Consider the following 57,671-nt stretch of genomic DNA (forward strand, 5'->3'; position numbering starts at 1 on the left):
GAGGTGGAAGTGCAGCAATGCATGGAGCTGACCAATACTAATCGGTCGAGGGCTTATCCAATATTAATTCGCAGATTCGTTTCGGATTCAGTTTTCAGGTGATCAAGCCTGTAACGCAACGACATTTATTCACACTACTGGTGATGAACCAAATGTCTAGCGGCAGTGTCTGTTTCACAGACGCATGTTTGGTGGCGATAGCGGAGGGGTTCCACGCGTACCCATCCCGAACACGACCGTTAAGTCCTCCAGCGCCAATGGTACTTGGACCGAAGGGTCCTGGGAGAGTAGGACGCTGCCAAGCACATGAAGTCATTGTTGAGCAATCGGCAATGGCTTTTTTGTTGTCTAATGATATTTTGGGGATAAATGAATTTGATACAGCCTTAACTTGAAATGGTATTATAGAATAATGTGGATAGCCGACGGGAAATGTCTGAGAAAAAAACTTATACACATGTGGATAGGTTTTTTATGATGGTTTAGGGATTAATGTTCTCCCCAGATTATGTGGATATAAAGTTAACTTATGTGGATACAGCCGTGAATAATGTGTATTAAATGCAAAGGAGCGCAAAAAATGAGCCAGGTAGACCCTTTATTGTGGATAGAAAAATTCTTTGTTCAAGCAAGTGATACGGATTTCCGTTCAAAGGGCAAGTTATCCTTTCTGCTTGATATCATGCAGCGTGCAGCAGATTCAGCTGTTAACAATCTGGGTTTGAATATGGATAAAATGCTGGCGGCAGGTATGGGCTGGATGGTTATTACGATGGATGTAGATATCAGCCGTCTGCCGTTGCCGAATGAGGCTCTTACTGTACATACTTGGAGTAAAGGAACTAAAGGGGCGCTCTGGCAGCGCGATTACAGGATTTTTGCTGAGGATGGACTGGAGATTGCATCGGCACGCTCGATATGGGCTCTTGTGGATATAGATAAACGTAAGATTCTCCGTCCATCGGCTTTGCCGATTGCGGTAGAGCCTTATCTTGAGGATTCAGTAGGGCCATTACCGCAAAAGGTGACTATACCGGCAGGTGTTATTTTGCAGGAGTCGTATCTTTATCAGGTAAGATATAGCGGTCTGGATAACAATGGCCATCTGAATAACGCACGGTATGTGGATATCTGCTGTGATGCTCTGACGCTGGAGGAGTGGAAAGGGCTGAAGCTTACCGGTCTGCAGATCACTTATGCACAGGAAGCTAAGTATGGTACAGATATAAGCATTTTACGTACTGAATGGATGAAAGACGGAGTTTACATACGTGGGCAGGATTCAGAGCGGGTACTTTTCGAAGCTCATTTAAAGCTTGAGAAATCAACGTTATAACAAATACAATCTAATTACAGTGTTATATGAAGGCAGTTCTCTATTTTCCAGAGAGGTGCTTTTTTTATATCTTGATTATTCTTTAGATGTCACAAATCCCCAACTGGCGTTCGTTATATAGCTGTAAAAGGAAAACGGAGGTGAAACTTTTGGAACATGACAATCCCGGGTGTCAGTTGAATCCAAATGTGATTAAAGAAGCGATTAGTAAAGTACTTGCTGGTGAACGGCAGTTTTTTGCAACGCTGATAACAGCGTATGAACGGCAGATGTATACATATTGTTATTGCATCTTAAGGAGCCGCGAAGAAGCAGAGGATGCTGTGCAGGATATATTTGTTAAGGTGTATCAGGAGATTGGACGTTATGAAGAGAGGGTTTCTTTTTCAGCGTGGCTCTATAAGGTAGCGTATCATCATTGTCTGGATCAGCTCCGCAAACGTAAGCGCCGTATTCGCCTGTTATCATTTTATACCATGCAAATTGTGCGGAGTTATCATGAACCTCCGGACGATTCGGCTGTGGACAGGCTGTTTAGAGATCTTAACCCGGATGAAAGAGGGTTGTTAATTCTTCGTGTAGTGGAACAATACAGCTTCGATGAAATTGCGCAGATTACAGGGCGCAGTTCAGTAGCTCTCCGCAAGAAATATGAAAGGCTCCGGAAAAAGCTGGTCCAGCAAAAAGCGAACGAAGGAGGCTGCAGTCATGGAGAAGTGGCAGAATCAAACTGAACAGCAAATAGCGGAGCACATCCGCCTCAGCATCGGAAAGATTCAATTACCTGTGGACAGTTATAACGAACCGATTATGAACCGTATAGAACAATTGGAGATAAAAGGAGGTAGGAGATTGAAATTACTTAAGAAAACATTAGTAGCCGCAAGTTTAGCTGTACTCCTTGTAATAGGAACAATAACAGCCGGATTCATCTCTCCGGCGTGGGCAGATACATTAAAGCAGTTTCCGGTGTTCAGCAGTGTATTCGAACATACGGAAAATGCAGGCCTAAAGCTGGCGGCGGAAAAGGGCCTGGCAACTTCACCTAACTTGAGTGTCACTCATGATGGGGTGACCTTAAGTATTACAGAAGTATTATATGACGGTACCCGGCTGGCTATTGGTTTTGAAAGAGCTGGGGTTATGGATGAGCGGGTAATGGCAGAGATCACTAATTTCTATACCCATGAGTTTGACCAATCGACTAAAGGTCTACTGGGGTTACCGGTTGTAACCCTGCCGTCAGGCGAACCGGTTAGCGCAGGCTCCTCATCCACAGGAGGCGTATATGGACAGTCAAATATGATTTTATTAGAGCTGAATGAACTGCGGAACACTGCAGCCCTTGGAGATGAATTTAAGGTTAATATCCGTGTGCCGGTTGCGCAGATCGCAGATCCGTTTGAGTTTCAGGTTACAGTGAATAAGGTAGAGGGGAGAATCATTAACCTTAAACCGGATCAGGGGGCAAGTATAGGTTCCTTCCATTATAAGGTTAAGAGCCTGGATATTACGCCTGTTACGATGAGACTGATTATAACCAGTGAGGGGGAAGTGCCTGTCTCGGCGGAGCAGACAGGGGAATATGCTCCAACATCGGTATTCTATGAACTTGTAGATGATTTAGGCAACGTTACGAATTCACAGATGGGGTATGCAAAAGCTAAGGCGGTTCAGCATCCGATCCTGGATAACTCCTACAATATTTTCCCAAAGGTACCCAAGACGATTACGGTCAGACCCTATACATTTACTTTAGATAGTGAACTGAATCTGTTGAAGGATGTCAACGGGGAGCGGATAAAAACCTATTACAAAGAGCTTGAGACTACAATTGTGATTCCGTGAAGAATAACATAGATTGAATTAATAAATCCAGGTCCGTGTCTGCTGGGCAGATGCGGGCTTGTTTGTGTTATTAGTAATCAGAGTGATGAAATGGGAATATAAATCTCACTGGTGGATGCTGGGTTTTCTGGTCCAAGGTAGTCCTTTCCATAATACTCAAATTCATAGGGGAGCGTAAGCCGGTAATCGGTCTTGGGCAGAAATACGCCGTAGATATATTTATAGGTTGCTGAAATATCAGCTGATCTTCCTCTGTGTTGAAATTTCAGATAACGTGCCGGGGGCAAGCTATGGATAGGGAGCTCAGGAGAAATTAGTGATTGCCCTGCCAAGGAACGGGAAGCGAGGGAACGCGTATTATTTAACTCGCACCCGCACAGAAAACGGATTCCGTTATCCTCATAGTCTTCAGTCCATTGGCCCAGCTGATAGTATTTCTCAGGAAGCTTTCGCTCAGGAATCGTCGATAATCTACTCCACAACTCCTCCCAGGCAGAGCTGATAACGGACGGATCATTATTAAGAGTGACTTGTACACCCTGCAGCTTGATTTCACCGAGATCAACGGTTTGTGGCGGGATAGTATGCTGATCGGTCCATCGCTGAAGATCATGACTGTAGAGCCGGTGAAGCAGCAGGGGAAGTACAAGATTTCTTTTTTGGCGAATCTGGGTTGGTGTGGTATGCAGCAGTCTTTTGAAGGTGCGCACGAAGGTTTCATAGTCTTTAAATGAGTAATCCAGCGAAATATCCAGCAAAGAACGGCCGGGCTCGCAGAGGATATGCCGTACTGCTTCGGTAATCTTGCGTCTGGCGATATAATCGCCTGGTGTAAGGCCGGTTACCCCTTGAAACAGCCTAATAAAATGATAAATGGAATAGCCAGTGAACAGGGAGAGTGAGCGGACGGATAGCGGCTGATGGAGATTATCCTCGATATGCTCAATCGCTGTCATAATTAGCTGACGGTTATCCATTCATTCTCCCCCTGGCCTAATTTTATTCCCCTACCCACTCGCCCCATGAAGATGCCCAAGCTGGAACCTTCACATGACGGACACGGTCTGTAGTTGGAAAGTAAGCTTTTATATCTAACACTGGTGTTCCCGGATAAGCATCCAGCCCGCCAACCTCAATAATCCCTTCAACCGTATCAACAGAGATAATCTCTGCTACACTAAGTCCAATAGGATTGGGTCTAACCGGGGAACGGGAGGCAAATACACCTGTTACAGGAGCATCATAAGGAGGCTCAATCTCTGTAGTTGTCCGGAACATATCATCGGCAAACTCATGAATCCACCAGAGAATCTGGCAATGGCTGAAATCCTCCAATCCCTTGAGTGCTGCTCTATACCCGGGTTCAATCTCGATCTGCAGGTTATGCTGAGTTCCGGAGACTACACCTACGGGAACTACATTATACATTTCTGAAGCGGACATTGGCTGTGACTCCTTTCGGCTGACAAACATTTTAGCATAAATTTAGTTTATATAAGATGAAGGGATTTTTGCCTGACGATATTTGCGGTCTTTTGAATAATGGTATAATGAGGTGTTGAAAGGGAAAGGGGAGAATCATGAAGATATTGGTGCTTGCAGAAAAGCCCTCAGTCGCACGTGAGATTGCACGTGTAATGGGCTGCGGAAATAAACAGAAAAGCTACATTGAAGGTCCTAAATATGTCGTAACCTGGGCGCTCGGGCATCTGGTCGGCCTGGCGGAGCCGGAGGATTATAATAGTAAGTTTGCAAATTGGGCTTTGGAGGATCTGCCGATTCTGCCGGAGAAGGCGAAGCTGAAGGTGCTGCGGGAGACCAGCCAGCAGTATAAGGCAGTACAGCAGCTGATGAAGCGCCAGGATGTCGGAGAGCTGATTGTGGCTACGGATGCTGCGCGTGAGGGGGAGCTTTTGGCGCGGTGGATCATGAATATGGCCGGCTGGAAAAAGCCGTTTAAGCGGCTGTGGATCTCTTCGCAGACGGATAAAGCGATTAAAGAAGGCTTCGCCTCATTGCGTCCGGGGCGGGATTTCGACCGGCTCTATGAATCGGCACGCTGCCGTGCCGAGGCAGACTGGATGATCGGACTTAATGTAACCCGGGCATTGACCTGTAAGTTTGGTGCACCGCTGTCGGCGGGCCGTGTGCAGACACCTTCACTCGGTATGATCATGGACCGGGAAAATGAGATTACCGGATTCCGTTCCCAGGAGTATGAGCTGCTCACTGCTGATTTTGGAAGCTTTCAGGCGGGCTGGCGTGCCCAGGGCGGGGACGGGCGGATTTTTGATAAGGAGAAGGCGGCTGCACTTAAGGATAAGCTGACCGGACGTTCGGGCCGGGTTAACAAGGTGCAGAAAAGCGAGAAAAGTGAGCCGCATCCGCTGGCTTATGACCTTACAGAGCTCCAGCGCGATGCCAACCGCAAGTTCGGCTTCTCAGCCAAGCAGACTTCGAGTGTGCTGCAGAAACTATATGAGCAGCATAAGCTGGTTACTTATCCGCGTACGGACAGCCGTTATCTGACATCCGATATGACGGGTACATTGAAGGAGCGCCTGGACAGTGTTGCTGTAGGGCCATATGCAGCTCTGGCGCGTCCGCTGCTGCGTAAGCCGTTGCCAATTACCAAACGGATTGTGGATGACAGCAGGGTGAGCGATCATCATGCCATTATTCCAACGGAGCAGACCGTCTTATTGAATCAGCTTAGTGCAGAGGAGCGAAAGCTCTATGATCTGATCGTCCGCCGCTTTATCAGCCTGTTCTACCCGCCTGCACGTTATGATGCTGTAGCGGTGACTGTTACTGTTGAAGGCGAGAGCTTCCATGTCAAAGGCACGACAGTAAAGGATGCGGGCTGGCGTGAGGTTTATGGCGGAGATATGAGCAGTGACGATGAGGAAGAGAATTCTGCAGATGAGCCTGCGGCAGGCAGTGTGAAGCTGCCGGAGCTGCGCGAAGGGGAAGCCGTGAAGGTTCAGCGCTGCATTGTGCGTCAGGGCCGGACACAGCCTCCTAAGCGTTATAATGAAGCATCCCTTCTGACCCAGATGGAGAAGCACGGGCTTGGCACGCCGGCGACCCGGGCAGATATTATTGAGAAGCTGGTCAGCTCCGATACGATTGAACGTCAGGGTAACTTACTTCATCCGACAGGTAAAGGCAAGCAATTGATAGAATTGGTGTCGGCTCAGCTGCGCACTCCGGAGCTAACGGCACGCTGGGAAGGGGAGCTTGAGCGGATCGCCCGCGGCCAGGGCAAGCCCGAGCCGTTCCTGCAAGGGATACGCACTATGGCGCAGGAGCTGGTATCCGGCGTAAAGAGCAGCGGAGCCGAGTACAAGCCGCATAATGTCTCTGCCAGCCATTGTCCGGACTGCGGGACGAGAATGCTGGAGAAAAAGACGAAACGCGGCAAGCTGCTGGTCTGTCCGGCAGACGACTGCGGCTATACCCGGGCAGGCGAGAAGAAGCTGTCGGGCCGGCGTTGTCCGCAGTGCCATAAGAAGATGGAGCTTAAGGAGGGTAAAGCCGGCCCTTATGTACAGTGTCTCGGCTGCGGGATAACGGAAACGATGGATAAAGACCATAAGCATATCAACAAGCGCGAGCAGCAGAAGCTTGTACAGCAGTACAGCAAGCAGGAAAGTACCGGATCGAATCTGGGAGATCTGCTGAAAGCGGCTATGGAGGCCAAGGCGAAGGGGAAATAATTTGGTTTGTATGAAGGCAGAACGTGCCGAATTACACCAGTGAAGCAAACAAGACTGCGGAGTACTATCCGCAGTCTTGTTCAGTTTGGGTGATTGTAATGACCACGGCTGCGGGATATGCTTGTTATTTTTACTTACGCGGTAACAGAAAAGATTGCCTAATGTTACTGTTACATAAAAGCGGTAGATGTTGTACTCTATTTACTGAGAAAGCTAGAGCAGGGGCAAAGCAGCCTGCAGACGGAAATGGAGCGGATGACAGAAATGGCAGTAGCAGAAAGGCAGCAGCAGCTAGAAGCAGTAGTGCAATCCTCCGGCGTGAGAGGAAGCAGCCGGTTTTACTTTTTAGTAATTGTCTTTATGTTCTGGTTCTCATCTTATATCTATGTACCTGTACTTTCACCGTATGTGGAGCATCTGGGTGCTTCTTATGTTATGGTCGGAGCGGTGCTTGGCGTATACGGGCTCATGCAGATTCTGTTCCGGCTGCCGATTGGCATCGGGTCTGATGTTCTGAACCGGCGGCGGCCGTTCATTTATCTGGGACTGATCGCAAGCGGAGCAAGCTGCCTTATTTTTATGGCCGGTGCAGATCCGGTGTGGGCATTGGTGGCGCGTGCAGTTTCGGGGATTGCCGCATCGGCCTGGGTCGTATATTCAGTGATGTTCGCCGGATATTTTCCTAAAGAGGAAGCCGGAAAAGCAATGGGCATGCTGCAGTTCACCACGGTAATTGCCCAGCTGTCGAGCATGATGATTAGCGGCTATATGGTGGAGCACTGGGGCTGGAACATGCCCTTTATCGTCGGCAGCATTGTAGCAGTGCTCGCTATGCTGCTCGTCCTGCGCTTGCCGGAGCAGAGGCAGGAGAAACGTGAGGGCGGAATCCGGCTGAAGGATCTTGCAGGAGTAATGAAGGAGCCGCTGCTGGTCAAGGTCTCGCTTTTATCGGTGCTGGCGCATTGTGTACTGTTCATTACGATGTTCGGGTACACGCCGAATCAGGCGCTTGATATCGGGGCAAGCAAGGAGAGCCTGGGCTGGCTGACGCTGGCTTTTATGGTGCCGCATGCTGCAGCTACATTGTATGGATCGCGGATATTTGGCAGACTGCTGGGTGACCGCGGGACATTGATGCTGGGCTTTGCCGGAAGCGCTATATGTACACTGCTGATTCCTTCGATGCCGACGCTGGCGGCGCTCTGTGCGACCCAGGTGGGGAACGGGTTCATGCAAGGGCTGATTTTTCCGCTGCTGCTGGGTAAGTCTGTCTCGGATGTGGCACCGTTCAAACGGGCGACTGCGATGGGCTTTTATCAGGCGGTCTACGCGGTAGGGATGTCCGGGGGACCCTTTGTGGCGGGCTGGATGAGTGCTGCTTACGGGCTTAGGGGCGGCTTTTGGCTGGGCGGGATTGCTGCTGCGCTTGCTGCGGTCTTGTCGTGGGTATGGATCAGAGAGAGCGGAGGTTCTGCCCAAAAGCTTAACAGAGCAGGTTAGAACGCTGGCAGCTTATGTGAGGTTATTGGTTTTTTGCGGCAAAGGGGAATATAATAAGAGACAGGTAGAATGCAAGGGGGAGGGGCCGGGAAGATGGTCAGGGGTGTTCTGATATGGTTCATGCTGATTAATATTATCGCCTATGTGGTGATGTCCGAAGACAAGAATAAAGCCCGGGCGAGACGGGACCGTGTGCCGGAGAAGACGCTGTTTCTGCTGGCGTTCATGGGCGGCGCGCTTGGCATCCTTATTGCCATGTACCGCAAACGGCATAAAACCAGGCATACTTCCTTCCGGATCGGTATTCCGCTGCTGCTGCTGCTTAACATTCTGCTGTACGGGTATTTTTTAAGATAGCGGTTTATAACCGAACTGCTGGTTAATCAAAATGAAAAAGAGGTGGCGTACATGTTATTCTCTAAAATTTTGCTCGCCTATGACGGTTCCAAAGCATCCAATCAAGCACTTGAGCGGGCGATCGAACTGGCAAAGGTAACTCCCGGATCTTCTATTTACGTCGTACACGCATTCGAATTCCCGCGGTTCTTCATCGGGGAAGCTCTCGCGCCACTGCCGGCTTCAGTGAATAAGGATTATTATGATTTGGCCGTGCAGACTACGGATGAGGTTAGAGGGCGCCTGGAGGCTGAAGGCCTTAATGCCACGGTTGAGCTGCTGCAGGGTTCTCCTGCCGAGCTGATTCTGAATTATGCCAAAGAGCATGGAATGGACGTTATTGTCATCGGCAGCCGCGGACTCGGCGGGATACGTGAATTTGTCCTGGGCAGTGTCAGCCATAATGTCGTGCAGAGTGCCCGGATTCCGGTGCTGGTTGTAAAATAATAGATGAATTAGGGGAGGACACTTACGTGTTTCTCCCTTTTTTATGTCTAAAAGCGAACGATTTCCCGTGTCCATATAACAATGTTCGTGTTTAAGTTGACACGAAGTGTAGGGCATTGTTAAACTGAACCTATGAAGAGCTCGTATAAAGCCGGGAATAGGGCCCGGAAGTTTCTACCCGGGAACCGTAAATTACCGGACTACGAGGAAATAGGATGAATGGGACAGCCCTCAGCGCCGCTCCGTCACGGGACGGTGAGCTTCTGCGCCTGACGCTGTTCATTACGATTCTGCCTGCATGGCAGAGCTGTCTTCTCCTGCTTCCTCTTAAGTAGTCTGGGTCCACCCGCAGAAGCATGCGTCTGGAATCCAGGCTTTTTTTTTCGAATTTATGGAAAACTGTCGTGAAATAGGACAAACTTAGAGTGCATACGACAAAAAGAGCTTCTATATCGAGCGGAGGGGAAGGTTGAAACATGTCAGTGCAGGTTGGGGTAATCATGGGCAGCAAGTCAGACTGGGAGACGATGGAGCATGCCTGTGCGGTGCTGGAGGAGCTGAACATACCTTATGAGAAAAAGGTAGTGTCTGCCCACCGTACACCGGATCTGATGTTCCGTTATGCGGAAGAAGCAGCGGACCGCGGGCTAAAAGTCATTATTGCCGGGGCAGGCGGTGCGGCGCATCTGCCGGGGATGGTTGCGGCAAAGACCATGCTGCCGGTGATCGGAGTGCCCGTGCAGACCAAGGCGCTAAACGGGCTTGATTCTCTGCTGTCGATCGTGCAGATGCCGGGCGGCATCCCGGTAGCGACAGTAGCGATTGGCCGGGCAGGTGCAACCAACGCCGGCCTCTTGGCGGCGCAGATTATCGGTGCGTTTGACCCTGAGGTGCAGAGCCGTGCCCAGAGACGACGCGAAGCGATAGAGCGCGAAGTGCTGGAAAGCAGCGAGAGCTTATGAGGCAGGAGGAGCTGAAGGCGGCCGGGCAGGCGCTGGACACTAAGGCTTCGTATCCGGCAGCGCCTCTCACGCTGTTGCCGGGGCAGACGACAATCGGCGTGCTCGGCGGCGGACAGCTCGGGCGGATGATGGCGCTTGACGGCATCGCTATGGGCTATCGCTTCGTGGCGCTGGACCCGGCGCCGGATGCGCCCTGCGGGCAGGTAACGCCACAGATCACCGCGGCGTACAATGACCAGGGCGCGGCGCGGGAGCTGGCGCGGCGCGCAGATGTGATCACGTACGAGTTCGAGAACGTCGATGCCGGCGTAGCCGCCTTGCTGACGGAGGAATCGTACGTGCCTCAGGGCAGCGAGCTGCTGTACACGACGCAGCACCGGCTGCGCGAGAAAGCGGCTATCGAGGCTGCGGGCGTGCCCGTCGCCCCGTACCGCAAGGTCGGCAGCCTGGCGGAGCTTACCGCTGCGGCAGCCGAGCTGGGCCTGCCCTGTGTGCTGAAGACGGCTACAGGTGGATATGACGGCAAGGGACAAGCCGTCATCCGCCAGCCGGAGGAGCTGGAAGCTGCGTTCAGGCAGGTAGCGCCTGGCGCTGCGGAAGGCGCCGATGCACCGGAGCTGGTGCTGGAGAAATTCGTGAAATTCCAGTGCGAAATTTCTGTCATCGCCGCGCGCAGCGCTTCGGGCGAGGTGAAGAGCTTCCCGCCGGCGGAGAACATTCATGTGAACAATATTTTGCATCTGTCCATCGTGCCTGCCCGGGTCTCTGCGGAGCTTCAGCAGCGGGCGTGTGAGCTGGCAGAACGGCTGGTGGCAGGACTGAATGCAGTCGGACTATTGGCGGTGGAGATGTTCGTTACGGAAGACGGGGAAATATTCGTCAACGAGCTGGCGCCGCGGCCGCATAATTCAGGACACTACACAATGGATGCCTGCGCGACCTCGCAGTTCGAGCAGCATATCCGGGCAATCTGCAATTTACCGCTTGGCGATACTAGGCTGCTGAGTCCTGTGGTCATGGTAAATGTGCTGGGTCAGCATCTGGACGGAGCAATAGAGCGGACAGGACAGGCTGATGAAGCAGCAGGTAAGCTGGGGGTTGCCCCCAAGCTTCATATATACGGCAAGACCGAGAGCAAAACCGGCCGCAAAATGGGCCATATCAACCTGCTCTGCAAGGATACCGGCGACGGGCTGTCCTGGGTAGAGCAAACTAACCTTTGGAGGAACTGAAAGCTATGATTGAACGTTACAGCAGACCTGAGATGCGGGCCATCTGGACCGAAGAAAATAAATTTAATGCCTGGCTTGAAGTAGAAATTTGCGCTTGTGAAGCCTGGGCTGAGCTGGGAGTCATTCCGCAGGAGGACGCCGCCAAGCTGCGCAAGGATGCGAAATTCGATATTGACCGGATTAACGAAATTGAGCTGGAAACCCGCCATGACGTGATTGCGTTTACCCGTGCCGTATCCGAGAGCCTGGGCGCAGAACGCAAATGGGTGCATTACGGACTGACTTCAACGGATGTTGTGGATACAGCGCTCGGTTACCTGCTGCGTCAGGCGAACGAGATTCTGGAGAAGGACATCATTACCTTTATTGAGATTCTCAAAGACAAAGCGGTAGCCTACAAGGACACCCCGATGATGGGGCGCACGCATGGCGTACATGCCGAGCCTACAACCTTTGGCCTCAAGATGGCCCTGTGGTACGAGGAAATGAAACGTAACCTGGAGCGCTTCCGTCATGCGGCTAAAGGCGTTCAGTTCGGCAAAATCTCCGGCGCAGTCGGCACCTATGCCAACATTGACCCGTTCGTAGAGGAATTCGTCTGCAAGAAGCTGGGCACCAGCCCCGCGCCAATCTCGACTCAGACCCTGCAGCGTGACCGTCACGCGGAATACATGGCTGCACTGGCACTGGTAGCGACATCACTCGACAAGTTCGCTACGGAGATCCGCGCGCTGCAAAAGAGCGAAATCCGCGAGGTGGAAGAAGCTTTTGCCAAGGGTCAAAAAGGTTCATCTGCCATGCCGCACAAGCGCAACCCGATCGGCTGTGAAAATATCTCCGGCCTGTCCCGCGTAATCCGCGGCCACATGGTTACAGCCTACGAGAACGTGCCGCTTTGGCACGAGCGCGATATCTCGCACTCCTCTGTAGAACGGATCATTCTGCCGGATGCGACGATGCTGCTGAACTACATGCTAAACCGCTTCGGCAATATCGTGAAGAACCTGACTGTGTTCCCGGAGAATATGAAGCGCAACATGAACCGCACCTTCGGCGTTCCGTTCTCCGGCCGCATCCTGACCAAGCTGATCGACAAGGGCTTCAGCCGCGAGCAGGCCTACGACACCGTTCAGCCGCGGGCAATGCAAGCCTGGGAAGAGCAGACCCAGTTCCGTGATATCGTCGAAGCGACTCCAGAAATCACTGCTGTGCTCAGCCCGGAAGAGATTGAGGATGCCTTCAACCCGACCTGGCACCTGAAGCATGTGGACACGATTTTCCGCAAGCTGGAGCTGATTTAATAGAGGCGCAGTAAAGAAGTTTTCAAGAAAGATCATCCGGTTGAGGGAGGAAAGGTCATGACATACCCTGCCGTATCCACGGCTGTGGAGCTCGTAGATGCACCGCTGTTCTATAAAGGAAAGGTTCGTGAATTGTACGATTTGGGGGAACAGGTACTGATCGTTGTTACGGACCGGATCTCCGCGTTTGATTATGTGCTCGATCCGGCTGTGCCGGACAAAGGCAATGTGCTGAACCGGCTGAGTGCCTTCTGGTTCGGGCTGACGAAGAGCCTGATCGAAAACCACGTCGTGCACATTGATGTCGATCAGCTCGGCGGTATTGTAAAGGACCGTGAAGCGCTCAAAAACCGCATCATGGTCGTGCGCAAAGCCGAAAGAATTGACATTGAATGTGTCGTTCGCGGCTGCATTACCGGCGGAGGCTGGCGGCAGTATCAGGAGACCGGCAAGGTCAATGGAATTGAGCTTCCGCAAGGCTTGCGCAAAAACGCCGTGCTGGCCCAGCCGATCTTCACGCCTGCAGCCAAAAATGATGTCGGTCACGATGAGGACATTCCTTTTGAGCAGATGCAGGAGAGCATTGGTGCAGAGCTTGCACTGGAGCTGAAGGAGAAAAGCCTGAAGCTGTTCGCTTTTGCCAGAGCGTATTGTGAGGAGCGCGGCATCATTCTCGCAGACTGCAAGTTCGAGTTCGGGCTGCTGGACGGCAAGGTGATTCTGATTGACGAGATTTTTACGCCGGATGCCTCCCGCTTCTGGGCTAAAGACAAATATGCACTTGATATCGAGATTGACAGCATGGACAAGGAGCCGGTCCGGACGTACCTTTCCGCATCCTCCTGGGATAAGAACAGCACGCCTGATCCGCTGCCGCAGGAAGTGGTGGAAGAAACAAGCCGGCGCTACCGGGATATCTATCACCGGCTTACCGGCAAGGATCTATAGGCGAAACCAGGCCCGCTGTGTGGTAAGAACACGTAATTCAGCACTTTTTTAGACTTAAATATGGCCCGCGGAGTTATCCTTAGTCAAACTAAGTGGAAATTCGCCATCTAATTCTCGATTAACAGCGAAAAAAGAAAACTAGTTGGATAAACGCCACTTATTTCTACTGTTTTCGACCTTATTGGAGCATATTGCTCGAAATAAGTGGTGATTTTCCACCTAAAGGGTTGAGATGTTGACGATTGGCGAAATTAATTGGCAAAAATCCAACTAAATGCGGGGAACTCCTGTTTCATAGCGTTACCTGTACAGAATGCAGTTCAATCGCAGTTCACACAGATCAAGGTAAAGTCAGCTCATTAAAATTTAGGAGGAACTACAAGCTTATGTTAAAAGCGACAGTCTATGTCACCATCAAGAAAAGCGTGCTCGATCCCCAAGGTGTTGCCGTGCAGGGAGCTCTTCATTCGGTAGGTTTTCAGGAAGTTGAAAGTCTGCGCATCGGTAAATATATGGAGCTGACCCTCGACACAGATAACCGCGCTGAAGCGGAAGGACGTCTTAAGGAAATGTGTGAGAAGCTGCTGGCCAACACGGTGATCGAGGATTACCGCTACGAATTGGAGGACTAAAAGTCATGAAATTTGCTGTACTTGTCTTTCCGGGCTCCAATTGTGACATTGACTGCTATAAAGCGGTAGAAGAAAGCCTCGGTGAACCTGTAGATTATGTGTGGCATACCGCGACCGACCTGTCTGCGTATGACTGCATTCTCGTTCCGGGCGGCTTCTCTTATGGTGACTATCTGCGCTGCGGCGCCATCTCCCGGTTCGCTCCGGTCATGGCTGAAGTGGCCAAAGCGGCGGAGCAGGGCAAATTCGTGCTCGGCATCTGCAACGGATTCCAGATTCTGACCGAAGCAGGTCTCTTGCCGGGCGCACTGCGCCGCAACATGTCGATGAAGTTCCGCTGTCATGACACGGTGCTTAAGGTTGTTAATAACACTACTCCGTTTACGGTTGATTATGCGAAGGATGAGGAGATCGTCATTCCGATCGCACATGGCGAAGGCAATTATTACTGTGATGAAGAGACTTTGGCATCGCTCAAAGCTAACAATCAGATCGTATTCACATACAGCGATAACCCGAACGGCTCGGTAGCCGATATTGCGGGAATCAGCAACGTGGCAGGCAATGTGGTAGGCATGATGCCTCACCCGGAACGTGCGGCTAACAGTCTGCTCGGTTCGGAAGACGGCAAACGGATGTTTACATCCATTCTCAAGACTTGGAGGGAACGTTATGACGCAGCAAGTATCCGCTAAGGAGCCGACCGCAGAGCAGATTGCGGAGCAGAGAATCTACAGCCAGTTCGGTGTTTCGGACAGCGAGTATGAGCTGATCACCTCTTTTATGGGCCGCAAGCCTAACTATACCGAAATCGGTGTGTTCAGCGTTATGTGGTCCGAGCACTGTGCCTACAAAAACTCCAAGCCGTTACTCGGACGTTTTCCGACAAGCGGACCGCGTGTCCTGATGGGACCGGGGGAAGGCGCAGGGATCGTAGACATCGGTGACAACCAGGCCGTTGTATTCAAAATCGAAAGCCACAACCATCCGTCAGCTGTTGAGCCTTATCAGGGCGCGGCTACCGGGGTGGGCGGGATTATCCGCGATATTTTCTCCATGGGTGCAAGACCGGTTGCGCTGCTTAACTCGCTGCGTTTCGGGAAGCTTGAGAGTGACCGGGTAAAATATCTGTTCGAGCATGTTGTATCCGGGATCGCAGGCTATGGTAACTGTATCGGGATTCCGACTGTCGGCGGCGAAATTATGTTCGACAACAGCTATGACGGCAATCCGCTGGTTAACGCGATGTGTGTCGGACTTATTGATCATGATAAAATCCAGCGCGGTGTCGCCAAAGGTGTAGGCAATCCCGTGTTCTACGTAGGTCCTCCTACCGGCCGTGACGGGATTCACGGGGCAACCTTTGCTTCGGTTGAGCTGAGCGAGGAATCCGAAGCAAAGAAGACTGCGGTACAGGTCGGCGATCCGTTCATGGAAAAGCTGGTTATGGAATCGTGCCTGGAGCTGATCGACAGCGGCATTGTGCTGGGTATTCAGGACATGGGCGCAGCTGGCCTTACCTGCTCCAGCGCCGAAATGGCCAGCAAAGCAGGCAACGGCCTGGAGCTGTATCTGGATCAGGTGCCGCAGCGTGAAGAAGGCATGACGCCTTATGAAATGATGCTGTCTGAGTCCCAGGAGCGGATGCTGTTCGTAGTCGAGCCTAAGGATGAGGCGCAGGCTCAGGAGATTTTTGACCGTTGGGGCGTGATCTGCCGTAAAGTGGGCAAGGTAACAGATGACGGCCGTCTGAAGCTGTATCACCACGGCGAGGTTGTCGGTGATATGCCGGTAACGGCGCTGGTGGATGAGTGTCCGATCTATAAGAAGCCTTCCACAGTTCCAGCTTATTATGTAGAGAATGCGAATGTAGATACTTTGCGTTATGAAGAAGTTACCGATCTTGGCGGTGCCCTGCGTACGGTATTAGGTTCGCCGACTGTAGCGAGCAAAGCCTGGGTGTATAACCAATATGATTACATGGTCCGCACCAGCACTGCGGTTCGTCCGGGCTCCGATGCGGCAGTCGTTACTATCCACGGCACCCGCAAAGGCCTGGCGATGACTACAGACTGCAACGGGCGTTATGTGTACCTGGACCCTGAAATAGGCGGACGCATCGCGGTAAGTGAAGCGGCCCGCAACATTGTCTGCTCCGGTGCGAAGCCGCTGGCGATTACGGACAACCTGAACTTTGGCAGCCCGGAGAAGCCGGAGATTTTCTGGCAGATGGAACGCGCTGTTGACGGTATGGCTGAAGCCTGCCGTGTGCTGGATACACCGGTAATCGGCGGTAACGTCAGCCTGTATAACGAAAATGCCGCCGGCGCCATCTATCCGACCCCGGTCGTGGGTATGGTGGGTCTGGTTGAAGATACCGATCACATTACAACTCAAGCCTTCAAGCAGGAGGGCGATGCTATTCTGCTGCTGGGCGTAACCAAAGCTGAGCTTGGCGGCAGTGAGTTCCAATATGCTGTTCATGGTCTGACTGAAGGCCGTCCGCCGGCGCTTGATCTGGCAACAGAGCAAAAATTGCTGGATGCTGTACTGTCTGCGATCCGCAGCGGTCTGGTCCGTTCGGCACATGACCTGTCTGAAGGCGGCCTGGCTGCTGCGCTGGCTGAGAGCTGTATCAGCGGTAATATCGGCGCTAACGTAGAGCTGTCTGCTGCCGGACTGCGTCATGATGTGGCGCTGTTCAGTGAAACCCAGTCCCGCATTGTGCTGACAGCTGCACCTGAGCGTGCAGAAGAGCTCAAAGCAGCGGTTGCTGCTTACGGCGTACCGGTGGAAATCATCGGAACCGTCGGCGGTGACAGACTGCGCGTGTCCTTGGACGGTGCATCCGCACTTGATGAGGCTGTATCCGAACTTAAATCCGTGTGGGAGGATGCTATTCCATGTCTTATGAAATAAAGACCGGGAACAAGCAGGAGACCCCCATCCTGTGGACCGGCGACTTTTACAATGAAGGAACGGGCTCGGGAGATATTTTTGATACGTTAAAAGAAGAATGCGGCGTCTTCGGGGTCTTCGGACACCCGGAGGCCGCCTCCATGTCTTATTACGGGCTGCATGCCCTGCAGCACCGGGGAGAAGAGAGCGCGGGCATCTGCGTGGCAGACGGCCGTGACTTCAACTACCACCGCGGCATGGGCCTGGTTAAGGAAGTCTTCGATAAGGACAAAATCGCTTCGCTGGTCGGCGACATGTCCATTGGACATGTTCGCTACTCGACCAGCGGAGACAGCCGGCTGACGAATGCCCAGCCGCTAGTCTTCAAGTACCGCGACGGCGATCTGGCGATTGCCACTAACGGCAACATCGTTAACGAGCCGCTGATCCGCAAGACGCTTGAGATGAGCGGCTCGATCTTCCAGACGACCAGTGACACTGAGGTGCTGGCGCATCTGATTGCGCGCTCGCCGAAGGATTTCGTCGAAGCGGCCAAGGATGCGCTCCGCCAGCTTGTCGGCGGCTTCGCCTTCCTGCTGATGACTAATGACAAGCTGATCGTCGCCTCTGACCCGCACGGGCTGCGCCCGCTGGTGATGGGCCGGCTTGGTGAAGCGTATGTCTTCGCTTCCGAGTCCTGTGCCCTTGAAGTTATCGGAGCCACTCTGGTCCGTGATATCGAGCCAGGCGAGCTGCTGGTGCTGGACAAGAACGGCTTCCTGGAAGACAGATTCACCGAACCCAAACGCAAAGCGCTGTGCGCGATGGAATATATTTATTTTGCCCGCCCGGACAGTGACCTTAACGGCTCCAACCTGCACTCTGCCCGCAAGCGGATGGGCAGCCGGATGGCGCTGGAATCCTTCGTCGATGCCGATATCGTCACCGGCGTGCCGGATTCCAGTATCTCGGCAGCTATCGGCTATGCCGAGCAGACCGGCATCCCGTATGAGCTTGGCCTGATCAAGAACAAGTACACCGGCCGGACGTTCATCCAGCCGAGCCAGGAGCTGCGCGAGCAGGGCGTGAAGATGAAGCTTAGCGCCGTGCGCCGCGTCGTCGAAGGCCAGCGAGTCGTCATGATCGACGACTCAATCGTACGCGGCACAACCTCGCGCCGGATCGTCAATCTGCTGCGTGAAGCCGGAGCGCTTGAAGTGCATGTGCGGATTACATCGCCGCCGTTCAAGAACCCGTGCTTCTACGGGATTGATACCCCGGACCGCCGCGAGCTGATCGCCTCCTACAAAACCATTCAGGAAATGTGCGAGGAGATCAACGCCGATTCCCTGTCATTCTTATCGCCGGAAGGACTGATCCAGTCCATCGGCGGCTACAGCAGTGAAGAGTATAAGGGAGGCCTGTGCCTCTCCTGCTTCGATAATGATTACCCGACGCAGGTGGATTTCGGCGGGGAAGAAAAAGACGGGTGTTCTTGTTGACATCCCCCTAAGTCCCCCTTGCGAAGGGGGATTCCGGAGGGCTCGGCCCTCCGGCCACCCGAAAGCTCGGCGGTAGGAGTTTGCTCTAAACTTGCTAAGAAGGCGTGGGTGCGGGTGCCCGCTTTGTCCTGCGGACACGCTCTGCGGCGCTGCGCGCCCTGGCGGCCTGCGGCCCCGCCGGGCCATTGGCTCGTAACCCCGGCTGTTTGCTCCGCAAAAGCGGGGGGTTACTTGCTGAGGGTGTGCGCGGCTTCGCTCCGCGCCTGCAAGCCCCGGCTCGTACCCCTGGCTGTTTGCTCCGCAAAAGCGGGGGGGTTACTCGCTGAGGGTGTGCGCGGCTTCGCCCCGCGCCTGCAAAGGCCCAGGCTCGCGCCCCCGGCTGTTTGCTCCGCAAAAGCGGGGGTTACTCGCTGAGGGTGTGCGCGGCTTCGCCCCGCGCCCGCAAGATCACTGGCGTGTGACCCTGACTGTTTGCTTCGCAAAAGCGAGGGTTCACTTGCCAAAGAGACGCCCGCGCAGCTTAGGGCGTCGGCCTTCTGCCCCTGTGCAAGGCGCAAACTTCGGCTTGCGGCCGGGTTTACCCGGGTGGTCTGAGTCATGGAGGGGAAGTTTGGAACTGTAGGAGCGTAGCGTTCGCCTTTATATTTGGATTTCTACCGCGGCCAGCGGTTCAAATCAGGAAATCCAAATATAACAGCGACCGGAAGTCCAAACATTCCACGTAATGACGACTATGACCACCAATAACCAGGCCGCCCCGAAACAGCGCTCTAAACTAATTTAAATGAGGTGTCCAAAGTGTCGGAAGCTTATAAAAACGCCGGAGTGGATATTGCAGCCGGTAATGAAGCGGTAGAACGCATGAAGAAGCATGTAAAACGCACATACCGGCCGGAGGTTATGACAGAGCTCGGCGGATTCGGCGCACTGTTCGGCCTTAATAAAGATAAATACGATGAGCCTGTACTTGTATCAGGTACTGACGGCGTAGGCACGAAGCTCAAACTAGCGTTCGCGGCAGACCGCCACGACACAATCGGTATTGATGCGGTTGCAATGTGTGTTAACGATATCGTAGTACAGGGTGCCGAGCCGTTATTCTTCCTCGACTACCTCGCATGCGATAAAGTCGTGCCGGAGAAGATTGAAGCCATCGTAGCCGGAATCGCCGAAGGCTGCCATCAGGCAGGCTGCGCGCTCATCGGCGGTGAAACAGCTGAAATGCCCGGCATGTACGCTGCCGGCGAATATGACATTGCCGGTTTCACTGTAGGGGTAGCGGATAAGGCCAAGCTGGTTACCGGTGCGGACATCGCCTCTGGCGATGCAGTAATCGGGCTATCCTCCAGCGGTATTCACAGCAACGGCTTCTCGCTGGTACGCAAGCTTCTGCTGGAGCAGGCAGGCTATGACCTGAATGATGTGATTCCTGAGCTGGGCGCTCCGCTTGTGGACGTGCTGCTCGCACCGACCAAAATCTACGTAAAACCGCTGCTGGCCCTGCTTGAGCAGCTTACGGTTAAAGGCATGGCGCATATTACCGGCGGAGGCTTCATCGAGAACATTCCGCGGATGCTGCCGGATAATGTGAATGTGGAGATTAACTACGGCTCCTGGCCGATTCAGCCGGTCTTCAGCCTAATGCAGGATAAGGGCAGTGTGACGAACCGGGATATGTTCACCACCTTCAACATGGGCATCGGCCTTGTGCTGGTTGTAGCTGCTGCAGACAGCGAACGTGCGCTGGAGCTGCTGAAAGCAAGCGGGGAAGACGCTTATCTGATTGGAACGGTGACTGAAGGAGAGCGCATTGTTACCTTTACGGGAGCTGAGGTGTGATGAGCAGCAGCCGGATCGCTGTATTTGCCTCCGGGCAGGGCAGCAATTTCGCCGCACTGATTGAAGCGCAGAGAGCCGGACTGCTTGGTGAAGGAAGCATTGAGCTGTTAGTCTCCGACAAGCCGGAAGCGCCTGTGGCACAGCGGGCGGAGGCTGCGGGCGTTCCCGCCCTCCTGCTGCGGCCAAAGGACTTCGCCAGCCGTGAGCTGTACGAGGCGGAGATTGTAGCTGAGCTGCAGCGCCGGGATATCGGGCTGATCGTACTCGCCGGTTACATGCGGCTGATCACTCCGGTACTGCTGGAGCCTTTTGCGGGAAGGATTATTAACATCCACCCTTCGCTGCTGCCTGCTTTTGCCGGGAAGGATGCTATCGGGCAGGCAATCGACTACGGTGTGAAGCTGACCGGAGTTACGGTGCATTTTGTCGACGGCGGGATGGATACCGGTCCGGTCATTGCCCAGCGCAGTGTCGCGGTTGAAACCGGGGATACAGCCGAGTCGCTGGCACAGCGGATTCACGGGATTGAATACTCGTTGTATCCAGAGGTTGTCCGTGCTTTTGCAGACGGAAAGGTTGAGCTGCAGGGCAGACATGTTATTGTCCGTGAATAGCTGTCCTTCGACATTCTGTACGTTATTCGCATGTTCTGATATTTCTCGGGAAATATTGCACAAAGTTTAGAAGGTGTCGTTTTGCGGCGGTACTGCCGTTTTTTTGGACGAACGCAGTCTGCTTATAGTGACAGGATCATGGGGATGTGGAACTGCAGAAGCATCAGCGGCCGAAGCCCAATTTCTCATAAATCACGGACAATCCCTAATAGATAATCAGTATCCTTAGAGTTACAAGTTAACAACACTAATCTTGCATCATCCGGAGGAGGACTTTTCAAGTGAGTATCAAAAGAGCGCTGGTCAGCGTATCGGACAAACAGGGCATCGTGGATTTTTGCCGCGAGTTGTCTGCATTGGGTGTAGAAATTATCTCCACAGGCGGCACTAGCACACTTTTGGCTAAAGAAGGCGTACCGGTTATCGGCATCTCTGATGTGACGGGCTTCCCGGAAATTATGGACGGACGCGTCAAAACGCTGCACCCTGCTGTGCATAGCGGCCTGCTGGCCGTTCGCGACAATGAGGAGCACACGCGTCAGATGACCGAGCTGGGTCTGGGTTACATCGACCTGGTGGTGGTGAATCTGTATCCGTTCGCGGAGACGATTGCTAAGCCTGATGTGTCCTACGAGGAAGCGATCGAGAACATCGATATCGGCGGACCGACGATGCTGCGTTCTGCGGCGAAGAACCATGCGTTTGTCAGTGTGGTAGTGGATGCAGCTGATTATGCCAAGGTGCTTGAAGAAGTGCGCGCAGGCGGAGATACAACCCTTGAAACCCGCAAAGGACTTGCGGCAAAAGTGTTCCGCCATACAGCGGCATACGATGCCCTGATTGCTGATTATCTGGCCAATGTGACCGGTGAACCACTGCCGGAGCGCTATACTGTTACTTATGAGAAAATCCAGGATCTGCGCTACGGGGAGAACCCGCACCAGAAGGCGGCATTCTACCGCAAACCGCTGGCGGCGCAGGATACACTGACAGCAGCCGAGCAGCTGCACGGCAAGGAGCTGTCTTACAACAATATCAATGACGCCAACGCGGCGCTGCAGATCGTCAAGGAATTCGAAGAGCCGGCTGTAGTGGCTGTTAAGCACATGAACCCTTGCGGGGTAGGCGTGGGAACCAGTGTATTTGAAGCTTATCAAAAAGCGTACAATGCTGATCCGACCTCCATCTTTGGCGGAATTGTTGCTGCTAACCGGATTGTTGATGCGGATACTGCGAATCTGCTGAAGGATATTTTCCTGGAAATCGTATTGGCCCCGGGCTTTACTGAGGAAGCGCTGGACATTCTGACGAAGAAAAAGAATATCCGCCTGCTTAAGATCGGCAGCCTTAGCAGCGGTGCAGCACGCAAGGGCAGCTTTGTTGTGACTTCGATTGAAGGCGGCATGGTGGTGCAGGAGAGCGATGTGCACTCCGTCAATGCGGATGAGCTGCAGGTTGTTACTGACCGCAAGCCTACTGAAGAGGAGCTGAAGCAGCTGCTGTTCGGCTGGAAGGTTGTTAAGCACGTGAAGTCCAATGCCATCGTGCTGGCCGCGGATGATATGACTGTGGGTGTCGGCGCAGGCCAGATGAACCGGGTGGGTGCAGCGAAGATTGCCATTGAACAGGCCGGAGAAAAAGCCAAGGGCTCCATCCTTGCCTCTGACGCGTTCTTCCCGATGGGCGATACCCTGGAAATGGCGGCAAAAGCAGGCATAACGGCGGTTATTCAGCCTGGCGGCTCGATCAAGGATGAGGAATCGATTAAGGTAGCCAATGAATACGGCATTGCTATGGTCTTCACAGGCGTCCGTCATTTCAGACACTAGAGTAAGTTGGGGGGATTTCAGTTCAATGGATATTTTAGTGGTCGGCGGCGGGGGCCGGGAGCATGCAATCATCTGGAAGCTGTCCCAGAGCCCCAGAGCCGGTAAAATCTACTGTGCACCCGGCAATGCCGGGATTGCCCGGCTGGCGGAGTGTGTGCCGATCGGCGTGTTCGAATTCGACAAGCTGACAGCATTCGCCAAGGAGAAAGAGGTAGGCCTGGTGGTCATCGGACCCGATGATCCGCTGGCGGCTGGAATTGTCGATGCTTTTGAAGCGCAGGCTATCCCTGTATTCGGACCGCGCAAGAACGCGGCAGAAATTGAAGGCAGCAAGACGTTCATGAAGGATCTGCTGCATAAATACAATATTCCGACAGCAGCCTATGAGAAGTTCAGCGATTATGAGGCGGCGCTTGCATATTTGCGCGGACAGGAACTGCCGATTGTTATCAAGGCGGACGGGCTGGCGGCAGGTAAAGGGGTAACCGTTGCGTATTCGCGCGAGGAGGCTGAACTGGCGCTGCGTGATATCATGGTAACCAAGGTGTTCGGTGAGGCTGGCGCCCAGGTGGTTATTGAAGAGTTCCTGGCCGGACAGGAGATGTCGATACTTGCTTTTGTTGACGGGGAGACAGTACGCCCGATGGCAGCTGCGCAGGACCACAAGCCGGTATATGACGGCGACAAAGGGCCGAACACCGGCGGCATGGGGACTTATTCCCCGCTGCCGCATATTGATGAGGCGATTATCCGCGAGGCGGTTGAGACGATTATTGAACCGGCAGCCCGTGCGATGGTGGCCGAAGGCCGTTCCTTCAGCGGCGTGCTGTTTGCGGGCCTGATGATCTCACCGGACGGCAAACCGAAGACCATTGAATTCAATGCCCGGTTCGGTGATCCGGAAACCCAGGTCGTGCTGCCGCGGCTGAAGAGTGACCTGCTGGAAATCTTCCTGGCTGTGGCTGAGGGCAGACTGGCTGATACTTCTATTGAGTGGAGCGATGAGGCGGCTGTATGTGTAGTGCTGGCGTCCCAGGGCTATCCGGGTAATTATCCGAAGGGCGTACCGATTACCGGGCTGGAGGACGCCGGGGACGGGCTGGTCTTCCATGCGGGAACGGCGCGGGGAGAGGACGGCAGCTGGCTTACAAACGGCGGGCGTGTGCTGGGCGTAGTAGGCAGAGGCGCAGATATTACCGAAGCGCGTGCAGCAGCTTATGCCAGTGCGGAGAAGATTCATTTTGAAGGCAAGCAAAGCCGCAGCGACATCGCCATGAAAGCTCTTATCTGAGGATAAAGAACGGCTACTTTCTGCCTATTTTCATCTTAAAAGTCCCAAAAAAGGACTGACAAGTGATAGAAGAAGTGCTATAATACAACTCGTACGGGGGAAAATGTTCGGATATATACAGATAAAGGGTCTTTCCTTTCATGGAAAGGCCTTTTTTAAATCGGTTTTTTAAGTATAGGAGGAATTAGTTTTGAGTAAGGTTGGAAGAAATGACTTGTGCCCATGCGGAAGCGGTAAAAAATACAAAAAATGCTGCCTGGATAAAGAAACCTCTGCAGTGGAGTCGATTCTGCGGCTCGTTACAGCTGAGGAGGCAGCCGCCCGCGAGGCAGCTGCAGTTGCAGCACAAGCTGCTGCTTCTCCTGAAGCCGGTGTCCGGCCTGAAGGCAAGCTTACATTGACCAAGCTGAAAAAAATGGTAACCCGCGAGCTGAAATGGGAGCATCCGGCTCATGAGCAGCTGGCTATGCAGCTGATTGAGAATATGCGGAGCCAGTATGAGCGGGAGCTGATTTTTGAAGCACTGGTGCTTTGGAATGGCTTCTCGGGCCAGACCAGACCTGCAGTGAAGAAAGCAGGCTCGTTCTGCGCGGCAATTGAATATATTCTGTCTGAAGAATACGGGTTCAATCTTTCCCAGGCCGAGCTGGCTGATAAATATGAGGTGACTTCGGCAACTATTTCACGCAAAGTGAAGGAAATGCTGAACTATATTGAGGAATACGGCAGAGAAGGCGATTCTGACGAGCTGCTAGTGCTGAACGGTGCCGGAACTGCCAGAGAAAAGGCGCAGCAGCTGCTGCATAAAGCCATGGAGTCTACCTCCGGGAAACGCCGTGTTCAGCTGGCGGAAGCAGCGCTGGAGATCTACCCGGACAGCTCTGACGCTTATCTGGTGCTTGCCGAAGAGTCTGAGAACGAGCAGGAGGCCCGTGTTTTTCTGAAGGCAGGTATCGCTGCCGGTGAACGGGAGCTGGGTGAAGCTTTTTTTGCCAAGAATAAAGGATACTTCTGGGGGCTGGCCGAGACCCGGCCGTACATCCGGATCTGCAAGAGCTACGCGGAATCGTGCTGGTTCGGCGGCAAAGCGGAGGAAGCGGCAGAGATGCTGGAGCATATTCTGGAGCTTAACCCGGAAGACAATACAGGTGCCCGTTATCTGCTGGCTGCTGTTTATCTGTACAGCAACCAGCTGAAAGAAACGGAGGAGTTCCTGAAGAAATACGGAGAGGATGATACGGCTGCAGCTTTTGCCTATGACCGGATTGTTCTGGAATACAAGAAAAACGGAATTACCTCACAGCTCAAAATGCTGTACCGTGTTGCGCGCGGCGTGAACAAGCACGTGCCTGACTATCTGCTGGGCGTGAAGCGGCTACCGCATAACCTCCCGGATTTTGTCGGCATGGGAGACTCCAATGAAGCGGTTGAATATGTTATTATGCATTCCCGTCTGTGGGCAAGCCTGCCTGACTTGTTAAAGTGGATGCTGAAGCAATAGCAGAAGCATAAATTAATTACTGTATAGTACTGAGCTGCCGGAAAGATTTCCGGCGGCTTTTTGTTTTAAGGGAGATTTACCTCTTCAAACAGGCGGGATTCACAAAGCTTTCATTATATAACGTGCTGCAAAAAAAAGTAAGAAAATAAGAAAAAAAGCAGTTGACGGATATTCTTTTAATGGCTATATTTGTAATATATTAGAAGAAGTTATCATTTCTCAGCGAAGCACTTGCGGATGTTGCCGGCATTTCTGATGTTCCTCCAGGAGGTGGTTAGATGATCTACACAACCACGATTCGCAGCGAGCTGGAAGGCTTTATTGAACGGGAAGGCTTGAATCTTAGCCAGCTAGGCAGAAGAGCAGGCCTGAATGCCGGAACGGTCAGTTCCTTAATGAAGGGAAGCCGGGTCTTGGCGATTGACCAGCTGGACAGAATTACCAGAGTGCTAGGCTTGCCTGAGGGCCATTACTATGAGCAGTATATTCAGGAGTGTATTGTAGAGACCGTGCCTAACTGGCGCAGAATCAGACCGTTTCTGTTCCGGTGTGCGGAACTGGATTGCCTGTCTTGCATCCGCCAGTCAGTGCAGATGCTATTGGACAATCTGACGTATTCGCCGCTGCTGTTTGAGGCTGCTGAAGAGTTTTTTGCTTCTGGTAAACCGGAAGCTGCTGCTATCCTCTATGAAAGTGTTGCCGCCAGTGAAAGAAGGCAGCATTCAGAACGCCTGGCCTTCTGCCAGTACCGGTTATTTACGCTAAGGCAAGGTGATAACCAGGAGCGGAATCTGCAGGCTGCCATTCAATTTGAGCCTTATGTGGACAGGCTGGATGAGCTTGATCAGCTGGATGCGCTTAGGGAGTTAGCCAATACATACAAGTCATTACAACGATGGGATAAGGTTGATGAGATTGCAGCAGAGCTTGGCAACAAGGCCGAGATACAGCTTAGGCTGGCATCCCAGCCCGGGCTCAAGAGAGAGGCAACGGATAAGAAGCTGAAGCGGCCGCTGTTTGCCTATTTAACATTTTCAAATCTGCTGCGCGGCGGTGTGTGTGATTCGAGAGGTGCTCATAAAGAGGCGCTTGAATACGCCTACCGGTATGCTGATTTAAGCTGGGTTAAGGATCGGGATGAAGAAACTGAGAAATGGGTTAAGCTGTTTGAGGGTTGGGCTAAAGCGAATATATTTGTGTGTAAGCTTATGATCGGAGATGAGAGTTTCATTCCTGAATATGCAGAATTCATTGAGCAGGACGAAGAAGAATTGCTGATAGGAATTCTGAATATTACAAAGGCTGCAAACAGATTTGATTTTAATATTGATGTTATTCTGGAGAGGTTTAAGCCCCGGCTCATGTTCTATCTTTCAATGCAGTCAGAGTCAGCGGGCATTTATACACCTCAGATTATAGATGAAGAAACTACAGAATGCTGCTATCAGTTAGCTTATTACTATCTATGGAATGAGCTATATTCAGAGGGTTTCCGATATGTGCTGGCTGGTTTGGAGAAGGCGGAGCTTATCAATAACGAAGCCCGTATACTATCATTTGTGCGGTTGTTTGAACAATTCCGAGATTACGCATCATTTGATATACAGCAGCAATACCAAAATTCAATGAAAAAGGGGTTTGTTCAGGATGAAAAGAAAATTAGCAGGGTTGTTAGTAGTAAGTAGCTTGTTATTAGGAGTATTAGTCGTTCCTGGTATCTCTAAAGGAAGCCCTTTTACTCCATCCAATATCCATGGCTGTCTGTAATTTGATTGACTGAGACCAGCCTTCCGGCTGGTCTTTTACTTTATTATCAACGGTTGCAGCTCAATCACTTTGACAAGCAAGGGCTACTTCAGCGTTACACCATCCGTGCTCAGGCTGCCGGGTGTCAGCTTCAATGTCCGGGTGTCCGGGTCATAGTCCATCTCAACCCCCAGCGCTTTGCATAGGGGACTTAACGGAACCAGCAGTATTCCATCCCTCAACTGCGGCTGAGTCCAGGCAAGAGGAACCATACTTGAATTTATAGTCATTTCCATCATCGGCTCAGCATGTTTCAAAGATTCTATGAATTGATCCGGGGAGAGGGTGCTGTCTCCTTTGTTGATCCGCGGTGCAACTGGTGTCATTCTGGAGCAGAGGCCCTCCCGGATACTGAATTTCAAATCGATTCCGATGGAGTTGCTCGCTTCCAGCAGCCTGTCATTAAATGAACCATAAGGAAAAGCAATCGCCGAATCTATATTACCCAGCTCTTCCTTAAGCCTGCGTTCCGCCAGAGCCAGGTCCCCGATTACTCTTCTGTAGTATTCTTCATTCAGCTCATTTCGGTTCTCATCATTTATGTACAGCAAGTTACTTGCCGCCGGACGGGTTCCCCCTTCTGCGTCGACAATGCCGTAATGATGCAGATTGTAGGTATGATTATAGAAGCTCATTCCAGCGCTTTTCATCTCACGCATCTGCTCCCAGGTAAGCTTGGGTACCTTCTTTCCATCCGGATTATCAACGTCAGAAGCAATGATGAAGTTAGCCGCAGTATAGCCGTGCTTTTGCAGAATGGGAAATGCCAGCGTATAGAAGCTCTCATAGCCATCATCAAAAGTCAGTAAAACGGCATTATCGGGGACCAGAGCGTTCTCCAGCATAAATTGCCGGTATTGCTTCATCGTAATAACCTGAAAGCCTTCCTGCTTCAGAAGCTGCATATGCTCATCGAACTGTCCTGCGGTTAATACGCCCGGGTTCAGCGATACGGATTCACCGGTGAGGTGATGGTACATCAGCACCGCCACCTGATCCTTGTAATAAATACCTTGTGGAAGCGCAGCCTGCTCCTGCCAGCTGATCCGGGCATTCAGCACCCGCTCGGCCACGTCTTTAGCAAGCATAACTTCATGGTCCTGGGCCAGTGTATAGTTATCTGTTGTAATCTTGTATCCGTCAACACCGGTAATTTCGAGCTTGGCCGTAACATTATCCATTAATGCAAACCAAAAAATGAATAGCAGGATAGCAACGTAAATATAGCGCCTATTTGTTTTCACTGTTAAAGTCTCCCATATCCGATTTATATTTCTAAGTATATAACGCTTCAGACAGTGAAAATTGTGACAAGGTTAATAAGCATCATCTAGTAAATACCCTAGTTTATGATTTATCTGAAAAAAGTTTCACATAGAGAAACGCATACTATTCTAAAATACTATCGAAAGGAGGGATAAAAGGTGAAGGATTCAGAATGTATGAAACACAGTATTGAGCAGGCACGCTATAAGCTGAACAAGCTTGAACAGCAATTTGATCTCTTACATCCCGTGGTGCTCCATCAATCGATGGTACTCGATGAACTTATAAATGAATACAACCGGTATTGCTTCAGACGAGCTATGGAAGCCCTGCGCAGTAAATCCCCGGCCGCCCAGGCTAACCGGGTTGAACAGCCTCGTCAGCTGAGCTTCAGCTAAACGCTCCCGCCCCGGATATATAGCGTGTGAAATTTTTTTATGTAGCAGCGGCAAAACGTTTGCACAACAAGAGGACTAGTCATTTGCCGCTTCTGCACCCTTCCTCCCTAATGGCCCCATACACTGCTTAAGCCGCACATCCGTTCAACCTCAGGGCGCCCCCTGATAACAAACCTTACATGACATTCAATGAAAGCCCCTTTTTACCGATAAATCAGCTTATACAGCGGACTTTTTATCTGGAAAAGTTTATTTAAACATGGATTTTTATGAAAAAACCTGACATGGTCACAGTATTTTCACAGCTCAAGGTAAAACGGTAAAGGGATAAAGAGTTTTTTTGCAGAAATAAGCAGAAATAAGTCGAAAACAACTGGATAATTTCATAAGAGGGTACGGTCGGCTCATATTTAGAAAAAGGGGGGAGCCCTATGGCACTAAGGGGAAATAAGCAAGAGAAGAGCAAGAAGGGGCAAAAGCCGGAACTATTGGCTGTGGACGGGCAGGGGAAACCCGCCGCAGGGTATTCAAAGGGGGCAGCCAAGCCGCTCTCCACGCTGCAATCGCTGATTGAACCGGTCCGCAATATGGGCATCCGGGGGAAGCTGTTCTTGTCAGTCATTGTGTCGGTTGTCGTCATTATTGTTGCTGTAGCTCTGGTGATCTATAGCAATGCCAAGCAGATAATCGTAGAAGATCTGAACAGCTCACTATCCTATGAAAAGGAAAAAATCAACGTAAAGGTCAATGACCTGCTTCAGCCAGCCTCAGAAAGTGTGGAGCTGCTGAATGCCAATAGTTATATCCGTGATTTTATCAGCAATGTGGAATCAGCCGATACGGTAAAGACGACAGACGGCTATATCGAGCTCATTGAGACACTTAATCTGATCAAGAACAGCAATAAGAACCTGCTGAATGTCTATATTGGACTGGATGCGGTGAACAAGGTGATTACCCAGGCTGAGTTCGAGCCTCCGGCCGACTTCAATATGAAGGAGCGCAGCTGGTATACATCTACTGCCCGGAATAACCGGGTGACGGTAACCGATCCTTATATTGATGCAGGCTCAGGAAAAATGGTTGTAAGTGTCACTGCGCCGATCCAGAATAATGCCGGCAAGCTGATCGGGGTAGCCGGAGTGGATATTTCAACGGAGCAGATTACCCGGGCGCTGAGTGAGTTCAATTACAACGGCAGCGGATTTGCGATTCTGATTGATAAGGCCGGAACGTTCATCTATCATCCGGAGCCTGATAATATTCTGCTCAAGACCATGGGTGATCTCGGTCCGGACTGGAAGGCTGTCGGCGATAAAATGGTCCAATGGGGGGCAAATGTAATCACCTCGGATATTGACGGTACGGACAGTTATGTTTCCTATGCTCCTGCTGTGCAGGGTCAGTGGTCGGTTGCGCTGATTGTTCCCCGGGCGGATGCGGAGAAGGTTCTGACGACCTTCAAGCTGATCTTTTTGATGGCGGTTATCGGCGCTGTGGCCGTAATGTCTGTGCTGCTCTATTTTGTCTCGAATAGTATTCTGAGGCAGATTCCAATCCTGACGGCAGCATTCCGGACTGCGATGACCGGTGATATGTCAGTACGGGCTAAGGTAACAGCCAAAGGGGAAATCGGGCTGCTTGCCGACGGCTTTAACGAGATGATTGCAACCCAGCAGAAGCTGATTCAGGATATTAAGATGAGCTCAGGCAGTATCTCCAGAGCGCTTGACAATACGGAGAAAAATGTATTTGCGCTGGATGGAAGCATCTCGGAAATCTCGGCGATTACCGAGGAATTGTCTGCCGGGATGCAGCAGACGGCAGCCTCAATGCAGGAGATGAATGCAAGTACAGATGAGATTGAGCATGCAGTGAGCGGGATTGCCCGCAAAGCCCAGGAAGGTGCCGAGGCAGCCGGCCGGATCAATGAACGTGCGGACAGGCTGAAGGAAGCGGCCGCCGCTTCAAGAATGCAGGCGGATGCAGTATACGGCCAGAGTGAAGAGAAGCTGCGCAGTGCAATTGAGCAGTCCAAGTCAATAGCCCAGATTCAGGTGCTGTCAGGGGCTATTCTCGAAATTGCCGCCCAGACCAACCTGCTGTCGCTCAATGCCTCCATTGAAGCGGCCAGAGCAGGCGATGCGGGACGCGGGTTTGCCGTTGTCGCCGAGGAGATCCGCAAGCTGGCGGACACCTCACGCGAGACAGTTTCCGAGATTCAGAATGTTACAGAGGCAGTAGTAGATGCTGTTGCCAAGCTGGTAGACGGGGCGGAAAATATGCTGCGCTACATGGGCGGCCAGGTTCGGAAGGATTATGACTCCATGCAGGAGACGGGCGAGCGTTACAGCGAAGATGCTGTATATATTGAGGCGCTGGTAACGGACTTCAGTGCGACCTCTGAACAGCTGCTCGCCTCCATCCAGAGCATGCTGACAGCTATTGCGGAGACCAGCAGTGCTACGAATGAGGGGGCTGCAGGGGCTGGCAGCATCGCTGTCCAGGCAGAGCAGATTATCGGCAAATCAGGCGGAATCGTCGCCGAGATGGAAGACATCAAGCTCAGCTCGGCTCAGCTGCAGCAGGCTGTGTCCCGCTTCAAAGCGTAATCACTTTAAGTTCTTTAGCCAGCTTCGCCGTGAACGCGCGAAGCTGGTTTTTTGAGCTTGGGGCGGGCTGGAGTATTGCCGGGAGCAGACAGTACTTGATAAAATGTCTTTGGGAGAGTATGTTACAAGAAGCGAAAATTTAAGATAGAGACAGTGAGGCGAGGAACTTGATGAGAGACGGCGAAGACCGGATCGTAGGAATGGAAGATATTGTGCGGGCACACCATGTGCTGCGGGAGGTCATTGTCCGTACACCGCTTCAGCTGGATGCGGTGCTGTCGGCCAAATACGGCTGTAATGTATATTTGAAGCGCGAGGATTTGCAGATTGTCCGTTCCTTCAAGATTCGCGGAGCTTATAATATGATCCGCAGCCTGTCTGCTGAGGATAGAGCCAAGGGAATCGTCTGTGCAAGCGCAGGCAACCATGCGCAGGGTGTAGCGTATTCCTGCAAAGCACTCGGGATTAAAGGCAAGGTCTACATGCCAAGTACAACTCCTAACCAGAAGATTAAGCAGGTCCGGCGCTTCGGCGGCGAATTCGTAGAGGTTATTCTCAAAGGGGATACCTTTGATGATGCCTATGAAGAAGCACTTCAGGCTTGCATTGATCATAGCATGACCCTGATTCATCCGTTTGATGAGCCGCGGATTATTGCCGGTAACGGCACGATTGCCATGGAGGTTATGGAAAGCCTGGACAAGCCGGCAGACTTTGTGTTCGTTACGATTGGCGGGGGAGGTCTGGCTGCAGGTGTAGCTACCTATGTGAAGACCGTAAGCCCGGCTACAAAGGTTATCGGAGTGGAGCCTACAGGAGCAGCTTCCATGAGTGAAGCCTTGCAGCGCGGTGAGGTGGTTACCCTTAATGAGATTAATAAATTTGTGGACGGCGCGGCTGTTAAGCGTGTCGGCGGCCTGACCTTTGACATCTGTTCCCGTCACCTTGATGATGTGGTCAAGGTACCAGAGGGCAAAGCATGCACGACCATTCTGGAGCTGTACAACGAGAATGCAATTGTTGTTGAGCCGGCCGGCTCGCTGACGATTGCGGCACTGGATATGTACCGTGATCAGATCCGCGGCAAGACGGTTGTATGTATCGTCAGCGGCGGGAACAACGATATTGACCGGATGCAGGAGATTAAGGAGCGCTCACTGATCTATGAAGGGCTTAAGCATTACTTCATGGTTAACTTCCCGCAGCGTGCCGGAGCCCTTAAGGAATTCCTGGCCGAGGTGCTCGGTCCTGATGATGATATTACCCGGTTCGAATATACGAAGAAGAATGATAAAGAGAACGGACCGGCGCTTGTCGGTATCGAGCTGTTCCAGCGTGAGGATTATGAGCCGCTGATTGAGCGGATGAAGCAGAAGGGCGTCGATTATACCGAGATCAATAAGGAACCGAATTTATACAATATGCTGATCTAGCCGAAAAAAGGCCCGTCTGAGGAGAATACTCCGCAGGCGGGCCTTTTCTTTGTAAGGGCAGGAATAAGCCCGGGTCTCTTCCAAAGCTATGATACAGGGACCTCGGCCTTCCGGTAGCTCTCCACAGCGTCGTCCAGCTTGAAGCCGTTCTCCTTCAGCAGCTTCATAAAGCCTTCAAGCTTATCCAGGAAGGGGCTGCTTCCGGTGTTTTTGGAGAGAATGCTGCTGTAAGCCTTCTGGGCCTCCAGATCCATCTCCAGACTGTCATAATGGAAGAGCGGTGTATTGTTCTGACCGTAGAAGGTGTCGGTCTCATACATGGCGTACAGCTGCTTGACCGCAGCTATACGGTTGGACTTCGGATAGGTCCGGACGAACTGCTCCTGGCTGAGCGCTCTGGCAGCCACCTCAGACCAGCCGATGACCAGCCCGTTATCCTTGGAGGAGGGGAGCGCGGATTCAGCAGCCATTATCGTGATGTAATCCCGGATATCGCTTGTGACGTACAGCTTATACTTACGGTAAGCTGCATAATCAATCACCGGGAAAAAAGTGCCCTCTGCCGTTTCCAGCTTATACCCGCTCTCTCCGGCTCCTTTGAGCAGAGTGCGCAGGCTGCTGTCGTCTGTACTCTCGGCAAGTTTAGCCATGCTTGCGCCCGCTGTGTAGATGGAGCCGAGCCTGCGCTGTACAGCGCTGTTATTGAATTTGCTAGCCCAAACCTTCAGCCCGGCCTTATGCACGTTCTCCAGCTTCAGGACCAGAACAGTAGCCTGATAAGGGGTAACAGCATAAATATTGCTGTTGATATAGCGTACTGCCTGAGGCAGCTTTCCGGAGTCAGTAAGCAGCGGCAAGGCGGCTGTATAAACCGCCTGGGTATGGCTGCTGCCTGTGGCTGAGGCAGCAGCCTTGGAGGCTCCGGCACCTGTGCCTTCGGCTTGAGCGGAATTAGCAGCAGACAGGCCGAGAATGAGGGCCAGTGCAGTCAGTAGAATGCTATGCTTCTTCATGGAAGTTTCCCCCTGTAGAGTGCGAAATGGAATAAGAATTCTAGGATTTGAAGAATATAAGTTTCAGCCCAAGCCCTCCGGCTGCGCCTAATGCCAGGCTAACCCAGGGTGAGACTGTAATGACCGGAAACAGATTATCCAGAAAAACACCTGCGAATATAACAACGACAGCTACAACGATATAGATGCCAAGGGCCTTGATATCAAAGGTTGCAGGCTTTGGCGCATCATTCTCGGACAGGGAGGACATCCACCGTACCAGCAGCTCCATCAGGACAATTGAGCCGAATCCCACTACAATCAGTGTAAAAACGCTCACTTTGCCGAAAAGATCCGCGTTGCCGCCGATCCACTTCATTATAAGCCCGCCGACTGCCAGCACCGAGAACATTAGGGTCAGGGCGGTCCAGGCAATCATTAAATAATAGTTCAGTCTGCTTCGTTCAGGCCGCCCAGGCGCACTGCCCATAATTTCATTGAAATAATCCTCCGGATGTTCCCCGAAAATCTGCTTGGCACTTTTGCCTTTACTCTGTCCCTGCAGCAGCAGTGCCGCGGCTTCCAGGAGCAGCTCCTCCGCCCGGACCCGCTCTACACGGCTTGCCCGCATAGCCAGAATCATATCCTCAAAATAAGAACGGTTAAAAGGGGTCATCTGCTCGCGCAGGGCGTTATTTTCCTTAATCATAGCTTTAACTTTCATAGCTGAATTATAAACCTCCAGAATAGGGTGTAAGCGCAAAAGCCTTCAACCTAGAGTATACGTTTGCCCGGCTGCTGTGTGCAAGGACAACCCTCCTGCAGTATGAATAATCTATTTTGGAAGAGTGAACACTAATCTTGTGATTAGCTTCACAAACAGGCAGAAGGAAGGGGCAGGTAGCGTTATGGATAATAAGGATAAACAACAGGCAGGGGCATTCAGCGGAGACGGCTTCGCGCCTGCAGAGAACAGCGGAGTCGGCGATTGGGGAGGCTCGGACGGCTTCAGCCTATGGGATGCGGCGGGACAAGAGACCGTGACAGGCTTTGAGGACTGGGAAGGCCGGCAGGAAACCCATGATATGTTTCACAACAGCTACGACTGAAACAGCCGGTCGGTTATGGTTTATTCGCCTCTTGTGCTCCGGTGGAGCGGAAGGGGCTTTTTTTTGCCGGATGAGGAGCTTCAATGTGAACTTGTCTGCCGGCTGCATTAATGTAATACTGTTGACAAAGGAAATGCAAAAAGTATAATAAAGATATTAATCATACTAAGTTAATCGGAATAATACAATATTGGAACAGTGTTACTTTTAGAGGAGGGTACGGCAATGGAGCGGAATATCGTTATCCGGTATGAACAGGAAGAGCTTACTGCGAGCATACATTATCCATCACGGGACAAGGGAGCTACCGGACGCTGCAAGGACCGGGTGCCGCTGGCCGTGATCTGCCACGGGTTCGTGGGCAACCGGATTGGTGTAGACCGGATTTTTGTGAAGGCAGCGCGTGAGCTGGCCAGTGACGGATACATGGTCATCCGCTTCGATTATGCAGGCTGCGGTGAGAGCACCGGGAACTATGGAAGCCAGGATATTGAGTCGCTGATTGCCCAGACCCGGGCGGTGCTGGACTACGGAATCGGCTCTGCAGATATTGATCCGCAGCGTGTAACACTGATCGGCCACAGCCTGGGCGGGGCAGTTGCGCTTCTGACGGCTGTCCGTGACCGCCGGGTGAAGAACCTGGTGCTGTGGGCCGCGGTTGGCTACCCGTTCAACGACATAGTCAAGATTGTAGGCAGGGACGCCTATGACCGCTCCGTCAAGGAAGGTGCCGCCGACTATGCAGGCTATGCCTTTACTCCGGTGTATTTCAACTCCCTGGCGGCCTTCCAGCCGTTCCAGGAGGCAGGCAAATTCAGCGGGGATGTGCTGGTTATCCACGGTACTTCAGATGAGATTATCCCCGTCGATTACGCCTTTCTCTATCAGAAGCTGTTCTGGACCCGTCCGGAGGGGCGCTGCGACAAGGAGATTATTTTCCAGGCGGATCATACCTTCTCGTCAGGTCCTGCCCAGGATCAGGTGCTGAAGCGGACCAAGGAGTGGATGAATCAGCAGGAGCATCTGCAGCAGGAGTGGCAGAACTGGATGATCTGATGCGTGCCGCTGCTCGCATTCCCTAACGATAAGCGTTAAAATAAAGGAGCAGACCATATACTGGGATATGGAGGTAGGCTCCTATGAAATTACCGGCATTTTTTATCGCGCACGGCTCCCCGCTCCTGGCAATGGAGGATAATGAATACACCCGCTTTCTGGAGCGCCTTGGCCAGGATCTGGAAAGGCCGCGGGGGATTGTTGTTTTCTCGGCACACTGGGACAGTCCTGAGCAGCTCATTACGGTAGATGCACAGCATGAAGCGCAGCATGATTTCTATGGATTTCCGGAGGAAATGTACTCGCTGGCTTATCCGGCCCCCGGTGATCCTGCACTGAGCAGCCGGATTTCGGAGCTGTTCAGTAAGGGGAATCTCCCCCATCAGCCTGTTTTGGGCCGGGGACTTGATCATGGCATATGGGTGATTCTAAGCAAAATGTTCCCGCAGGCCGATATTCCGGTCGTGGCTTTATCTGTTGATTCTCTGCGTTCGCCGAAGGAGCAGTACAGGATCGGTCAGATGCTGGCTCCGCTGCGTGAGGAAGGGATTCTCCTGCTGGGCAGCGGCGGACTCGTCCACAATCTGCGGCTCCTGAAGGAAGACGACCAGCCTGAGCCGTGGGCTCTGGAGTTCGATGAGTGGCTGGCCGAAGGCCTCCGGAATTGGGATCTGCCCGCGTTGTTCGCCTATGAGCAGAAGGCGCCGCATGTGCGGGCTGCCGTTCCATCCTATGGCAAGGAGCATTTCGTTCCGTTATTCTACATCATGGGGACAGCCGATGCCGGAAGGCAGGCACAGCTGATGATTCAAGCCTACCAATACGGAACGTTAAGCCTGAACTGCTGGATGGTCGATTGACATTAATAACATAAGCTAAGGATATGGCCGATATAGAGGCTGTATCCTTTTTTTGCGGTCTCCTTCAAGACAAAGGGGACAGGCTATGCTTAAATAGAGGAAACGGTTCCAGATATACCCTTCTAACTTCTCCGGATTATCCTTTATACATTTTTAAGAAAAACAGCTCGAACCATGAGGAGGAATAACAGAAATGATGATAAACCGTAATGCTTCCCGGTTACTCACCGGGCTTATGCTGGCTACAATGCTGCTCTCCGCCTGCGGCGGCGGAAACACAGCGCCGGAAGCGGCTCCGACGCCAGCGGCCTCTGCATCACCGCTGCCAAGCGCACTGCCGGAAGCTTCGCCGACGATGGCTCCTTCCGCGAGGCAGGTCTCCGGCCTGACTGGTCTGCCGGTGCAGGAAGGCAGCCTGCCGCGCCCGCTGGCCGTTATGATCAATAACGCGCCTGCCGCCCGGCCGCAGTCCGGCATCAGTGAAGCGGATGTGCTCTACGAGGTGCTGGCGGAGGGCGGGATTACGCGGCTGATCGGCATTTTCCAGAGCCACACCGGTGTGGTCAAAATCGGCCCGATCCGCAGCATCCGCCCCTATCTGCTGGATCTCGGAGAGAGCTTTGGCGGAGTGACGGTTCATGCCGGAGGCAGTCCTGCGGCTTATGCTATTCTGCAGCGGCAGAAGAAAGCGGATATGGATGAGATCGGCAATGCCGGTGCGTATTTCTGGCGTGATAAGGAGCGGAAGGCGCCGCATAACCTGTACAGCAATGCAGCAAAGCTGCTGGAAGGGGCCGATAAGCTGGGCTACTCCGCAAGCATCGGGGTCCCGTCCTATGAGTTCACCGATCCTGATTACCTCCCTACAGAAGGAGCGCCGGCAGCGGAGCTGAGTATTCATTTTCTGCTGCAGAGTTATACGGTAGGCTATAAATATGATACGGAGCGCCGGAGCTATGCCCGTTCTGTCAACGGTAAGGCGCATCTGGATCTCAACAATAATAATCCGGTGGAAGCGGCTAATATCTTGGTCATTGGGGCAGACCATAAGGTATTGGATGATGTCGGGCGGCTGCAGATTGATGTGGAGCTTGGCGGTGAGGCACTGCTGTTCCAGCGCGGTACAGTCCTTACAGGCAAATGGGCACGGAAGCCGGATGACATGATCCGTTTTGTGAAAACGGATGGAACTGAAGCTTTAATGTACCCGGGAATTACGCATGTCCTGATCGTTCCGAACAGCCCGTCCTTTTCAAGTCACGTGGAGTATACAGCTGCACCAAGCCCAACCTGAATACGAACGAAAAATGGCGGTTCAGAGAATTGTTATGTAAGTTCGACGAAATTGTTAATATAACGTAAAAAAGTTCGCTTTTTTTCTTCTATCCCCAGTGTGGATATGATAAGATAACAAGGGTTGTCATTCATTTTCATGCTGCTTACATTTTGGATGGCATTCCAGACTCTCACGGCAATTTTATGTAAAGGGGTTTAAAGGAAATGAAGTTGAAAAAGAAGGATATTTTCTTTGAGACACTAGAAAATATGGCGGATACTATTGTTCAGTCAGCTGATTACTTCGCTCAGAATATCAGTAATCTCCGGGAAAATATCGATACGTTCGCTGCGGTGATGAAGAAATACGAATCCCAGTGCGATACTTACACGCACACTGTTATCAAGGAGCTGAACAAGACGTTCATCACTCCGCTCGAACGCGATGACATTATGGATTTGATCACCAGCATGGATGATGTTATGGACGGCCTGGAGGCTTCTGCTTCACGTTTCTATATGTACAACCTGCTGGATGCTGATGAATATATCGTGCAGTTTGCCGAAATTCTCCGCCAGTCTGCCTATGAGATTCAAAAAGCGGTTCATCTGCTCTCGCAGAAGAAGCTGCTTGCCATCCGTGAGTATACGATTCGCCTCAATGACCTGGAGAACCAGGGTGATGAAGTGCTGCGGATCTGCACCAAACATCTTTTCGAAACGGTCAAAGACCCTATTGAGCTGATCAAGCGCAAAGAGCTCTACGAGCGGCTGGAGACGACCACGGATAAATGCGAGGACGTAGCCAACATGCTGGAATCGATCATCATGCGCAACTCATAAGGGGCTCTAAGATATGGAAACATCATTATTAATGCTGGGTTTTGTAATTTTTCTTGCACTGGCCTTTGATTTCATCAACGGCTTCCATGATACAGCGAACGCAATCGCCACTTCCGTCTCCACCCGTGCGCTTAAACCGCGTACCGCTATCATCCTTGCAGCACTCATGAACTTTGTGGGGGCGCTGATGTTCACAGGGGTAGCCAAAAAAATCGGCGGCAGCATTACCGATCCGACCCTGCTGGATAACGGGATTAATATAGTAGCAGCGACTCTGATTGCGGCTATTATCTGGAACCTGGTCACCTGGTGGTTCGGGATTCCGTCTTCCTCCTCTCATGCCCTGATCGGCGCTTTAGCCGGTGCAGTGTATGTAGGTGCAGGCTCCGACCATATTAAGTGGGAGGGCTTTATTGAGATAGTGGAGGGGCTTATTTTCTCCCCGCTGATCGCTTTTGTGATCGGTTATATTGTAATGACGATCCTGAAATGGATCTTTGCCAAGCGCAGTCCTCATACCGTAAACAAAGGGTTCCGGTCAATGCAGGTCATTACGGCTGCACTGCAATCCTTTACGCACGGTACGAATGACGCCCAGAAGGCGATGGGGATTATCACCTTTGCGCTCGTGACCTCGGGACGCCTGGATACGATGGAAGTTCCGCTGTGGGTAAAAATTGCAGCTGCAACGTCTATGGCCCTCGGAACCTCAATCGGCGGCTGGAAAATCATCAAGACGATGGGTACGAAGATTTTCAAAATTGAGCCGATTAACGGCTTCGCTGCGGACATGTCTGCCGCATCCGTTATTTTTACCGCTACCCTGCTGCACCTGCCGGTCAGCTCGACGCATGCCATTACCTCGGCGATTCTCGGTGTAGGTTCGGCCAAGCGTTTCTCCGCGGTGAAATGGGGAGTAGCCGGACGGATTATTGTTACCTGGTTCATTACGATTCCGATCAGTGCAGTGCTGGCCGGATTAATCTGCAAGCTTTTCTTCTAAAAGTAAGGGTAATGAAGATGTCATGGAGGCCACGAACGGCTGCTGACATCTTTTTTTGTTGCCCGGGGGACCTATATACATACCGGATACAGCCGAAGACACCGCGAGGTGTCTTTTGTGCTTTACAAGAGAAAAGGTCACAAAAAGTCACATGAATCCGATAAAAAACATTAATCGGGGCAAAAAGAAAATGAAATATCTCACTTTCAGAAAATAAAATGACATGAAATTTTACAATAAATCGTAGGATATTGTAGGATATGGTAGTCTTCGCAGTAAGGTGTGTTTTAAGTGTTACCATAGCTAACAGAGAACGGCTTAAGGTCATCTAACTATAAAAGCTTGCAAAGGAGGACTGTCGTTGATTGATTTTCATCAGGTAGAGAAGCATTACGGGCATTTCCATGTGCTGAAAAGTATTGACCTGCATGTTGAGGAAGGGGAAGTGGTCGTCGTGGTTGGCCCTTCCGGGTCCGGTAAAAGCACAATGCTGCGCTGTATCAACCGGCTGGAGACGATAACCAGCGGCGGGCTGACTGTTGACGGAATAACGGTAAATGAGCGCAAAACAGACATTAACAAGCTGCGTAAGGAGATCGGGATGGTGTTCCAGCATTTCAATCTGTATCCGCACAAAAAGGTGATCGACAACATTACGCTGGCACCGGTCAAGGTGCTTGGGCTGCCTAAGGCAGAGGCGGAGAAGACAGCCATGTATTACCTGGAGAAGGTCGGGATTGCCGATAAAGCACAGTCGTACCCGAACCAGCTGTCCGGCGGACAGCAGCAGCGTGTCGCCATAGCCCGGGGCCTGGCCATGAAGCCGAAGATTATGCTGTTCGACGAGCCCACCTCGGCGCTTGATCCGGAGATGGTCGGGGAGGTGCTGGATGTCATGCGTAACCTGGCCCGCGAGGGAATGACGATGGTGGTTGTGACACATGAGATGGGCTTTGCCAAAGAGGTTGCTGACCGGGTGATCTTTATGGATCAGGGACAGATTGTGGAGGAAGCGGCACCGGCGGAATTCTTCGCCAGTCCCAAGGAAGAACGGACACGTACGTTTCTCAGCCGTGTGTTAAGCCATTAACCAAATATACAGATTATGGGGAGGAAGAGAAATGATGAAGATCAAGAGCGTGAAATGGGTAAGCCTGCTGCTGTTTGCTGCACTGTTCGTAATTGCCGGCTGCGGCAATAACAACACCGGGAACACCGCTGCAGGGGGCGGTAATACTGCCGGAGAATCAACGGATTCGGCCGCGGTTGCCAAGATCAAGGAACGCGGCAAGCTGCTGGTCGGTGTGAAGTACGATACCCGGCTGTTCGGACTGAAAGACCCTGCTTCCGGTAACGTGGAAGGCTTCGATATTGACATCTCCAAAGCCATTGCCAAGCATATCCTGGGCGACGAAAATGCAATTGAGCTGAAGGAGGTTACGTCCAAGACACGTATTCCGATGCTTAACAACGGTGAGATCGATATGGTTGTAGCTACGATGACGATCACAGAAGAACGTAAGAAGGAAGTTGACTTCTCCGACGTATACTTCCAGGCCGGACAGTCTCTGCTCGTTAAAAAGGGCAGCCCGATCACCGGACTTGAAAGTGTAACTAAGGATACGAAGATCCTCGGTTCCAAGGGAGCTACTTCGATCAAGAACATCAAAGAAAAGGTTCCGGGCATCACTGTGCTGGAATTCGATAACTATCAGGATGCATTCGCAGCCCTGAAGGCAGGCCAAGGGGATGCGCTGACAACAGACGATGCGATTCTGTACGGTATGGCTTCTCAAGATGAAGGCTACGAGGTTGTAGGCGAACCGTTCACGGATGAGCCTTACGGCATTGCTGTACAAAAAGGCAACACGGATGTCGTTCAGGCCATCAACGATACACTGACTGAACTGAAGGCTAATGGTGAATATGATGCCATTTATACGAAATGGATCGGTAAAGCTCCAGCGAAATAAGCCTGGAATTATTCTCACCCTATAAGGACAGCGAAACGGTACCCGGCCTGTACAGGACGGCTCTGCCGTTTCTTCTTGTAAGAAGGGAAGACGCCAGAAACGGATAAGCAGGATATATTATTTTGCAGGCAAGGGTAGGTGAGAGTGATGGATTTTTCGATATTGACTAATTATTTCGATCTATATCTGAGAGGGTTCTGGGGGACTCTGCTGTCCAGTGTACTGGCACTGATCGGCAGCTTCGTGATAGGGACAGTGATTGCGGTGTTCCGGATTACTACCATTAAAGCACTGCGCTGGTTCGGAATGGGTTATGTTGAGTTCATCCGCAATATTCCGCTGCTGCTCGTGGTATGTATTTTCTATTATGGCCCGTCAGCAATTGGCTTTACGCTCGACGGCTTCAAGGCGGGGACGATCGGACTCGCGGTATATACCTCGGCTTTTATTGCTGAGGCGATCCGCGCGGGCATTATGGCTGTCCCTAAAGGGCAGATGGAAGCGTCCCGTTCGTCCGGACTCAGCTATGTCCAGGCGATGGTGCATATTATTCTCCCGCAGGCAATTAAGCTGGTTATTCCGCCGCTCGGCAACCAGTTCATTAACCTGATCAAGAACTCGTCCGTGCTGACGCTTGTCGCCGGATTTGACCTGATGTACTTCGCGGACAGTATTTCCACGGAGACGTACCGCACGTTCGATACTTATATTTTTGTAGCGGTATTCTATCTGGTGCTCACTGTACCGCTTAGCTACGGCGTACGGGTATGGGAACGCAGACTGCAGAGCAAGTACTAGAACGAAGCACCTGAGGAGGGATCGTATGGATTTTGCCGGTGCATTTTCACCCGCTAATTTAGGCTTTTTGATGGACGGCCTGTATATCACGCTGATTGTGGCTTTTGTATCAATTATTCTGAGCTTTATCATCGGCGTAGTTGTCGGTGTGATCCGCTATGCGGAGGTTCCGGTGCTCTCACCGGTCATGTTCTTTCTGGTTGAGCTGATCCGTAACCTGCCGTTGCTGCTGATTATTTTTTTCGTACGCTTTGCGCTGCCGGAGATCGGGATCAAGATGGGGCTGATTACAGCTGCAATTGCTGCACTTACCGTATTTGAAGCAGCAATGATTGCCGAGATTGTACGGGGAGGCCTGGCTGCTGTAGATAAAGGGCAGATTGAAGCCGCACGCTCGTCCGGACTCAGCAGCTTCCAGACCCTGTGGCATATTGTACTCCCGCAAGGACTCAGACATATGGTGCCGCCGCTGGTCAGCCAGTTCATCTCACTGCTCAAGGATACGTCGCTGGCGACGATTGTTGCACTGCCGGAGCTGATGCATAATGCGAAGATTGTTATGGGCCAGAAGGAGAGCTACACAATTCCTATCTTATTGATGGTTGCCCTGATGTACTTCGTTGTGAATTACCTGCTGTCGCTGGTTTCCAGACGGCTGGAGCATAAAACGGTATAATTTCAAGAAAAAGTGTGTCAGGCATATAAAACAACCGTTTGTTATGGTAGTATAGTTGACAACATCATAAGCAGGAGTAGTGTTGATGGGACGATTTATACTCAAAAATAGAGCCGTGCAGATATTCATGGCAGCTTTCGGTACAGCAATAGCCGGAGAATTCAAAATCAATCCGTTTGACGGCGATGTTTTCCGGATTGCAATGGGCAGCAGTGCGTTTCTGCTGTTTTTGCTTTTAATGAGGCGTCTTCCTTATATTACGACAGGGATTGCCACGGGAATTGTGGTACTGCTGTTCCGCACAGGGATGGATGCTGTGGGCGGCAGCGGAGCTTCGGCTATGGAGAGCCTGACAAGCCATTTCTCGGCAATGATCTACTATATGGTCTTCGCCGTGCTGATGAGTCTGATCAAAAGCCGGATCGATACGTTCCATCCGCTCGTGCTGGGCGGTGTTGCGGCGGTGATTGATCTCCTGTCGAACGAAATGGAGCTGCTGACCCGGCTGATTGTGCTGGATTCCGCCTCCTTCCGGCTGAATGAATGGACCTTTCTGATGGCGATAGCCGTCGTCCGCACGTATTTTACAACCGGTGTCTACAGCAGTATTGCTGTTAGCCAGCTGCGGATTACGCAGCGGGAGCAGAACCGGCGGATGGAGCAGATGATGAGCTTCAGCTCCGGGCTGTATGGCGAAGTCTTTTATCTGAAAAAATCAATTGGCACACTGGAGAGTGTTACGCTTAGCAGCTATGATCTGTACCGCAGTCTTAAGGCGGAGGAGACGCAGCAGCCGTACAGCCGCCAGGTGCTTGATATCACGCAGCAGATTCATGAAGTGAAGAAGGATTCGCAACGTATTCTGGCGGGGCTTGTGAAGCTGGCCGACCGTGAGGTGACCGGTGATCTGCCGCTGTCCGTCATTATGAAATTTACGATGAAGAGCAATGCCAAATATGCCGAAATGCTCGGCAAGCACATTCAGTTCACCTTAAATATGACCTCAGACTATATTACCGCCAGCTATACTCCCCTGTTGACTCTGCTCGGCAATCTTACAGCGAATGCGGTTGAAGTGATAAAAGGTAACGGCAGCATCACCCTGGATGTGCGAGAGGACGGGGAATATACCGTCTTTAGTGTGGCTGACAGCGGCGGCGGGATTAAGGAGCGTGACCGTGAGCTGCTGTTCGAGCCGGGCTTTACGACCAAGTTCAATCAGGAAGGTGTGGCGGCTACGGGGATCGGGCTGTCGCATGTGCAGGATATTGTCCATTTATTTGCGGGGCAGATTACCGTTGATCCGGTCTCGGAGCTGGGCGGGGCCAGGTTTCAGATTAAAATACCGACAAGCGGGCTGCGGAAGGAGGAGTAGGGAATGCCGTTATCTTTCTGTATTGTGGATGATGATGCCACTGCGAGAAGAATGCTGCAGCATATCATCGAGGACAGCGGGCTTGGAGAAGTGGTTGGTACAGCGGAAGGCGGGCAGGACGGTGTACGTCTGATTCTGGAGGAGCGTCCGGATATTGTGCTGATGGATCTGCTGATGCCGGATCAGGACGGCATCGAGACAATCAATTCCCTGCAGGCTCAGGGCTGCCGCTCCAAATTCGTCATGATCTCGCAGATCGAGAACGGGGATATGGTCGGGCGCGCCTACCGCAGCGGCATCGAGTTCTTCATCCGCAAGCCGATCAATAAGATTGAGGTCGAATCGGTACTGCATAAGGTGAACGAGCGGTATGCGATTAACCGTTACCTGGATGAGATCAAGTCGAGTCTCGGTAAGCTGGAGGGGCTGCAGTTCGGACTGGCGCAGGCGGCGGTGAGCAAACGGACCGTGAAAGAGATTATCCAGCCTATTCTGATGAATATGGGTATGATCTCCGAGGGCGGCAGCCGAGACATCATCCTGATGATGGAGCTGGTAGCAGCCAGAGAGGATAACCGCACGCTTCCGCCGCTCAAGGAGCTGTACGAGATGGCTGCGGCCACCTATAAATCCTCGCCGGCAGAGGCCGCCAAGGAAGTAAAGGCAATCGAGCAGCGGCTGCGCCGTGCCCTGTCCGCAGGGCTGGCCAACCTGGCCTCGATCGGCTTGACCGACTACGGCAATCCGAAGTTCGAGCACTACGCGCCGCTCTATTTCGACTTCGAGGAGGTCCGGCTGAAGATGAAGGAGATTGAGCTGGGCCGGGATTCCGGCAAGGTGAAGGTCAACATCAAAAAGTTCCTGCAGGTGCTGCATCTGGAGCTGCTGGAGGGGCTTGGGCGGTGAGGCAGCTTACGGCTTATGGATACGGATACGCTGAGGCGGGCGGCAAGTTGAGCGGCTGATTTATGACTCGCTGCTGTGAAGAGTGTGCAGGGTTTGTATTTTCATTCGATTAAGTGGAATTTGGATAGTTAATTTGCGGAAGAAGCCTATTATCGGGCGCTTAATTGGAAAAAGGTAACTTGATTTTGCCGAAAGTGCGTCCAAATTGGTAAATGTGCAGAATTAACTGACGTTTTTCCAGCTAATCATGGTAAACGCCCTGGAATCCGCAAATGAAGTGGCGAAAATCAAACGAAATGCCGGCAGTCTAATGTAATCAGGCTGCGTAAGATACAAGCTGCGCGGCTGACCTTTCATAGCCGGTTATACCACAACTTATAATGTTATGAAGTAACCACCATAGCCGCTGCTTTGCGGACGGGTGGTTTTTTTGCGCGGAGAAGTCCTTAGCGGTGTGCAATTTGGGTGAAGGCCGTTCCATGCTGTACAATAGTAGGAATAGAGCGCTGCAGCAAGGGAAGCAGGAGTAAACGGAGGTCTCATTCATGATACGTACACTGGCGGTAACCCATCAGGGGGAGGTGCTGACCGGCCTGCCGCTCCAGAGCATGATGATTGCTGATTATGCCTGGATCTGGGCGGATTTCAATGCACCGACGGCGGAGGAGACACGGCTGCTGGACAGCTATTTTCACTTCCACCCCTTGGCGATTGAGGATTGCATGCATACTTTGCAGCGGCCCAAGCTGGATTATTATGAGGATGTGCAGTTTTTTGTGCTGCATGCACTTAATGAGCAGACGCTGGAGGCAGAGGAGATAGACCTGTTCCTGAGCCCGAGCTTCCTCGTCTCATATCACCACCAGCAGAAGCCGGAAATGGACGAGGCCTGGGCGCTGGTGCAGGCGGAAATTCACAGCCGCAAAGGCTGGTCGGGCGGTCCGGTGGCTGCGGCTTATACCGTGATGGACAAGCTGGTTGACCGGTATTTTCCGAGCCTGTACAACCTGGAGGATGAGCTGGCGGATCTTGAGGGCATGGGTGAAAAAGAATCCGTAGAAGAGCTGATGAGTCAGGTGTTCAAGGTGCGCGGCCGGCTGCTGAAGCTGCGGCGGACGATTGTGCCGATGCGTGACCTGATGTACCGGATCGTCAACTCGCAGCATGTCCAGAGTAACGGGGAGGAGCGGGTCTATTTCGGCGATATCCATGACCATCTGCTGAAGCTGACCGACATGATTGAGGTAGACCGGGAAATGACTGCCGATCTGCGCGACAGCTACATCTCGCTCAATTCGAACCGGATGAATTCGATTATGAAGACGCTGACGGTCATCACGACCGTATTCATGCCGCTGACGCTGATCGCCGGCATCTACGGAATGAATTTTAACGTAATGCCTGAGCTGGGCTGGAGCTTCGGGTATCCGGCTATTCTGCTGATTATGCTGTTGCTTGGGGGAGGTATGTTTCTCTGGTTCCGGCGGAGCGGCTGGTTTAAATAAAGGGAACGTAAAAAAGCCAAACGCCACCGCTAAGAGCGGCGGCGTTTATTGGAGGAAGGGGAGGACTTCCGGCGGTTTTTAGGTTTGGCCGGGGATTTGCGGCGCTGCTTGGACGGGCGTCTTTTTTTGCGTTTCGGCTGATACATGGCGGCGTCCTCCTCGGCGGCGAATGCGCCGGAGCCTTTCTTTTTGCCGAAAGTGCCCATAACCAGCTTCACCATCGGCGCCATCTGCTGAAAGCCCTCGACTACCTTCTGCACCTTGCCCATGGAGCTGACAATCCCGTCGATTCCGCCCATCCGGTCCACGATACCCTTGATCTGCTCGAGATTAGCCAAATTGCCGAGATTGCCCAGGTTACCCAGCAGCCCGCCGGCTTTGGGGGCCGCTTCAGCTGCAGCTACAGGTAAGGCAAGGGCTGAATCAGCAGCTTCTGCTCCGAGTGCAGGCAGCAGTCCGGCTTCAACTGGAGGCGGCGGCTGGATGTAGGAACCGATGCCGGGATAGGCTGAAGGAGCATAGGAGCCGGCCAGCGAGCGCCCCTCCCGGCGGGAATGATTATAGTAATGATGAGGCATAACATCACATTCCTTCGTTATTGGTTTGCTATACTGTATGTCATGGGCGAACATAAGGTATAGACAAACGCCCGGGTAACCGGGATATGAGCGGAAAAGGGCGGATGCCCAGCGGGGCTTCGGCGGAAGTGAAGAAACCGTGTCCATGCTTGATTTTCAGAGGTTATGTAGTACTATAGTTAAGGCGGTAAATCCTATCAGATACAGATAGAGTATAATCCAAACCCGATATACGGTGTGCGCCTGGGATGGACAAATGTCCGTCATTTTCGTTCTGTACAGCGTGAAACCGTTAATGCTTGAAAAAACTGCTCCAGTGCAATATAGTAGAGGCAAGATAGTCTTGTTGATTTTACAGCTTTAATGCTTTAAAGCCAGTTTTGGATGATGCTTAATCCGTGAAGATGATGCTGACCAAACTTTTTAGGGGATGATCTACGATGCAGCTTAAGAAGCTAAACGATAAAAGTATAGACCAATTATTTGAAGCCATTTTAACACTTAAAAATATGGAAGAATGCTATGTCTTCTTCGACGATCTGTGCACTGTAAACGAGATTCAGTCGCTGTCGCAGCGTCTTGAGGTTGCGCGCATGCTGGGCAAGGGCTCTACATACAATCAGATTGAGGCTGAGACCGGAGCAAGCACGGCTACGATCTCCCGGGTGAAACGCTGCCTGAATTACGGAAATGACGGTTACAAAATGACGCTGGAACGTCTGGGGCGCTAATATTATGAAACCGGGCGTCCTAATCATCAGTCACGGCTCCCGGGACAAGACCTGGGTGAAGATTGTCGATGAAGCAGTGAACCATTTGTCGCTGCCGGAGGCGCTGCCGGTGGCAGTGTCCTTTCTGGAGCTGGTAGAAGGCCGCCTCATTCAGGACGGAATAGATGAGCTTGAACATGCAGGGGTCACAGAACTTATTGTGGTCCCCTTGTTTGTTTCTTCGGGCAGTACGCATATTGATGAGATAGCATATGCACTGGGTGCAAAGCCTGCGCCGGAGCGCGAGACCGATCTTGAACCGTTCGCTGTGCAGGCCAAGGTTCACTTCGGCTATCCGGTTGACGACGATCCGGACATTGCCGTTATGCTCTGGGACAAGCTGCGTGAGCTGTCAGTCCGCCCGGAGCGCGAAGTGATTCTGCTCGTCGGCCACGGCAGCAAGCATGACGGCTTCCGCCAGCGCTGGGAAGCGGGCATCTCCTCCCTCGCGGAGCGGGTGCGCGCTGTCAGCGGCATAGCGGCGGCTGATTACGGGCTGCTGAGCGTCGGGACGCTGCGGGAGCGGGCGGAATATTGGATAGGGCAGGGCTACGGTGTGCTGGTGGCCCCACTCTTTTTGAGTGAGGGGTATTTCACCAAGGTTGTACTGCCAGGGCAGCTCCAGGGGCTGGAGTACAGCTACACCGGCCATACACTGCTGCCCCACCCGCTGCTGCCGCACTGGATTGAAGAGCAGGTGCGTGTGATGCTGGAGCGGGTACGCGGGTAAAAATGGGCTTTTATAGTCTAAATCCGGTGCTGCTGCATAGATATATTTAGATAGCCTGCTGATGTAATTTGTATGATATAGCAAAAAAAATGCGCTGCTTGGCCTCCAACATTGCTTGTAGGGTGCTGAATTGGGTATAATCAGTAAGGTTATCTATTTTAAATACACAGGTGGCGTTCCGGTAATGAAAACTGCGAGATTGATTTATAATCCCACTTCTGGACGGGAAGAAATGAAAAGACGACTCGCCGACATTTTGGAGCGGCTGGATATTGGCGGCATTGAAGCCTCCTGCCATGCCACAACCGGGGAAGGCGATGCTACGGCGGCAGCGGCTGAGGCTGTTGAACGAGGCACTTTTGATATGATCATAGCGGCCGGCGGCGACGGCACTCTGAACGAGGTCATTAACGGGATGGCGGAGAAGCCTAACCGGCCCCCGCTGGGTGTACTGCCGCTTGGTACGACCAATGATTTTGCCCGGGCGATGGGCATTCCGAAGAACTGGGAGGATTCCTGCGATCTGATTCTGCGCCAGGAGTCGCGCCTGATTGACCTCGGCAAAGCCAACGACCGTTATTTCATTAATATAGCCGGCGGCGGACGCCTGACCGAGCTGACATACGAGGTTCCAAGCAGACTGAAGACGATGATGGGACAGCTTGCTTACTACCTGAAGGGTATCGAGAAAATGGCCAGCCTGTCGCCGCAGGAGCTCTACATCCGCGCGAACGGCCAGGAGCTGATTCATGACGAGTTCATGCTGTTCCTGATTGCCAACACCAACTCCGTCGGCGGCTTCGAGAAGCTTGCTCCGGATGCCCGGATCGACGACGGCCTGTTCGACGTTATCGCGGTCAAGAAATGTAACCTTGCCGAGTTCATCCGCCTGGTCACCCTGGCGATCCGCGGTGAGCATCTGCAGGACAAGAAGGTCGTTTACTTCCGTACCGACGCAATGGAGGTTACCTCTCCGGGCTACGTCCAGCTTAACCTGGACGGTGAGCTTGGCGGTACCCTGCCGGGAAAATTCGAGATTCTGCCGCAGCATCTGCGGATTTTTGCGCAGAATCACTAAGGATAAGAGGTAGAGCGAGGGCGACAGATTGGTAAGAGCAAGGGCAATAGATTGGTAAGAGCAAGAGAAGATAAAGCTCCACTTGATTCGTGCGGTGGCCCGCCGGGTCAGCTGGAGCTTTTGGCATTAGAAGAACATGAAAGAAGTGAGTATAGACAATGAGTAAACACCGCAGCGGACGCCGTGGGGGCAGCCGGGAAGCAGCAGCGCCAGCCGCAGATCTGCCAGTGAACAAGAATGACGAGGTTATGCTCGATATTATCGGCATGACCCATGAAGGCGAGGGGGTAGGCCGGGTGGATGGCTTTACCCTCTTTGTGCAGGGCGCCCTGCCCGGTGAGAAGGTCCAGGCCAAGGTGCTCAAGACCAAGAAGCAGTACGGCTACGCCAAGCTGCTCAAGCTTGTACAGCCAAGCCCGGCCCGAATCGCGCCGCCCTGCGATATCTACGACCAGTGCGGCGGCTGCCAGCTGCAGCATATGGATTACACTGCCCAGCTGGCATGGAAACGCCAGCTGGTAGTAGACAATCTGCAGCGGATCGGTAAGCTGCAGGTGGCCGGAGCGCCGGGCAGAGGCGCTATAGCCGGAAGCGGCGGCGCGGAAGGAGCTGCAGAGGCAGCGGGGCTGGCTGAGGGAGCGGGGCTGGCTGAGGGAGCGAGTGAAGCGGGTGATATAGCCGGAAGCGGCGGCGCGGAAGGAGCTGCAGAGGCAGCGAAGCTGACAGATGGAGCGGATAAAGCAGGTGCAAGTGCCGGGGAGGTGCAGGCTGAAGGCATCATCGTCCGCCCGACGCTGGGCATGGACGAGCCTTGGCGTTACCGCAACAAGGCCCAGGTGCCGATCGGCGTAACCGAAGGCGGCCTGGTCGGCGGCTTCTACGCCCGCGGCAGCCACCGGATCGTCGATATGGAGACGTGTCTGATCCAGCACGAGCATAACGACAATGTCGTAGCTGCGGTGAAGAGCATCGGCAGAGAGCTCGGCATCTCTGCCTATAATGAAGAAACCGGCCGCGGCCTGCTCCGCCACGTTGTCGTGAAGAAGGCTTTCCGTACAGGCGAGATGATGCTCGTTCTCGTTACAAGCGGCCGCGACATCCCGCATCTGGACGCCTGGCTCGGCAGCATCCGCGAGCAGCTCCCGGATGTAGTGAGCATCTGCCAGAACGTGAATCCCCAGCGTACGAATGTGATCTTCGGTAACGAAACCCGCGTCCTGTGGGGCAGAGACGTAATCTACGATTACATCGGAGATGTACAGTTCGCCATCTCGGCGCGCTCTTTCTACCAGGTGAACCCGGCACAGACTGAGGTGCTGTACGGCAAAACCGTAGAATATGCGGGACTGACAGGTAACGAGACGGTGATCGATGCCTACTGCGGCATCGGAACAATCTCTCTCTTCCTGGCCCAGCATGCGGCTAAAGTATATGGCGTAGAGATTGTACCTGAAGCGATTGAGGATGCCCGTGGAAACGCGAAGCTTAATAATATGAATAACGTAGTGTTCGAGGTAGGTGCGTCCGAGGACGTCATTCCGAACTGGAAAGAGCAGGGCGTCACCCCGGACGTAATCGTCGTCGATCCGCCGCGCAAAGGCTGCGACCCGCGTCTGCTGGATACGATCCTGCAGATGAAACCGGAGCGGGTAGTGTATGTGTCGTGTAATCCATCGACACTTGCAAGGGACTTGCGGGTGCTGGAGGATGGCGGGTACACCACCGTTGAGGTTACGCCGGTGGATATGTTCCCGCATACGGTGCATGTTGAGAGCGTGGCTTTGTTGGTGCGGCGGGTTTTGGAGTATGCGAATCAGTGAATTGGTGACGGGTTGGGAACGAATATAATTTTGCATGCTTAAATTCGTGTGTTGGTAGCGTTGTTCTGAAATATGCCTTTCATTAAAATGCCTTGTGATCAGGTGGAGGTTCGAACTAATTTCTAAAATGAGATTTTCTTTTTTAACTTAGGAATGTAGGAGATAATGGACAAATATAAAGATCAGCGTCTAAAGAGTGGTAGTGTAGAATAAGGAGAGTGCTTATTGTGAAAAGCTGGAGGTATAGAAATGTCTAATTCAGTACAGGAACAACGTAAAGAATTACAAAATCAAATCTGGAAAATAGCCAATGAGGTGCGTGGATCTGTAGATGGCTGGGATTTTAAGCAGTACGTTTTGGGAACTCTTTTTTATCGTTTTATTAGTGAGAATTTCGCTAGATATATTGAGGGTGGTGATGAGAGCATCAACTATTCAATACTTGAAGATGACATTCTAACGGAAGAGATCCGGAAAGATGCCATTCTCACCAAAGGTTATTTCATCTATCCGAGCCAATTATTTTCGAGAATCGCTGAGAAGGCCAACACGAATGAAAGTCTGAATACCGACCTGGCGACTATTTTTTCAGATATCCAGGCCTCCGCTAATGGATATCCTTCCGAACTGGACATCAAAGGGTTGTTTGCAGATTTTGATACCACAAGCAACCGACTCGGCAACACAGTCAAAGAGAAGAATAGTCGTCTGGCTGCCGTTATTAAAGGGGTGGCTGGGCTAGATTTTGGGCATTTTGAAGAGAGTCAGATTGATCTATTCGGAGATGCCTATGAATATCTAATCTCAAATTATGCCGCTAATGCAGGTAAATCGGGGGGCGAATTCTTTACACCGCAATCAGTATCGAAATTGATTGCTCAGTTAGCGATACACAAGCAAACGACCATTAATAAGATATACGACCCTGCTGCCGGTTCAGGTTCTTTGCTCTTGCAAGCCAAGAGACAATTCGATGCTCATGTGATTGAAGAAGGCTTTTATGGGCAAGAGATCAATCACACCACGTATAACCTGGCTCGTATGAATATGTTTCTGCATAATATCAACTACGACAAATTCAATATCGCATTGGGCAATACGCTATTAGATCCACAATTTGGTGACGAAAAGCCTTTTGATGCGATTGTATCGAACCCTCCATACTCCGTAAATTGGATCGGTAGCGATGATCCGACGCTTATCAACGATGAAAGATTTGCTCCTGCGGGCGTCTTAGCCCCCAAATCCAAAGCTGATTTCGCTTTTGTCCTTCACGCGCTCAGTTACTTGTCAAGTAAAGGCCGTGCCGCGATTGTTTGTTTCCCTGGGATCTTTTACCGTGGCGGTGTAGAGCAAAAAATCAGAAAGTATCTGATTGATAATAACTTTGTCGAAACGGTGATTTCATTGGCACCGAACCTGTTCTACGGAACTTCAATAGCGGTTAATATCTTAGTTCTTTCCAAGCATAAAACGGATAATAAGACTCAATTTATAGATGCCAGCGGTATAGATTTCTATAAAAAAGGAATCAATAATAATGTGCTGACAGATGAACATATTGAGAAGATCATAAGCATGTTTGACAGCAAGGAAGAGGTTGAGCATACTGCAAAGTCTATTGACTATGATGAGATTGTTCAAAAGGAATATAACCTTTCTGTGAGTTCCTATATAGTTGCAAAAGACACTAGTGAAGTCGTTGATATTGATGAACTTAATGAAGTGATCAAAAAGACTGTAGCTAAGATCGATCAGCTTCGTGCAGAAATCGATAAGGTTGTTGAGGAGATTGAATCGTGATGAGATTGGAATTTTTGGATAAATTGCTTGATGGAGTTGAAGTTGAATGGAAAGCTATTTGGGAAGTTACAATTTGGGATAAGAGATTTAATGCAGTTAGCCGCGAAAAACAGCCTGAAGTTAATAATTATCCTTATTTACTTGCAGCAGACCTATTCAAGTTGGAGCAAGATGAAGGGGATGTTTTTCTTCTATCTACTGGAGAACGTACTGGTTGGACTACAGAAGAATTAGCCGGTGAATATATTCGCGAAGGTGAAGTCGTCACTATTCCTTGGGGAAAATCTCGTCCTGTTAAAGATGTGCTTAAATACTATAAAGGGCGTTTTGTCACGGCAGATAATAGAATAGCAACATCTAATAATACAGAATATATGTTGAATAAGTTTTTCTATTATTGGATGTTGCATCGATCAAAGATGTTAGACACATTTTATCGAGGTTCTGGAATTCAACATCCCAATATGGCCGCTATTCTTGATATGGAAATTCCTATCCCTCCAATTAAAATACAAGAAGAAATCGTTCGTATTCTGGATACCTTTACAGAGCTTACAGCAGAGCTTACAGCAGAACTTACAGTAGAGCATATAACTCGTAAGAAGCAGTACATGTATTATTGTGAGGAATTATTAAGTTTTGAAGAAAAACAGGTCGAATGGAGGCGCTTGGGTGATTGTAGCGAATTTAAATATGGTTATGTTGCGAAAGCTCAGGACTCGGGTGATGCTAGATTTATAAGGATTACAGATATAAATACAAATGGGAAATTAATCGCGGGAGAACCAAAGTTTGTTGAAATTACAGAAGAAAATAAAAGGTATATCTTAAAAAAGAATGATTTGTTAATGGCTCGTACAGGAGCGACTTTTGGTAAAACAATGATTTTTGAAGAAGAATATCCTGCTATTTTTGCGGGTTTTTTGATCAAACTTATTATTGATGAAGACATTATTAACCCTAAATATTATTGGCATTTCTCTCGGAGTAATCTCTTTTGGAATCAAGCTAATAAATTAGTATCAGGAGGCGGACAACCTCAATTTAACGCAAATTCATTGAGGGAAGTTAGAGTTCCGATCCCATATACAGAAAATCCAGAAAAATCTCTCTCTGAGCAAGCTCGAATAGTCTCAATCCTCGATGAATTCGATACCCTAACATCTTCAATCGCTGAGGGTATACCTTATGAAATCGAGTTGCGCAAAAAACAATATGAATATTACCGAAATTTGCTACTTTCATTTCCGAAAAGTGAGGTAAAGGCAGAATATGGGGAAGAGTCTAACTAATATTGCAAAAGATTTGAAAGATGATAATAAGAAAGTACACTTAATTTATGCTTTTAATGGAACGGGGAAAACAAGACTTTCGAGAGAGTTCAAATCATTAATGGTATCTCCAGAAAACATTGATACCGAACTGGAAGTACCAGAAATGGGTATGAAGAAAATTCTCTATTATAATGCTTTCACAGAAGATTTATTTTATTGGGATAATGATCTACAAAATGATATTGAACCAAGATTAAGAATATACCCAAACTCTTTTACAAAATGGATATTTGAGGAGCAAGGGCAGGAAAGGAATGTGATTGATAATTTTCATAATTATGTTGATGAAAAATTGACTCCACGCTTTAATGAAGCTTACAGGATTCCAGGTGAAAATGAAGGTGGGGTAACAATAGAGGCTTTTACAGAAGTAATCTTTTCGTATGAGCGTGGGAATGAAGAGCCTTCTACTCATATTAAAATTTCCAAAGGTGAGGAAAGTAACTTTATATGGTGTGTTTTTTATACGCTCTTACAACAGATTATTGAGGTATTAAATGGGGTTGAACCCGATTACAAAGAACCTACTCGGTTCGATGATTTAGAGTATGTATTTATTGACGATCCTGTCAGTTCATTAGATGAAGCACATTTGATCAGACTGGCAGTAGATTTAGCAGAATTAATAAAATCTAATCCGCCAAATCTTAAATTTATTATAACTACACATAATCCACTTTTTTATAACGTGCTATGGAATGAATTTAATAACGATAATAAAAAAACAGGTTACAAAAAAGGGTATTTCAAAAAATACCGATTAGATAAAAATGATGATGGAAATTATGAGCTGGAAGATCAAAAAGATTCTCCATTTTCCTATCACCTTTTTCTCATAAATGAAATTGATAAAGCTATAGAATCTGAGCAAGTCTATAAATATCACTTTAGTTTTCTTCGAAATATTTTAGAAAAAATGTCTACTTTTCTAGGTTACCATAATTGGAGAGATTTATTATCTCCTATTGAAGGAAGTTCTGAGGCCTACTATAACCGAATTCTTAACCTATCCAGTCACTCTAAGCATTCTGGCGAAGAGGTTGTCGAACTTAAACCCGATGATAAGAAGGTCCTAGAGCGTCTGATTAATGACATTAAAACACTATACAGGTTCCAAGGTGTTAAGGAGGGAAATAAATGAGCGACCTCACCCCCATTATCGAATCCAACAATTTCATTGTGCTCAACGAATATACACCCGTCGTCCAACCCAGCGGTGGCTATCAGACGGAGGCGGCTCTGGAGCGGGAACTAATTCAAGACCTCGTAAGTCAAGGCTATGAGTATCGATCCGATCTCCGCACATCCGATGATATGTTAGCGAATATCAAGATGCAATTGGAACAATTAAATAAAGTCCAATTCTCTAATACGGAATGGGTTCGATTCTGTGAGCAATTTTTAGATCGGCCGGGCGATAATCATACGGAAAAGACACGTAAAGTCCATCACAATTATATCTATGACTTCGTATTCGATGATGGGCAGATTCAGAATATCTATCTGTTCGATAAGAAGACAATGGCGAGTAATAAAGTGCAGGTTATCTCCCAAATTGAGCAGAGCGGAACGCAGGCCAACCGCTATGATGTGACCCTATTGGTCAATGGCTTACCTGTGGTACAGATCGAGCTGAAGAAGCGAGGAGTCGCGATTCGTGAAGCATTCAATCAAATCAATCGTTATAGCAAAGAAAGCTTCAACTCAGACAATTCGTTGTATAAATACTTACAGATTTTTGTGATTTCCAATGGAACGGATACCCGCTATTTTGCCAATACGACGAAACGCAGCAAGAACAGCTTTGACTTTACGATGAATTGGGCTACATCCAAGAATAAGCTGATTAAAGACATGAAAGATTTTACCGCTACCTT

At 51.1% G+C, this 57,671-nt stretch carries 51 protein-coding genes, 2 rRNA genes and 1 riboswitch (2 of these 54 only partly in view); of the genes, 47 read left to right on the top strand and 6 right to left on the bottom strand.

Features of this window, described 5'->3' with window-relative positions:
- The 5 genes from R70331_RS02795 to R70331_RS02815 form a co-directional block, all read left to right on the top strand.
- Positions 1-61, top strand: a 23S ribosomal RNA gene (locus R70331_RS02795); it begins 2,867 nt to the left of the window's first position.
- 126 nt (positions 62-187) lie between these two features.
- Positions 188-304, top strand: a 5S ribosomal RNA gene (rrf, locus tag R70331_RS02800).
- Positions 305-580: 276 nt separating this feature from the next.
- Entirely contained in the window at positions 581-1,336 is a 756-nt protein-coding gene (locus R70331_RS02805) for an acyl-[acyl-carrier-protein] thioesterase (protein WP_042172670.1), read from the top strand.
- 149 nt (positions 1,337-1,485) lie between these two features.
- Positions 1,486-2,070 (top strand): RNA polymerase sigma factor, encoded by a 585-nt coding sequence (locus tag R70331_RS02810; protein ID WP_042172672.1) that lies wholly within the window; start codon positions 1,486-1,488, stop codon positions 2,068-2,070.
- A 118-nt stretch (positions 2,071-2,188) separates the two neighbouring features.
- Positions 2,189-3,184, top strand: coding sequence for a DUF4179 domain-containing protein (locus R70331_RS02815; RefSeq protein WP_197071383.1), 996 nt, complete (start codon positions 2,189-2,191; stop codon positions 3,182-3,184).
- Positions 3,185-3,261: 77 nt separating this feature from the next.
- Here the strand turns inward: R70331_RS02815 and R70331_RS02820 are convergent, their stop codons facing one another.
- Together R70331_RS02820 and tsaA are read right to left on the bottom strand one after the other, a co-directional pair.
- Positions 3,262-4,161, bottom strand: a complete 900-nt coding sequence (locus tag R70331_RS02820) for an AraC family transcriptional regulator (RefSeq protein ID WP_042172678.1) — start codon at positions 4,159-4,161, stop codon at positions 3,262-3,264.
- 22 nt (positions 4,162-4,183) lie between these two features.
- Positions 4,184-4,627 (bottom strand): tRNA (N6-threonylcarbamoyladenosine(37)-N6)-methyltransferase TrmO, encoded by a 444-nt coding sequence (gene tsaA, locus R70331_RS02825; RefSeq protein WP_042172680.1) that lies wholly within the window; start codon positions 4,625-4,627, stop codon positions 4,184-4,186.
- 137 nt (positions 4,628-4,764) lie between these two features.
- On the opposite strand from tsaA, the gene R70331_RS02830 reads away from it, so the two are divergent.
- The 18 genes from R70331_RS02830 to R70331_RS02915 all read left to right on the top strand — a co-directional run bounded on the left by R70331_RS02830 (position 4,765) and on the right by R70331_RS02915 (position 27,480).
- A complete protein-coding gene (locus tag R70331_RS02830; RefSeq protein WP_042172682.1) occupies positions 4,765-6,903 on the top strand; it encodes a DNA topoisomerase III in 2,139 nt (712 codons plus the stop codon).
- Positions 6,904-7,167: 264 nt separating this feature from the next.
- On the top strand, positions 7,168-8,403 hold the full coding sequence (locus R70331_RS02835) for an MFS transporter (RefSeq protein ID WP_052419281.1): 1,236 nt from the start codon (positions 7,168-7,170) through the stop codon (positions 8,401-8,403).
- Between the two features lie 93 nt (positions 8,404-8,496).
- A complete protein-coding gene (locus tag R70331_RS02840; protein ID WP_042172684.1) occupies positions 8,497-8,760 on the top strand; it encodes a DUF1294 domain-containing protein in 264 nt (87 codons plus the stop codon).
- Between the two features lie 51 nt (positions 8,761-8,811).
- Positions 8,812-9,246 (top strand): universal stress protein, encoded by a 435-nt coding sequence (locus R70331_RS02845; protein WP_042172686.1) that lies wholly within the window; start codon positions 8,812-8,814, stop codon positions 9,244-9,246.
- Between the two features lie 121 nt (positions 9,247-9,367).
- Positions 9,368-9,469, top strand: a riboswitch (purine riboswitch).
- A gap of 253 nt (positions 9,470-9,722) precedes the next feature.
- The gene (gene purE / locus R70331_RS02850) at positions 9,723-10,208 is read left to right on the top strand and encodes a 5-(carboxyamino)imidazole ribonucleotide mutase (RefSeq protein ID WP_042172688.1); all 486 of its coding nucleotides are present in this window, start codon (positions 9,723-9,725) and stop codon (positions 10,206-10,208) included.
- On the top strand, positions 10,205-11,440 hold the full coding sequence (gene purK / locus R70331_RS02855) for a 5-(carboxyamino)imidazole ribonucleotide synthase (protein ID WP_042172690.1): 1,236 nt from the start codon (positions 10,205-10,207) through the stop codon (positions 11,438-11,440). Before purE ends, purK begins: the two co-directional genes overlap by 4 nt.
- A 5-nt stretch (positions 11,441-11,445) precedes the next feature.
- Entirely contained in the window at positions 11,446-12,741 is a 1,296-nt protein-coding gene (gene purB / locus R70331_RS02860; protein WP_042172692.1) for an adenylosuccinate lyase, read from the top strand.
- Positions 12,742-12,798: 57 nt separating this feature from the next.
- On the top strand, positions 12,799-13,689 hold the full coding sequence (locus R70331_RS02865; RefSeq protein ID WP_042172694.1) for a phosphoribosylaminoimidazolesuccinocarboxamide synthase: 891 nt from the start codon (positions 12,799-12,801) through the stop codon (positions 13,687-13,689).
- A gap of 386 nt (positions 13,690-14,075) precedes the next feature.
- Positions 14,076-14,321, top strand: a complete 246-nt coding sequence (purS, locus tag R70331_RS02870; protein WP_019913657.1) for a phosphoribosylformylglycinamidine synthase subunit PurS — start codon at positions 14,076-14,078, stop codon at positions 14,319-14,321.
- A 5-nt stretch (positions 14,322-14,326) separates the two neighbouring features.
- Entirely contained in the window at positions 14,327-15,016 is a 690-nt protein-coding gene (gene purQ / locus R70331_RS02875) for a phosphoribosylformylglycinamidine synthase subunit PurQ (RefSeq protein WP_042172695.1), read from the top strand.
- On the top strand, positions 14,994-17,240 hold the full coding sequence (purL, locus tag R70331_RS02880) for a phosphoribosylformylglycinamidine synthase subunit PurL (protein ID WP_042172697.1): 2,247 nt from the start codon (positions 14,994-14,996) through the stop codon (positions 17,238-17,240). The genes purQ and purL overlap by 23 nt, the downstream gene beginning before the upstream one ends.
- The gene (gene purF / locus R70331_RS02885; RefSeq protein WP_042182068.1) at positions 17,225-18,721 is read left to right on the top strand and encodes an amidophosphoribosyltransferase; all 1,497 of its coding nucleotides are present in this window, start codon (positions 17,225-17,227) and stop codon (positions 18,719-18,721) included. The genes purL and purF overlap by 16 nt, the downstream gene beginning before the upstream one ends.
- A 798-nt stretch (positions 18,722-19,519) precedes the next feature.
- The gene (gene purM, locus R70331_RS02890; RefSeq protein WP_042172699.1) at positions 19,520-20,560 is read left to right on the top strand and encodes a phosphoribosylformylglycinamidine cyclo-ligase; all 1,041 of its coding nucleotides are present in this window, start codon (positions 19,520-19,522) and stop codon (positions 20,558-20,560) included.
- Positions 20,560-21,174 (top strand): phosphoribosylglycinamide formyltransferase, encoded by a 615-nt coding sequence (gene purN, locus R70331_RS02895; RefSeq protein ID WP_042172701.1) that lies wholly within the window; start codon positions 20,560-20,562, stop codon positions 21,172-21,174. The genes purM and purN overlap by 1 nt, the downstream gene beginning before the upstream one ends.
- 281 nt (positions 21,175-21,455) lie before the next feature.
- Positions 21,456-23,003, top strand: a complete 1,548-nt coding sequence (purH, locus tag R70331_RS02900) for a bifunctional phosphoribosylaminoimidazolecarboxamide formyltransferase/IMP cyclohydrolase (protein WP_042172703.1) — start codon at positions 21,456-21,458, stop codon at positions 23,001-23,003.
- A gap of 25 nt (positions 23,004-23,028) precedes the next feature.
- A complete protein-coding gene (gene purD / locus R70331_RS02905) occupies positions 23,029-24,294 on the top strand; it encodes a phosphoribosylamine--glycine ligase (protein WP_042172705.1) in 1,266 nt (421 codons plus the stop codon).
- Between the two features lie 190 nt (positions 24,295-24,484).
- On the top strand, positions 24,485-25,795 hold the full coding sequence (locus R70331_RS02910) for an SEC-C metal-binding domain-containing protein (protein ID WP_042172707.1): 1,311 nt from the start codon (positions 24,485-24,487) through the stop codon (positions 25,793-25,795).
- Positions 25,796-26,073: 278 nt separating this feature from the next.
- Positions 26,074-27,480 carry a helix-turn-helix domain-containing protein gene (locus R70331_RS02915; RefSeq protein WP_042172709.1) on the top strand — a complete coding sequence of 469 codons (1,407 nt, stop codon included), beginning with the start codon at positions 26,074-26,076 and terminating at the stop codon, positions 27,478-27,480.
- A gap of 165 nt (positions 27,481-27,645) precedes the next feature.
- Here the strand turns inward: R70331_RS02915 and R70331_RS02920 are convergent, their stop codons facing one another.
- Positions 27,646-28,845 carry a polysaccharide deacetylase family protein gene (locus tag R70331_RS02920; RefSeq protein ID WP_052418894.1) on the bottom strand — a complete coding sequence of 400 codons (1,200 nt, stop codon included), beginning with the start codon at positions 28,843-28,845 and terminating at the stop codon, positions 27,646-27,648.
- A gap of 180 nt (positions 28,846-29,025) precedes the next feature.
- Between R70331_RS02920 and R70331_RS32400 the strand changes: the two genes are divergently transcribed.
- From R70331_RS32400 to ilvA, 3 genes are all read left to right on the top strand, one after another.
- Positions 29,026-29,265 (top strand): aspartyl-phosphate phosphatase Spo0E family protein, encoded by a 240-nt coding sequence (locus R70331_RS32400; RefSeq protein ID WP_081947445.1) that lies wholly within the window; start codon positions 29,026-29,028, stop codon positions 29,263-29,265.
- 431 nt (positions 29,266-29,696) lie between these two features.
- Entirely contained in the window at positions 29,697-31,877 is a 2,181-nt protein-coding gene (locus tag R70331_RS02930) for a methyl-accepting chemotaxis protein (protein WP_042172710.1), read from the top strand.
- A 170-nt stretch (positions 31,878-32,047) separates the two neighbouring features.
- Entirely contained in the window at positions 32,048-33,310 is a 1,263-nt protein-coding gene (ilvA, locus tag R70331_RS02935; protein ID WP_042172712.1) for a threonine ammonia-lyase IlvA, read from the top strand.
- Positions 33,311-33,396: 86 nt separating this feature from the next.
- Here ilvA and R70331_RS02940 read toward each other — a convergent pair whose 3' ends face one another.
- Both R70331_RS02940 and R70331_RS02945 read right to left on the bottom strand, forming a co-directional pair.
- Positions 33,397-34,323, bottom strand: a complete 927-nt coding sequence (locus R70331_RS02940; RefSeq protein WP_042172714.1) for a hypothetical protein — start codon at positions 34,321-34,323, stop codon at positions 33,397-33,399.
- 40 nt (positions 34,324-34,363) lie between these two features.
- Positions 34,364-35,026 carry a DUF1129 family protein gene (locus tag R70331_RS02945; RefSeq protein ID WP_042172716.1) on the bottom strand — a complete coding sequence of 221 codons (663 nt, stop codon included), beginning with the start codon at positions 35,024-35,026 and terminating at the stop codon, positions 34,364-34,366.
- A 184-nt stretch (positions 35,027-35,210) separates the two neighbouring features.
- Between R70331_RS02945 and R70331_RS02950 the strand changes: the two genes are divergently transcribed.
- The 13 genes from R70331_RS02950 (at position 35,211) to corA (ending at position 47,681) form a co-directional block, all read left to right on the top strand.
- Positions 35,211-35,411, top strand: a complete 201-nt coding sequence (locus R70331_RS02950) for a hypothetical protein (RefSeq protein ID WP_042172717.1) — start codon at positions 35,211-35,213, stop codon at positions 35,409-35,411.
- Positions 35,412-35,636: 225 nt separating this feature from the next.
- The gene (locus tag R70331_RS02955; protein WP_042172720.1) at positions 35,637-36,467 is read left to right on the top strand and encodes an alpha/beta hydrolase family protein; all 831 of its coding nucleotides are present in this window, start codon (positions 35,637-35,639) and stop codon (positions 36,465-36,467) included.
- 83 nt (positions 36,468-36,550) lie between these two features.
- Positions 36,551-37,327, top strand: a complete 777-nt coding sequence (locus tag R70331_RS02960; RefSeq protein ID WP_042172722.1) for a DODA-type extradiol aromatic ring-opening family dioxygenase — start codon at positions 36,551-36,553, stop codon at positions 37,325-37,327.
- Between the two features lie 193 nt (positions 37,328-37,520).
- Positions 37,521-38,621: a DUF3048 domain-containing protein gene (locus R70331_RS02965; RefSeq protein WP_081947446.1), complete on the top strand. Its 1,101-nt coding sequence runs from the start codon at positions 37,521-37,523 to the stop codon at positions 38,619-38,621.
- Positions 38,622-38,827: 206 nt separating this feature from the next.
- Positions 38,828-39,445 (top strand): DUF47 domain-containing protein, encoded by a 618-nt coding sequence (locus R70331_RS02970; RefSeq protein WP_042172724.1) that lies wholly within the window; start codon positions 38,828-38,830, stop codon positions 39,443-39,445.
- Between the two features lie 13 nt (positions 39,446-39,458).
- Positions 39,459-40,448 (top strand): inorganic phosphate transporter, encoded by a 990-nt coding sequence (locus tag R70331_RS02975; protein WP_042172726.1) that lies wholly within the window; start codon positions 39,459-39,461, stop codon positions 40,446-40,448.
- Between the two features lie 361 nt (positions 40,449-40,809).
- Positions 40,810-41,538, top strand: a complete 729-nt coding sequence (locus tag R70331_RS02980; protein ID WP_042172728.1) for an amino acid ABC transporter ATP-binding protein — start codon at positions 40,810-40,812, stop codon at positions 41,536-41,538.
- Positions 41,539-41,569: 31 nt separating this feature from the next.
- On the top strand, positions 41,570-42,421 hold the full coding sequence (locus tag R70331_RS02985; protein WP_042172730.1) for a glutamate ABC transporter substrate-binding protein: 852 nt from the start codon (positions 41,570-41,572) through the stop codon (positions 42,419-42,421).
- Positions 42,422-42,568: 147 nt separating this feature from the next.
- Positions 42,569-43,219 (top strand): amino acid ABC transporter permease, encoded by a 651-nt coding sequence (locus R70331_RS02990; protein WP_042172732.1) that lies wholly within the window; start codon positions 42,569-42,571, stop codon positions 43,217-43,219.
- Positions 43,220-43,244: 25 nt separating this feature from the next.
- A complete protein-coding gene (locus R70331_RS02995; protein ID WP_042172735.1) occupies positions 43,245-43,895 on the top strand; it encodes an amino acid ABC transporter permease in 651 nt (216 codons plus the stop codon).
- A gap of 85 nt (positions 43,896-43,980) precedes the next feature.
- On the top strand, positions 43,981-45,270 hold the full coding sequence (locus R70331_RS03000; RefSeq protein WP_042172737.1) for a sensor histidine kinase: 1,290 nt from the start codon (positions 43,981-43,983) through the stop codon (positions 45,268-45,270).
- 3 nt (positions 45,271-45,273) lie between these two features.
- Positions 45,274-46,176, top strand: coding sequence for a response regulator (locus R70331_RS03005; RefSeq protein ID WP_042172741.1), 903 nt, complete (start codon positions 45,274-45,276; stop codon positions 46,174-46,176).
- Positions 46,177-46,721: 545 nt separating this feature from the next.
- Positions 46,722-47,681 (top strand): magnesium/cobalt transporter CorA, encoded by a 960-nt coding sequence (gene corA, locus R70331_RS03010; RefSeq protein WP_042172743.1) that lies wholly within the window; start codon positions 46,722-46,724, stop codon positions 47,679-47,681.
- Positions 47,682-47,710: 29 nt separating this feature from the next.
- Here corA and R70331_RS03015 read toward each other — a convergent pair whose 3' ends face one another.
- Positions 47,711-48,259: a hypothetical protein gene (locus R70331_RS03015; protein WP_042172745.1), complete on the bottom strand. Its 549-nt coding sequence runs from the start codon at positions 48,257-48,259 to the stop codon at positions 47,711-47,713.
- Positions 48,260-48,699: 440 nt separating this feature from the next.
- Between R70331_RS03015 and R70331_RS03020 the strand changes: the two genes are divergently transcribed.
- The 8 genes from R70331_RS03020 to R70331_RS03055 form a co-directional block, all read left to right on the top strand.
- Entirely contained in the window at positions 48,700-48,990 is a 291-nt protein-coding gene (locus R70331_RS03020) for a YerC/YecD family TrpR-related protein (RefSeq protein WP_039869680.1), read from the top strand.
- Position 48,991: 1 nt separating this feature from the next.
- Positions 48,992-49,759, top strand: a complete 768-nt coding sequence (locus R70331_RS03025) for a sirohydrochlorin chelatase (RefSeq protein ID WP_042172747.1) — start codon at positions 48,992-48,994, stop codon at positions 49,757-49,759.
- Positions 49,760-49,943: 184 nt separating this feature from the next.
- Positions 49,944-50,837, top strand: a complete 894-nt coding sequence (locus R70331_RS03030) for a diacylglycerol kinase (protein WP_042172750.1) — start codon at positions 49,944-49,946, stop codon at positions 50,835-50,837.
- A 158-nt stretch (positions 50,838-50,995) separates the two neighbouring features.
- Entirely contained in the window at positions 50,996-52,657 is a 1,662-nt protein-coding gene (gene rlmD, locus R70331_RS03035; RefSeq protein ID WP_042172752.1) for a 23S rRNA (uracil(1939)-C(5))-methyltransferase RlmD, read from the top strand.
- A gap of 249 nt (positions 52,658-52,906) precedes the next feature.
- The gene (locus R70331_RS03040; protein ID WP_042172754.1) at positions 52,907-54,460 is read left to right on the top strand and encodes a type I restriction-modification system subunit M; all 1,554 of its coding nucleotides are present in this window, start codon (positions 52,907-52,909) and stop codon (positions 54,458-54,460) included.
- The gene (locus R70331_RS30935) at positions 54,457-55,752 is read left to right on the top strand and encodes a restriction endonuclease subunit S (protein WP_197071385.1); all 1,296 of its coding nucleotides are present in this window, start codon (positions 54,457-54,459) and stop codon (positions 55,750-55,752) included. Before R70331_RS03040 ends, R70331_RS30935 begins: the two co-directional genes overlap by 4 nt.
- The gene (locus R70331_RS03050; protein ID WP_042172758.1) at positions 55,733-56,935 is read left to right on the top strand and encodes an AAA family ATPase; all 1,203 of its coding nucleotides are present in this window, start codon (positions 55,733-55,735) and stop codon (positions 56,933-56,935) included. Before R70331_RS30935 ends, R70331_RS03050 begins: the two co-directional genes overlap by 20 nt.
- A protein-coding gene (locus tag R70331_RS03055; protein ID WP_042172759.1) for a type I restriction endonuclease subunit R crosses the window boundary here: on the top strand, positions 56,932-57,671 show its start. The gene runs 2,359 nt beyond the window's last position; 740 of the gene's 3,099 nt are visible here — the first part of the coding sequence; the start codon lies at positions 56,932-56,934; its stop codon lies off the right edge, out of view. The genes R70331_RS03050 and R70331_RS03055 overlap by 4 nt, the downstream gene beginning before the upstream one ends.

Source organism: Paenibacillus sp. FSL R7-0331 (assembly GCF_000758645.1).
Taxonomy (GTDB): domain Bacteria; phylum Bacillota; class Bacilli; order Paenibacillales; family Paenibacillaceae; genus Paenibacillus_AQ; species Paenibacillus_AQ camerounensis.

Bases quoted from the DNA above. Each gene is read 5' to 3' on its own strand.
- purL (WP_042172697.1), top strand. From the start codon at position 14,994: ATGACGCAGCAAGTATCCGCTAAGGAGCCGACCGCAGAGCAGATTGCG.
- R70331_RS02835 (WP_052419281.1), top strand. From the start codon at position 7,168: ATGGCAGTAGCAGAAAGGCAGCAGCAGCTAGAAGCAGTAGTGCAATCC.
- R70331_RS03005 (WP_042172741.1), top strand. From the start codon at position 45,274: ATGCCGTTATCTTTCTGTATTGTGGATGATGATGCCACTGCGAGAAGA.
- ilvA (WP_042172712.1), top strand. From the start codon at position 32,048: ATGAGAGACGGCGAAGACCGGATCGTAGGAATGGAAGATATTGTGCGG.
- purE (WP_042172688.1), top strand. From the start codon at position 9,723: ATGTCAGTGCAGGTTGGGGTAATCATGGGCAGCAAGTCAGACTGGGAG.
- purK (WP_042172690.1), top strand. From the start codon at position 10,205: ATGAGGCAGGAGGAGCTGAAGGCGGCCGGGCAGGCGCTGGACACTAAG.
- R70331_RS03050 (WP_042172758.1), top strand. From the start codon at position 55,733: ATGGGGAAGAGTCTAACTAATATTGCAAAAGATTTGAAAGATGATAAT.
- R70331_RS02985 (WP_042172730.1), top strand. From the start codon at position 41,570: ATGATGAAGATCAAGAGCGTGAAATGGGTAAGCCTGCTGCTGTTTGCT.
- tsaA (WP_042172680.1), bottom strand. From the start codon at position 4,627: ATGTCCGCTTCAGAAATGTATAATGTAGTTCCCGTAGGTGTAGTCTCC.
- purN (WP_042172701.1), top strand. From the start codon at position 20,560: ATGAGCAGCAGCCGGATCGCTGTATTTGCCTCCGGGCAGGGCAGCAAT.
- R70331_RS02975 (WP_042172726.1), top strand. From the start codon at position 39,459: ATGGAAACATCATTATTAATGCTGGGTTTTGTAATTTTTCTTGCACTG.
- R70331_RS03030 (WP_042172750.1), top strand. From the start codon at position 49,944: ATGAAAACTGCGAGATTGATTTATAATCCCACTTCTGGACGGGAAGAA.
- R70331_RS02820 (WP_042172678.1), bottom strand. From the start codon at position 4,161: ATGGATAACCGTCAGCTAATTATGACAGCGATTGAGCATATCGAGGAT.
- R70331_RS03020 (WP_039869680.1), top strand. From the start codon at position 48,700: ATGCAGCTTAAGAAGCTAAACGATAAAAGTATAGACCAATTATTTGAA.
- purQ (WP_042172695.1), top strand. From the start codon at position 14,327: ATGAAATTTGCTGTACTTGTCTTTCCGGGCTCCAATTGTGACATTGAC.
- purB (WP_042172692.1), top strand. From the start codon at position 11,446: ATGATTGAACGTTACAGCAGACCTGAGATGCGGGCCATCTGGACCGAA.
- R70331_RS02990 (WP_042172732.1), top strand. From the start codon at position 42,569: ATGGATTTTTCGATATTGACTAATTATTTCGATCTATATCTGAGAGGG.
- rlmD (WP_042172752.1), top strand. From the start codon at position 50,996: ATGAGTAAACACCGCAGCGGACGCCGTGGGGGCAGCCGGGAAGCAGCA.
- R70331_RS02865 (WP_042172694.1), top strand. From the start codon at position 12,799: ATGACATACCCTGCCGTATCCACGGCTGTGGAGCTCGTAGATGCACCG.
- R70331_RS02915 (WP_042172709.1), top strand. From the start codon at position 26,074: ATGATCTACACAACCACGATTCGCAGCGAGCTGGAAGGCTTTATTGAA.
- R70331_RS02955 (WP_042172720.1), top strand. From the start codon at position 35,637: ATGGAGCGGAATATCGTTATCCGGTATGAACAGGAAGAGCTTACTGCG.
- R70331_RS03000 (WP_042172737.1), top strand. From the start codon at position 43,981: ATGGGACGATTTATACTCAAAAATAGAGCCGTGCAGATATTCATGGCA.
- R70331_RS02995 (WP_042172735.1), top strand. From the start codon at position 43,245: ATGGATTTTGCCGGTGCATTTTCACCCGCTAATTTAGGCTTTTTGATG.
- R70331_RS02945 (WP_042172716.1), bottom strand. From the start codon at position 35,026: ATGAAAGTTAAAGCTATGATTAAGGAAAATAACGCCCTGCGCGAGCAG.
- purF (WP_042182068.1), top strand. From the start codon at position 17,225: ATGTCTTATGAAATAAAGACCGGGAACAAGCAGGAGACCCCCATCCTG.
- purD (WP_042172705.1), top strand. From the start codon at position 23,029: ATGGATATTTTAGTGGTCGGCGGCGGGGGCCGGGAGCATGCAATCATC.
- R70331_RS02965 (WP_081947446.1), top strand. From the start codon at position 37,521: ATGATGATAAACCGTAATGCTTCCCGGTTACTCACCGGGCTTATGCTG.
- purS (WP_019913657.1), top strand. From the start codon at position 14,076: ATGTTAAAAGCGACAGTCTATGTCACCATCAAGAAAAGCGTGCTCGAT.
- R70331_RS03040 (WP_042172754.1), top strand. From the start codon at position 52,907: ATGTCTAATTCAGTACAGGAACAACGTAAAGAATTACAAAATCAAATC.
- corA (WP_042172743.1), top strand. From the start codon at position 46,722: ATGATACGTACACTGGCGGTAACCCATCAGGGGGAGGTGCTGACCGGC.
- R70331_RS02970 (WP_042172724.1), top strand. From the start codon at position 38,828: ATGAAGTTGAAAAAGAAGGATATTTTCTTTGAGACACTAGAAAATATG.
- R70331_RS02940 (WP_042172714.1), bottom strand. From the start codon at position 34,323: ATGAAGAAGCATAGCATTCTACTGACTGCACTGGCCCTCATTCTCGGC.
- R70331_RS02805 (WP_042172670.1), top strand. From the start codon at position 581: ATGAGCCAGGTAGACCCTTTATTGTGGATAGAAAAATTCTTTGTTCAA.
- R70331_RS02830 (WP_042172682.1), top strand. From the start codon at position 4,765: ATGAAGATATTGGTGCTTGCAGAAAAGCCCTCAGTCGCACGTGAGATT.
- R70331_RS02960 (WP_042172722.1), top strand. From the start codon at position 36,551: ATGAAATTACCGGCATTTTTTATCGCGCACGGCTCCCCGCTCCTGGCA.
- R70331_RS02840 (WP_042172684.1), top strand. From the start codon at position 8,497: ATGGTCAGGGGTGTTCTGATATGGTTCATGCTGATTAATATTATCGCC.
- R70331_RS03015 (WP_042172745.1), bottom strand. From the start codon at position 48,259: ATGCCTCATCATTACTATAATCATTCCCGCCGGGAGGGGCGCTCGCTG.
- R70331_RS02845 (WP_042172686.1), top strand. From the start codon at position 8,812: ATGTTATTCTCTAAAATTTTGCTCGCCTATGACGGTTCCAAAGCATCC.
- R70331_RS02930 (WP_042172710.1), top strand. From the start codon at position 29,697: ATGGCACTAAGGGGAAATAAGCAAGAGAAGAGCAAGAAGGGGCAAAAG.
- R70331_RS02950 (WP_042172717.1), top strand. From the start codon at position 35,211: ATGGATAATAAGGATAAACAACAGGCAGGGGCATTCAGCGGAGACGGC.